The sequence below is a fragment of the Paenibacillus germinis genome (assembly GCF_013141785.1).
Lineage (GTDB): Bacteria > Bacillota > Bacilli > Paenibacillales > NBRC-103111 > Paenibacillus_E > Paenibacillus_E phytorum.
Window position 1 is genome coordinate 1 of the sequence record NZ_WHOC01000195.1, and the last position, 54,496, is coordinate 54,496.

41 protein-coding genes and 1 pseudogene are annotated in these 54,496 nt (G+C 45.9%); 35 read left to right on the forward strand and 7 right to left on the reverse strand.

Annotation, left to right across the window (positions count from 1 at the left end; all coding sequences use genetic code 11):
- The first annotated feature begins 375 nt into the window (after positions 1-375).
- The 5 genes from GC102_RS37465 (at position 376) to GC102_RS37485 (ending at position 4,760) form a co-directional block, all read left to right on the forward strand.
- On the forward strand, positions 376-717 hold the full coding sequence (locus GC102_RS37465; protein WP_171694024.1) for an ArsR/SmtB family transcription factor: 342 nt from the start codon (positions 376-378) through the stop codon (positions 715-717).
- Between the two features lie 71 nt (positions 718-788).
- The gene (locus GC102_RS37470; protein WP_171694025.1) at positions 789-971 is read left to right on the forward strand and encodes a hypothetical protein; all 183 of its coding nucleotides are present in this window, start codon (positions 789-791) and stop codon (positions 969-971) included.
- Between the two features lie 81 nt (positions 972-1,052).
- A complete protein-coding gene (locus tag GC102_RS37475) occupies positions 1,053-2,441 on the forward strand; it encodes an NAD(P)-binding domain-containing protein (protein ID WP_246321350.1) in 1,389 nt (462 codons plus the stop codon).
- A 58-nt stretch (positions 2,442-2,499) separates the two neighbouring features.
- Positions 2,500-3,738 carry an MFS transporter gene (locus GC102_RS37480; RefSeq protein WP_171694027.1) on the forward strand — a complete coding sequence of 413 codons (1,239 nt, stop codon included), beginning with the start codon at positions 2,500-2,502 and terminating at the stop codon, positions 3,736-3,738.
- A 149-nt stretch (positions 3,739-3,887) separates the two neighbouring features.
- Positions 3,888-4,760 carry a flavin-containing monooxygenase gene (locus tag GC102_RS37485; protein ID WP_312883498.1) on the forward strand — a complete coding sequence of 291 codons (873 nt, stop codon included), beginning with the start codon at positions 3,888-3,890 and terminating at the stop codon, positions 4,758-4,760.
- Between the two features lie 210 nt (positions 4,761-4,970).
- Here the strand turns inward: GC102_RS37485 and GC102_RS37490 are convergent, their stop codons facing one another.
- The gene (locus GC102_RS37490; protein ID WP_171694028.1) at positions 4,971-6,221 is read right to left on the reverse strand and encodes an MFS transporter; all 1,251 of its coding nucleotides are present in this window, start codon (positions 6,219-6,221) and stop codon (positions 4,971-4,973) included.
- A 131-nt stretch (positions 6,222-6,352) separates the two neighbouring features.
- On the opposite strand from GC102_RS37490, the gene GC102_RS37495 reads away from it, so the two are divergent.
- Complete coding sequence (locus GC102_RS37495) at positions 6,353-6,946, forward strand: TetR/AcrR family transcriptional regulator (protein WP_171694029.1); 594 nt, start codon at positions 6,353-6,355, stop codon at positions 6,944-6,946.
- Between the two features lie 46 nt (positions 6,947-6,992).
- Positions 6,993-7,562, forward strand: coding sequence for a MepB family protein (locus GC102_RS37500; RefSeq protein ID WP_171694030.1), 570 nt, complete (start codon positions 6,993-6,995; stop codon positions 7,560-7,562).
- A gap of 328 nt (positions 7,563-7,890) precedes the next feature.
- Here GC102_RS37500 and GC102_RS37505 read toward each other — a convergent pair whose 3' ends face one another.
- Complete coding sequence (locus tag GC102_RS37505; RefSeq protein WP_312883499.1) at positions 7,891-8,277, reverse strand: hypothetical protein; 387 nt, start codon at positions 8,275-8,277, stop codon at positions 7,891-7,893.
- A gap of 298 nt (positions 8,278-8,575) precedes the next feature.
- Positions 8,576-9,523, reverse strand: coding sequence for a carbohydrate kinase family protein (locus tag GC102_RS37510; protein ID WP_171694031.1), 948 nt, complete (start codon positions 9,521-9,523; stop codon positions 8,576-8,578).
- A 183-nt stretch (positions 9,524-9,706) separates the two neighbouring features.
- Between GC102_RS37510 and GC102_RS37515 the strand changes: the two genes are divergently transcribed.
- From GC102_RS37515 to GC102_RS37535, 5 genes are all read left to right on the forward strand, one after another.
- On the forward strand, positions 9,707-10,660 hold the full coding sequence (locus tag GC102_RS37515; protein WP_171694032.1) for a methylenetetrahydrofolate reductase: 954 nt from the start codon (positions 9,707-9,709) through the stop codon (positions 10,658-10,660).
- Positions 10,639-11,928, forward strand: a complete 1,290-nt coding sequence (locus GC102_RS37520; protein WP_171694033.1) for an adenylosuccinate synthase — start codon at positions 10,639-10,641, stop codon at positions 11,926-11,928. Before GC102_RS37515 ends, GC102_RS37520 begins: the two co-directional genes overlap by 22 nt.
- A 13-nt stretch (positions 11,929-11,941) precedes the next feature.
- The gene (locus tag GC102_RS37525) at positions 11,942-12,898 is read left to right on the forward strand and encodes a spermine/spermidine synthase domain-containing protein (RefSeq protein ID WP_312883500.1); all 957 of its coding nucleotides are present in this window, start codon (positions 11,942-11,944) and stop codon (positions 12,896-12,898) included.
- A gap of 107 nt (positions 12,899-13,005) precedes the next feature.
- The gene (gene metH / locus GC102_RS37530; RefSeq protein ID WP_171694034.1) at positions 13,006-16,449 is read left to right on the forward strand and encodes a methionine synthase; all 3,444 of its coding nucleotides are present in this window, start codon (positions 13,006-13,008) and stop codon (positions 16,447-16,449) included.
- A gap of 178 nt (positions 16,450-16,627) precedes the next feature.
- Positions 16,628-17,554 carry a reverse transcriptase domain-containing protein gene (locus GC102_RS37535; protein WP_171694035.1) on the forward strand — a complete coding sequence of 309 codons (927 nt, stop codon included), beginning with the start codon at positions 16,628-16,630 and terminating at the stop codon, positions 17,552-17,554.
- A gap of 121 nt (positions 17,555-17,675) precedes the next feature.
- On the opposite strand, the gene GC102_RS37540 is transcribed toward GC102_RS37535, so the two are convergent.
- Both GC102_RS37540 and GC102_RS37545 read right to left on the reverse strand, forming a co-directional pair.
- Positions 17,676-18,542, reverse strand: a complete 867-nt coding sequence (locus GC102_RS37540; protein ID WP_171694036.1) for a class I SAM-dependent methyltransferase — start codon at positions 18,540-18,542, stop codon at positions 17,676-17,678.
- Between the two features lie 2 nt (positions 18,543-18,544).
- On the reverse strand, positions 18,545-19,930 hold the full coding sequence (locus tag GC102_RS37545) for an MFS transporter (RefSeq protein WP_171694037.1): 1,386 nt from the start codon (positions 19,928-19,930) through the stop codon (positions 18,545-18,547).
- A 113-nt stretch (positions 19,931-20,043) separates the two neighbouring features.
- Between GC102_RS37545 and GC102_RS37550 the strand changes: the two genes are divergently transcribed.
- From GC102_RS37550 to GC102_RS37610, 13 genes are all read left to right on the forward strand, one after another.
- The gene (locus GC102_RS37550) at positions 20,044-20,931 is read left to right on the forward strand and encodes a LysR family transcriptional regulator (RefSeq protein ID WP_171694038.1); all 888 of its coding nucleotides are present in this window, start codon (positions 20,044-20,046) and stop codon (positions 20,929-20,931) included.
- 157 nt (positions 20,932-21,088) lie between these two features.
- Positions 21,089-22,039: a thioredoxin-disulfide reductase gene (trxB, locus tag GC102_RS37555; protein WP_171694039.1), complete on the forward strand. Its 951-nt coding sequence runs from the start codon at positions 21,089-21,091 to the stop codon at positions 22,037-22,039.
- A gap of 48 nt (positions 22,040-22,087) precedes the next feature.
- The gene (gene ytxJ / locus GC102_RS37560) at positions 22,088-22,426 is read left to right on the forward strand and encodes a bacillithiol system redox-active protein YtxJ (protein ID WP_171694040.1); all 339 of its coding nucleotides are present in this window, start codon (positions 22,088-22,090) and stop codon (positions 22,424-22,426) included.
- Positions 22,427-22,654: 228 nt separating this feature from the next.
- Positions 22,655-24,007: an ABC transporter substrate-binding protein gene (locus GC102_RS37565; protein WP_171694041.1), complete on the forward strand. Its 1,353-nt coding sequence runs from the start codon at positions 22,655-22,657 to the stop codon at positions 24,005-24,007.
- A 144-nt stretch (positions 24,008-24,151) separates the two neighbouring features.
- Entirely contained in the window at positions 24,152-25,906 is a 1,755-nt protein-coding gene (locus tag GC102_RS37570; protein ID WP_246321351.1) for a sensor histidine kinase, read from the forward strand.
- An 8-nt stretch (positions 25,907-25,914) separates the two neighbouring features.
- A complete protein-coding gene (locus GC102_RS37575) occupies positions 25,915-27,534 on the forward strand; it encodes a response regulator transcription factor (protein ID WP_171694043.1) in 1,620 nt (539 codons plus the stop codon).
- Positions 27,535-27,872: 338 nt separating this feature from the next.
- Complete coding sequence (locus GC102_RS37580; RefSeq protein ID WP_171694044.1) at positions 27,873-29,720, forward strand: GH32 C-terminal domain-containing protein; 1,848 nt, start codon at positions 27,873-27,875, stop codon at positions 29,718-29,720.
- A gap of 25 nt (positions 29,721-29,745) precedes the next feature.
- Positions 29,746-30,663 carry a carbohydrate ABC transporter permease gene (locus GC102_RS37585; protein ID WP_171694045.1) on the forward strand — a complete coding sequence of 306 codons (918 nt, stop codon included), beginning with the start codon at positions 29,746-29,748 and terminating at the stop codon, positions 30,661-30,663.
- A gap of 17 nt (positions 30,664-30,680) precedes the next feature.
- Positions 30,681-31,517, forward strand: a complete 837-nt coding sequence (locus GC102_RS37590) for a carbohydrate ABC transporter permease (protein ID WP_171694046.1) — start codon at positions 30,681-30,683, stop codon at positions 31,515-31,517.
- A gap of 39 nt (positions 31,518-31,556) precedes the next feature.
- Complete coding sequence (locus GC102_RS37595) at positions 31,557-32,528, forward strand: PfkB family carbohydrate kinase (RefSeq protein WP_171694047.1); 972 nt, start codon at positions 31,557-31,559, stop codon at positions 32,526-32,528.
- Between the two features lie 26 nt (positions 32,529-32,554).
- Positions 32,555-34,060, forward strand: coding sequence for a glycoside hydrolase family 32 protein (locus GC102_RS37600; protein WP_171694048.1), 1,506 nt, complete (start codon positions 32,555-32,557; stop codon positions 34,058-34,060).
- A 103-nt stretch (positions 34,061-34,163) separates the two neighbouring features.
- Positions 34,164-37,976: a GH32 C-terminal domain-containing protein gene (locus GC102_RS37605; protein WP_171694049.1), complete on the forward strand. Its 3,813-nt coding sequence runs from the start codon at positions 34,164-34,166 to the stop codon at positions 37,974-37,976.
- A 168-nt stretch (positions 37,977-38,144) separates the two neighbouring features.
- Positions 38,145-39,263 carry a Gfo/Idh/MocA family protein gene (locus GC102_RS37610; protein WP_171694050.1) on the forward strand — a complete coding sequence of 373 codons (1,119 nt, stop codon included), beginning with the start codon at positions 38,145-38,147 and terminating at the stop codon, positions 39,261-39,263.
- Positions 39,264-39,296: 33 nt separating this feature from the next.
- Here GC102_RS37610 and GC102_RS37615 read toward each other — a convergent pair whose 3' ends face one another.
- A complete protein-coding gene (locus tag GC102_RS37615; protein WP_171694051.1) occupies positions 39,297-40,157 on the reverse strand; it encodes a helix-turn-helix transcriptional regulator in 861 nt (286 codons plus the stop codon).
- 146 nt (positions 40,158-40,303) lie between these two features.
- Here GC102_RS37615 and GC102_RS37620 point away from each other — a divergent pair, with 146 nt between their 5' ends.
- The 7 genes from GC102_RS37620 (at position 40,304) to GC102_RS37650 (ending at position 50,373) form a co-directional block, all read left to right on the forward strand.
- A complete protein-coding gene (locus tag GC102_RS37620) occupies positions 40,304-42,277 on the forward strand; it encodes a glycoside hydrolase family 127 protein (RefSeq protein WP_171694052.1) in 1,974 nt (657 codons plus the stop codon).
- Positions 42,278-42,728: 451 nt separating this feature from the next.
- Positions 42,729-44,519 carry a sensor histidine kinase gene (locus GC102_RS37625; RefSeq protein ID WP_171694053.1) on the forward strand — a complete coding sequence of 597 codons (1,791 nt, stop codon included), beginning with the start codon at positions 42,729-42,731 and terminating at the stop codon, positions 44,517-44,519.
- Complete coding sequence (locus tag GC102_RS37630; RefSeq protein WP_171694054.1) at positions 44,494-45,579, forward strand: response regulator; 1,086 nt, start codon at positions 44,494-44,496, stop codon at positions 45,577-45,579. Before GC102_RS37625 ends, GC102_RS37630 begins: the two co-directional genes overlap by 26 nt.
- 113 nt (positions 45,580-45,692) lie before the next feature.
- On the forward strand, positions 45,693-47,012 hold the full coding sequence (locus GC102_RS37635) for an ABC transporter substrate-binding protein (protein WP_171694055.1): 1,320 nt from the start codon (positions 45,693-45,695) through the stop codon (positions 47,010-47,012).
- Between the two features lie 38 nt (positions 47,013-47,050).
- Positions 47,051-47,932 carry a carbohydrate ABC transporter permease gene (locus GC102_RS37640; protein ID WP_171694056.1) on the forward strand — a complete coding sequence of 294 codons (882 nt, stop codon included), beginning with the start codon at positions 47,051-47,053 and terminating at the stop codon, positions 47,930-47,932.
- Positions 47,929-48,753, forward strand: coding sequence for a carbohydrate ABC transporter permease (locus tag GC102_RS37645; RefSeq protein WP_171694057.1), 825 nt, complete (start codon positions 47,929-47,931; stop codon positions 48,751-48,753). Before GC102_RS37640 ends, GC102_RS37645 begins: the two co-directional genes overlap by 4 nt.
- 15 nt (positions 48,754-48,768) lie before the next feature.
- The gene (locus tag GC102_RS37650; protein WP_171694058.1) at positions 48,769-50,373 is read left to right on the forward strand and encodes a cellulase family glycosylhydrolase; all 1,605 of its coding nucleotides are present in this window, start codon (positions 48,769-48,771) and stop codon (positions 50,371-50,373) included.
- Positions 50,374-50,595: 222 nt separating this feature from the next.
- Here the strand turns inward: GC102_RS37650 and GC102_RS37655 are convergent, their stop codons facing one another.
- Positions 50,596-51,177 carry a TetR/AcrR family transcriptional regulator gene (locus tag GC102_RS37655; RefSeq protein ID WP_171694059.1) on the reverse strand — a complete coding sequence of 194 codons (582 nt, stop codon included), beginning with the start codon at positions 51,175-51,177 and terminating at the stop codon, positions 50,596-50,598.
- A gap of 355 nt (positions 51,178-51,532) precedes the next feature.
- On the opposite strand from GC102_RS37655, the gene GC102_RS37660 reads away from it, so the two are divergent.
- The 3 genes and pseudogenes from GC102_RS37660 to GC102_RS37670 form a co-directional block, all read left to right on the forward strand.
- Complete coding sequence (locus GC102_RS37660; protein ID WP_246321353.1) at positions 51,533-52,702, forward strand: MFS transporter; 1,170 nt, start codon at positions 51,533-51,535, stop codon at positions 52,700-52,702.
- 70 nt (positions 52,703-52,772) lie between these two features.
- Positions 52,773-53,831, forward strand: a complete 1,059-nt coding sequence (locus tag GC102_RS37665; RefSeq protein WP_171694061.1) for an LLM class flavin-dependent oxidoreductase — start codon at positions 52,773-52,775, stop codon at positions 53,829-53,831.
- 54 nt (positions 53,832-53,885) lie between these two features.
- Positions 53,886-54,166 (forward strand): annotated as a pseudogene (locus GC102_RS37670) (alpha/beta hydrolase fold domain-containing protein); the annotation flags it as partial.
- Positions 54,167-54,496: the final 330 nt, after the last annotated feature.

Here is a 54,496-nt window from a genome sequence, read left to right on the forward strand (position 1 = left end):
TTGTGTGACACGGTATTGAGCTAACGGAGAAACTATAGTTGAGTACAGCTTGTCTTACAATTCGTAAGACAAAGCTAGGTACAGCGGCATATCAGACTTTATATTAGCATCCTAGCCATGCCGCTTTTTCTTTTATTGGGGTCAGTCTTAAACTATTTTACGAACCCCTAAAGTGCTTCCACTCTTAATCTGGTGGTAGCAGCCATCGTACTGTAGAATACGGTTTACTTGGCACAAGTGATCCAGGCGTTACGAGAAGGTTTTAATGAATATTTGTTAATCAAAAAAAATTGATTAAACTATTGCAATCTGATTTACATTGGTATATATTGTTATTAAATCAAAAAAAATTGATTAATGAATCGGGTGAAAATAATGAAAACAATAATCCCAATACATGAAGTAAAGATAAATACTGCACCGAACGACTCATTTTTTGAAACGTATGAGGCAAAGTTTAAAGCCTTGGCGGATCGCAAGAGACTGCAAATCATGAATGAGTTAACACAGCGGGGAAAAACGTGCGTTTGCGACCTATGCGATATCGTGGAAATGGCTCAATCCAAGTTATCGTATCACTTGAAGATCCTTTTAGACGCCAATCTAATTACGAAAGAAATCATTGGCACCTGGAGTTATTACGAGATCAATAATTCTGCAGTGAACGGATTGCTTTCAGAAGAGCTGTGCTGCATTTTTAGACCGAGTCGATCATAAATTTTTTTATAATATAAATCAATTTTTTTTGATTTATATATCAATATAATTTGATGAAGGAGTGGTTTTAAATGTTATTTCACGATATCAATCCAAAACTGATGTATGTAGAACAGCATGGCAAACAAGTAATCATAGCAAAAGAGGCCCAAAGTCAGGGGCAAAAACAATTTAGCTTTATTCTCAAAAAGTTAGTAAGGTTTTTCCGGATTAACCAAAATCAAAGTGCTTGCTGTGCATGTGCTTGCTCTTAAGAGTGAGTAAGTTTGCGTCTTTCGAAAATAGCAAACGTCTTAAATGGATGACAAAGAAATTATTATATGGAGGTATCTTCAATGAGTAAAAATACAGTTCTATCGAAAGCAAAATTGCCTGTAGCAATTATAGGTGCTGGGCCTGTTGGCCTTGCTGCAGCGGCACATTTAGTTACAAGGGGAGAATCCTTTGTAATGTTTGATGCAGGTAATGCGGTGGGGGCCAGTGTCCTTAACTGGGCTCATGTACGTCTCTTTTCTCAATGGGAATACAATATTGATAAAGCAGCACGGCAGCTACTGACTTCACATGGTTGGATAGCTCCGGATCATTCGGAAATCCCTACTGGATTAGAGATGGTTGAGAACTATTTTAAGCCTTTCGCCGAGTTACCTGAAATCAAACCTTTCATAAATTTGAATGCTAAAGTGACCGCGGTGAGCCGAAAAGGCCTAAATAAGGTGAAAACACATGGACGCGACGATCTTCCGTTTGTCTTGCATGTTGAGAAAAATGGTGAGCGCTTCTTAGTTGAGGCCAAAGCTGTTATCGATGCTTCGGGTACCTGGACCAGTCCGAATCCAGTCATTTCTGAAGGTGTATGGACAACGGAGGAACAAAATTTAAGTAAACAAGTATTTTACGGTATCCCCGATGTTCTTGGTAAGCATAAAAATCGCTATAGTGGAAAGAAAGTTCTTGTTGTTGGCAGTGGTCATTCCGCGATCAATACACTTTTGGAACTTAGGGAGCTTAAGGGGCAGGTACAGGAGACTGAAATTGTCTGGGTACTAAGAAAATCTAGACTAGAGGATGTTTACGGGGGGCGGGATCAAGACCAGCTGGCTGCGAGAGGAGAACTCGGAACGCGTATTCAGAAGCTAGTTGAATCAGGTAAGGTTAAAGTGATGACGCCATTTCATATTCAAAAGTTAAAAAAGGATGGGGAGAAAATTCAGGTTATTGGTTCTTTAAACAGCGAGTTGGCCCAAATTGATGCGATTGATGAGATCGTTTCGAATACAGGTTCCCGTCCTGATTTTTCCTTCTTAAGAGAAGTTAGGGTGATTGCAGATCCAGGCTTGGAAAGCGTGTTTGACTTAGCGCCTCTAATAGATCCGAATGTTCATAGCTGCGGTACGGTTAGACCACATGGGGAGAATGAGCTAAGACAACCAGAGAAGGATTTATATATTGTTGGATCGAAGAGCTACGGTAGAGCACCGACCTTCTTGATGGCGACAGGGTATGAACAAGTGAGATCTATTGTTGCAGCTTTAGTTGGCGATCGTGAAGCAGCTGAGAGGGTTGAACTTGAACTGCCTGAAACGGGGGTATGTAGTATCAAAAGTAGCTCAAGCTGTGAACCTGAAAAAAGTGAACGAGTAGTAGCAAAATCTGATGAAGTAAGTTCTTGTTGTGCACCAATTACCAAACCGGTGGCATCGAAATCTTCATGCTGCAGCTAGATTACATCGGCGTTGTCTTTAGGGCAATGCCGCTTTTTATTTTGAAAGGAGAAGTTCGTTGATCAGAGAGCAAACTAAAGAAAATGCACATCTCAAACCTATTATTATCTTGGCACTCATCACAGCGGTCTCACTATTCGGTGATTCGATGCTCTACGTTGTATTGCCGATTCATTGGAACGATGTGGGACTTACATCCCTCATAGAAGTTGGAATTTTGCTCTCGGCAAACCGCTTTGTGAGATTACCGCTCGGCCCATTGATTGGATGGTTGTACAACAAAATCAGTATCAGAAATGGTGTGTTTTTGGCCGTATTCATAGCAGGAATGACTACATTACTTTACGGATGGGTAGATGGTCTTTATAGTTGGCTTGTTCTGCGGTGTACTTGGGGTGTGGCTTGGTCCTTATTACGTTTGGGCTCTTACTTCATGATCCTCGAATTATCTGATGACCAAAACAGAGGTTACTTCATGGGGACTTACAACGGACTTTATCGAATTGGCAGTTTAGTGGGCATGCTTGCTGGTAGTATTTGTGTAGAGCTGTTTGGATTACGGGCTGTTGCTACAACTTTTGGTGTTCTGGCATTCCTTGTACTTCCTGCTGTTTACAAGTTTGTTCCCAGGGCAAAAAAACAAATTAAATCTGAGGGTGTACCACTCCAAAAGAGGATGCTTATAAAACTTCCAGCATTGCAAGAGACTTTAATTTCTGTGTTTCTAGTTGGTATGTGTCTTGACGGCATGCTCACTGCAACGTTGAGTCATCTGATTGATGTTCACCACAAGAAGTCGTTTATGTTCTATGAAATAGTTATAGGAGCCGCCACCCTAGCTGGTACTCTTCAGGCCGTACGATGGGGATTAGGCTTATTTATGTCTCCTTGGTTTGGTCGACTATCTGACCAGAAGTGGGGACGCAGACCGTTATTTATCGGTTCACTTGCTTTGGCTTCGATATTTATGGCTGCGACAAATTTTGAGGTACCTTTTGCCTTTTGGTTACTGGATCTACTTGCACTTCTCATTATTACAACTTTGTTATCTACAATTATGGATGCAATGGTTTCGGATATCGCATTCGGGTCTTCTCGAACATTTATAATGACCATGTATGTAGTCGTATCCGATGTGGGGGCGTCCATGGGACCGTTGTTTGGTTATTTTTCTGAGCATTTCATTGGTTTAACCATGACTTATTGGCTTTCTGCAACGCTTCTATTGCTGCTAAGTATCATTTGGTTTATGAAAGGTAATGTAGGAATGAGGAGGAATAGCAGCGTAAATCAATAGTTGCAATTATCAACTATTTTAAAATTCATTTAATGAGGTGTTGGTAAGATCATTCGAAATGCAAAAATAAGCGACATTAATGGAAAAGTTACTATAGGTTCTATAGGTGCTATGTATCAATAAATGAAGAGTAAGGTTGTGAGAGAATTATGTATAAAACCATTGTAATCGGTGGAGGGCAAGCTGGACTTGCTGCGGGATATTACCTTAAAAAATATGGTCTGTCATTTCTCATTCTAGAAGTCGGTCCTGAACCAGTTGGATCATGGCTTCATTATTATGATAGCCTAAAGTTGTTCTCGTCCGCTAAGTATTCTTCTTTGCCAGGTTTCCCATTCCCAGGTGGGAGCAATCGCTATCCCTCGCGGGATGAAGTGATTTCATACCTTCGAGAATATGCCTCTAAGTATAATATGCCGGTGAAGACAAACACTCGTGTTGAAAAAGTAGAGAAATTTAATGGGAGGTTTCAAGTTACAACAACAAGTGGGGAGATTCTTGAAGCTGAATCTGTCATAAGTGCAACAGGCTCATTTCACAGACCCTATTTACCTGATATTCCTGGATTAGCAGAGTTTCGAGGTGAAGTTATTCATTCTTCTGTGTATCGGAATACCATGCCCTATCAAGGCCAACGCGTAATTGTTGTCGGGAGTGGGAACTCAGCGGTTCAAATAGGTGTTGAGCTCTCGGAGGTATCCACTACGACACTAGCGGTTCGAACACAGGTTAAACTCCTACCTCAGGTCAAGCTTGGGCGCGATCTGCACTTTTGGTTAATTGCTACAGGATTAGATAAATTCCCTTTTCCTTTGTTTGGCCGTCCTGTGCCTGAGCCAACAACTGTCATTGATTCGGCAGGGTTTAAACAACTATTAGAGAGTGGAAAACCGAATCAAAGACCAATGTTTACATCGTTGTACGAGGAGGGTGTTGTTTGGGGGATGGGGAAAAAGAGAACGTTGATGCAATCATTTTTGCTACTGGGTTTCGGCCTAATTTATCTTTCTTATCGGAATTGAATGCTTTAGATGATCGTGGATTTCCAAGACATAAGGTTGGAGTAAGTAATGTTACGGATGGGCTATACTTTGTTGGGCTTTCTGGGCAAAGATCATTTGCGTCAGCAACATTACGTGGAGTTGGGGACGATGCCCGATATGTCGTTAGTAACTTAATTGAAAAATAACTAGTCCTTTCCCTATTCAAGGCATGAGCCTCCACCCTTTTACTTAGGCAGAGGCTTTTATATGTTGAAGTCGAAAGCTTCGCTTCCGAGTTGTAAATAGGAAGAAATAAGCGAGTGTCACGAGCAGGCAGATGAAGACATCAACACCGATGAGTACTTGATAATTGTTAAAGTAATCGAAGGAAACTCCCCCGATCAATGCACCGAGAATGCCTCCCCCTTGATGAAAAAGAAGTAGGAAGCCAGTTTGTTTGCCTTTTCCTTTTGCGAATTCATTGACGATCAGCAATCCCCCAGGAATCGCGCTCAAATATGTAATACCAAAGGCCATGGCAAAAAGGACAGGCGACCATCCCACATGCATAAAGAGGAAAGCAAACCCCATAATGCGTATGGCATACAAAATGATCATCATAACCAACTTATTGACTCGGTCCAAAAAATAGCCAAAAATGAGTGACCCCGTAATTTCCATAACGCCAAGTACACTCATGGATAATGCGATCATGCTAGGCGACACACTCGCCAACTGGTGGATGGCGACCAAATTCATCTCCACTGTCCCCATATTGAAGCCGCAGGTGAACAATGCGAAGGCGACCACAATGAAGATAGGCAGATGTGCGGCTATTCCTTTGCTGACTAGTTTCGGGCGTTCTTGGTCTTCCACTTTAATGAGCTCATTCTCTTGGACTTTCTTTGCTTTGTTACCCTTCGGCCCAGGCCCCTTAATACCAAACCAAATGACTGGCAAGGTCACGATAATACCTAGGATAAATGAAGTTAGGAAGGCATCCTTCCAAGTCAACCAGCTTGATGAAACGAAAATCGGCGTACTGACCGCCAACCCTACAGAGGAAGCACTCGCTAACAGCGCTGTAGCTTTGGCACGATGATGCTTAAACCATTCAAACACCAACATATAGGTTGTGGTCGTTCCAATACCGACGAAGCCAGAGATAACCCCGTAACCGATAAAGAAGACGATGGAGTGATGTCCTAATACAACGGTGCCAGTTCCTAAAATACCTATGACTGCGCTGACCAGCATAACCTTCTTCGGGCCATATCGATCCACAAGCCATCCTCCCAGGGGGGCGCATAAGGCTGCAATCAATAAGTTCGTTGACCATGCCATAGAAATGAATCCACGGCTGATCCCTAAATCTTCTGATATTTGAACTTGAAAATAAGCCATGATGAACCGCGTCAGTGCGCCAATAAATCCGATTATCCAAAGCGAGCCTAATCCGATCCACGCATACTTGGGTTCCTTGAACCATGTCATACCCATTGGAAGCTCCTCCCCACTCAATAAAGATACCGAACGGTATCATTGTATAACATAAAGGCTTTCCTTTTCAATAGATCAATGTCATTTGGTATAATGAAATTATTATTTCACGTGCGTAAAGGGGAACTAACATGAAAAAAGGAGAAATCACCCGCAAACATATTATCGCTAAGGCAGCTGAGCTTTTTAACCAGAAAGGGTATTCAAGTTCATCCATGTCAGATATTACTGAGCTAACAGGCATTAAGAAAGGCGGCATCTACCGCCATTTTGCCAGTAAGGACGAAATTGCCCTTGAAGCTTATAGCTATGCAGGCAGCGTAGTCGGTGGGAAAATTAAAGATGCCGTCAATCAGCAAGAAACAGCTTTTGGCAAGCTGCTAGCCTATTTACATGTATACGAAAACGTGGTGGAAGCACCGCCTTTTATCGGAGGATGCCCCCTCCTTAACATAGCTACCGAAAGTGACGATGGTCATCCAATCTTACGCGAAAAAGCCCAGTTGGGACTGGAGGGTACGCTGCACAACATGAAAGCGATTATTTCTCAAGGTGTTCAAAGCGGTGAATTCAAAGCTGACCTCGATATCGATGCTTTAGCTACCTTCACTCTTTCCGTCATGGAAGGCGGAGTTATGATGAGCAAGCTGGAAGGTGACAATCGGCATATCCGGATGAATATCGAGAGCTTTTCCGCTTATTTAAAAGGGGTATGCTTACGCTGAAGGATCATGAAATAAGCCTAATAATAGGCATAGGAGATTAGAATAGATGGATAAGAAAAATAATAATTTATCAGAAGCATGCCCTAATGATCAAGACTCCTGGGTTTCCTCATACATCATTCATAGTGATCTGCTTGTTACCAAGAATCTCGTCTATAACGTGTGCGGGTTTGATTGCTCTCAACCACTTGAAGAAGCTCAAAATGCTGAATATGGGGCCTATTTATTTCATTTAAATTCTCTCTCCATTAGATTTCGTGTTGCTAAAATCACTCCTACTAAAGTAGGGCAGTTTGTGACACTATGGCATAGGATTGGGAATGGATCGATCCAACCATATGATATATCAGATCCAGTCGATTTCTTCGTAATTAGTACCCGCAATGGGAATAACTTTGGCCAATTTGTATTTCCAAAGCAGGTTCTATTCAATCAAAATATAGTATCGAATCAAGGTGAAGGCGGTAAACGGGCAATACGGGTTTATCCACCTTGGGACAAGACTACAAGCCACCAGGCTCAAAAAACTCAGAAATGGCAGTTGGACTATTTCCTAGAGACACCTATAAATGAACCCATAAACTGTGATCGTGCTCGAATGCTTTACGGCAACTAGGCTACCGCTGAGATGTTGGCAGCCCTGTTGCGTTAACGGTAGCAGTTTAATACAACGGTAATCGAGTCGTACGGAGCAGGGTTGATCCAGCTTCAACCGATCCCAAGTCCCCAACCACGCCACCCCCGTCGCTCGCAGCCATAAATAGAGGGAGATCCTCCATCAAATTTGACTCCTGCATAGAGCGAAATGCGTCTAACTGGAAAACCTCCATCTAAATCGACGAATGGTTGAAAAATTGACTGAATTCGATTGAATTAGCGGGAGCTTATCCAGCTATAGGGGTTGTAAACCGATCAAACGGAGCAATTAGCAGGATGTTTTCCCTTTAATCAAAGTAATCTAGCACGCCAGGAGCCAATTCATACCTAACTACCCTTTCTCCGTTGCCGCGAAAAGAAGGAAGCAGCAGGCCTTTTGTACATAACTTTTTCAACATAAGAACCGCAGTTTTGTGATCGATCTTGAAGTGAAGCTCCACATCCTTTGGTCGGAGCGGCTGAGCCAGCTGGATCGCGAGTCGGATAATTTCTTTCTCGGCAAATAGCGCGGAAGAGATTGGTGTCTGGCTGGGAACATACCTGCTCAGCACCATGCGCAGCAAAGTGATACACAGATCTGGACGCTGTTCGACGTCGTCGTAAGCGAAGGAAATGACGTGGAATCCCATCCCGGCAGCCAGGCAAAATCGGCAAAGTAAGATCTGCCCCGCCAATCGAGTACTTCGTATTCCGGATGAAGGTCTTTCAAACTTCCACGTAGCGGCCACCAGACATTGCTTAGAAACAGCCGTTCACCGTGTCGATGGCCTCTCTCCAGCCGTCCTCGACGCTCCCCCGTCCTACTTTCAAGAGGAAGACGGATAAATGCGGTATGCTCTTCATCAAAAGACACTCCCTCACCCCCCTCTAAAAAATAGAAAACGTCCCGTTTCCACTCATCGGAATGGAACGGGACGTTCTTCGTCACTTGCCTATGATTATGACCTAAAATGAGCCCTGCCCATTCTTACTTCATATTATAAAGAACTCATCCTCTTTTATTTTTATGGACAGATCCAAGCATGTGTTTTCAGTAGATTCAATGGTCCAGCCTGCCACCTTAGTTCCACAAATCACTGCTTCTTTTAAAGACAGCCCCTTTACTAATCCCATGACTGTACCCGAAAAGAAAGCATCTCCTGCTCCGCTCGAATCAACAAGTTTGACGGGAAAGACAGGTTGATATCCAATTTCTTTGGTTTGGGGATTGTAGTAGACAGCCCCTTTTTCTCCTAATGTAACCACCATAGAGCCCATTCCCGTCCGATCAACAAATTCAATAAGAGACTCTAGTTTTTGGGCGATAGTTAAATTCGTAAAAGCTAGCTCGAAAAATAGATCTGCTTCAAAATTGTTACATATAAAACAATCTAAATGATCTAATAGCTCTCTATGACGTAAGAGCACGTCTAAGTTGCCGGGAACGCCGTAGATCGGTTTCTTTTCTTCTGCAGCTAGCTTGATGATGCTATCGGCAATTTGGAAATTAAGATCTAATTCAAGCGTGATATGAGTGGATTGCCCAATCATTTCTTTACCTTTGCATGAAATCAATTCTTGTAAGAGAGTGAGATCCGGCATTTGGGAGATGGAACCGGCTAGATCGCCTTTTTCATCCAAGATTGCCAGCCACATGCCCATTCCCAGTTGTTCAGTCTCGATAAGATATTTGGTATTTATTTTTGACTTTTGAAGTCTTTCTATGACTTCTTTCCCAATTGCAGAGGCATCCACGGAGGAAGCAAAACATGTCGCTACATGGAGGTTTGCTAGATTTTCAGCCACATTTCTTCCTACACCACCGTGGACAAACTGAATATTACCGAGATTTCTAGTAGTTGGATGATAATTGTGCTGGGCGAATCCTTTGCAATCTATGAAAATCGTTCCTATGACTAAAACAGAAGGAGGCAGATTCATGTTTTCAACCCCTTATACCATTATGGTGTGTGTTCCTACTGTATGTATATTCGCAATCTACTAAATACGTAATGTGCATTCTACCAAAACGCTATATTTAGGCATGATTATAGCAACTCATCCAAACCATTTCGTTTCTATCACATAGAATATAGTAAATTTTAATAGAATAGGGGTGAGAGAATGAAGAAAGGTTCAGATCCTCCTAGGCAAAGGACATTACCGGAGATGGTTCAAGAACAAACGACCATTATTGTGGAATTAGATCCTCCAAGAGATCTGGATTACTCTCTTTTTTTAGAGGGGGCAATAGCGTTAAAAGACGCTGGAGCTGATGCGGTTACTATGGCAGATAACTCGCTCGCGATGACCCGTATCAGTAATATGGCGATGGGGACACTCGTGAAAGAGCAGGTTGGGATTCGCCCACTCCTACACGTGTCTTGCCGCGATAGGAATTTGATTGCTCAACAGTCTCATATGATGGGACTCTACGTCTTGGGCATTGATCATGTACTCGCTGTAACGGGCGACCCTCCGCGCTATGGCAATCTTCCGGATGCTGCTGCTGTATACGATACGACTTCATTTGAAATGATTCGCCGGATTAAACAGTTAAACGAGGGCATCTCATTCTCAGGTCATCCCCTTAAAACACGTACGGCATTTACCGTTGGGGCGGCTTTCAATCCCAATACACGGCATTTAAACAAAGCTGTTGAGAGACTGGAGAAAAAGATCGCAGCAGGTGCGGATTATGCCATGAGTCAACCTCTTTTCTGTCATCAACAAATCGAACAGGTCGCGCAAGCTACTCAGGAGTTATCTATTCCTATTTTTATTGGGATTATGCCATTAACCAGCTATCGGAATGCTGAATTTCTTCATCATCAAGTCCCGGGCATACGGCTCTCAGATGACGTACTTGCTAAGATGGCCCGCTATCAAGGCGAAGATGCAAGAAAACAAGGATTGGAAATTGCGATGGAGCTCGTGGATACCGTTCACCATTACTTTAAAGGCATTTATCTAATTACTCCGTTTATGCGGTATGAAATGACGGCAGAGTTGACGAGGTATGTGAAGAGTAAGGGCCATGAAGGAGGGATTGCTGGGTGTCAACCGTCGTTGTTGTAGGAACGCAGTGGGGGGATGAAGGTAAAGGGAAGATTACCGATTATTTAGCGGAAAAAGCGGACGTTGTCGCCCGCTATCAAGGCGGCAATAATGCGGGTCATACCATCGTGTTTGCCGGAAACAAATATAAACTGCATTTGATTCCTTCCGGAATTTTTTATAAGGATAAAATTTGCGTGATTGGAAACGGAGTGGTGATTGATCCAAAGGCGCTTGTTAAAGAGATCGAGTACCTTCATAGTCACCAAGTGAGTACGGATAACTTACGGATCAGCAATCGGGCGCACGTCATTTTTCCTTACCATATCAAGCTAGATGCAGTAGAAGAAGATGCTAAAGGTTCGAATAAGATTGGTACAACGCGCAGAGGAATTGGACCTGCGTACATGGACAAATATGCTCGCATGGGCATTCGTATAGCGGATCTTCAGGATCATGAGGAGTTCGAACGCAAATTAAGACGTAATCTGGAAGAAAAGAATCGTTTGTTTGAAAAAATCTACGGGGTAGAAGGTTTTGCTATAGATGATCTTTTGGATGAATATTCGGCAGTAGCAGAAATCCTCCGACCCTATGTGAGCGATACGTCTGTTCTGCTTAATGATGCAATAGATGAAGGAAAAGGAGTTTTGTTTGAAGGTGCCCAGGGTGTCATGTTAGACATCGATCATGGAACCTATCCATTCGTCACCTCTTCCAATCCGATCGCAGGAGGGGTCTGTATCGGTGCTGGTGTTGGACCCACTAAAATTCATCAAGTGATAGGAGTAGCCAAGGCATATACAACAAGAGTAGGTGATGGTCCATTTCCAACTGAATTAAGGAATGAAATTAGCGAGCACATTCGTGAAGTTGGTCATGAATATGGAACAACGACAGGTCGTCCAAGACGTGTAGGATGGTTTGACAGTGTTGTGGTTCGCCATGCTCGCCGAGTGAGTGGAGTAACAGGACTTTCTCTGCATTCGATCGATGTTTTGACCGGAATTAATAGCTTAAAGATTTGTATGGCATACAAGTATAACGACGAAGTCATGGAAGCTTTCCCCGCTAGTCTTAATATCTTAGCAAAGTGTGAGCCAATCTATGAGGAACTCCCCGGCTGGTCGGAGGATATTACTAGAGTCAAGTCATTGGAGGAACTCCCTGAAAATGCGCGTCAATTCATTGAAAGAATCAGTTTTTTAACAGGTATTCCAGTTTCTATTTTTTCTGTTGGACCAGACCGTGATCAAACGATTGTAGTGAACAAAATTTTTCAACCATAAGGGGAGGATAATCGTGATTTATAAAAAAGCGCAGATTATATCGAATAATAAAATCAATATGTCACTTATAAAAGCAAGAGTTGCGTCACTTCGGGATTATGTATCAGAGGATGATGAGCCAGATGGGAAGTATCGCATTTTGCGCCGAATTAAGACGCGCTATCAGCGAATCGCGGTGGTCAAGCAAGCCAATGGCAAAGTGCTGATCTATGGAGATGGCTATGTGATGTTCGGCACGACGGAGGATGACAACATGTGGGCCGAATCGATGGTCCATATACCAATGGCCTTTGCCAAGAAAAAGCAGAACATTCTGATGATCGGTGGCGGCGGAGGAATTACAACGCGTGAAGTTCTCCGTTATCGAGATGTAAAGGCGATCACCGTCGTTGACATCGACTCCGTCATGATGCAGTTAGGCAAGAATTTGAAGCCGTTGGTGAAGTTCAATAGAGGGTCTTTGAGAAATCCTAAGGTGCGAACGGTCATTCAGGATGGTAGGGCGTTCGTGGTGAAGAGCCAGAAGAAGTGGGATGTCATCATCATCGACGTTCCAGAACCTAGCTATAAATCTCTTGCGCTCGGCCGTCTCTACAGCAGAGAGTTTTACAGTCTCCTGAAAAAGCGCTTGGCACCAGGGGGAGTCATTACCATCGCGAGCTCCTTGATGTCAGAGATGCCAGAATTCGTCTGGAGTATAATGGCAACGCTCAAAGCATCCGGTTTTTATGTAGTGCCCTATCATTTCGATGTCATGAAGAGATATGGGGAGGACTGGGGATTCTGCGTAGCGGCAACCAGACCGATATCGTTCTCAAGTATGAAGATTTCGCTTCCAACACGCTATCTGACCTCAGCAAGACTGAAGAGTATGTTCCACATCCCTAGCAAGTATTTACGAAAGTGGGGTAAGAGGAAAATCCAGACAGATAACAACCGAGTGCTGGCTAGCATCCATGAACGACACTGATATCTATTTCATCCCTGGAAAATCGAGTCCCCGTTGTAATTTGCTAATCTTTTTTGCAAATTAAAGCGGGGATGTGCTTTATATATCAAGTGAAGGGAAGATTAACCATGCAAAAACCATCGATTCAAGAACAAATGCGAAAGAAGATTCTGATCCTGGATGGCGCCATGGGGACAATGATTCAGCAGGCGAATCTAACAGCCGATGATTTTGGCGGGGAAGAACTGGATGGATGTAATGAGGTGCTCGTCCTAACGCGTCCGGATATTATTCGGAACATCCATGAAGCTTATTTGGCTGCGGGTTCCGACATGATAGAAACGAACACCTTCGGTGCGACGACAGTCGTACTCGCAGAATATGCTCTCCAACATAAATCGAGAGAAATTAATGTCGCAGCTGCGAAACTGGCCATTCAAGCGGCAGAGAAATATTCAACATTGGAATGGCCTCGTTACGTGGCAGGGGCTCTGGGGCCAACGACCAAGACGCTCTCTGTCACAGGAGGCGTGACCTTCGAACAGTTGGAAGAAAGCTATTGCGATCAGGCGGCAGCCTTGATTGAATGCGGCGTTGATGCGCTGTTAATCGAGACTTCACAGGATACGCTCAATGTGAAAGCGGCCAGTATCGGCATACGAAGAGCCTTCGAACAGCTCGGTGCCCAGCTGCCCATTATGATATCAGGAACGATCGAACCCATGGGGACAACGCTGGCAGGTCAAAATATCGAATCGTTCTACATTTCTCTGGAACATTTAAAACCGATCTCCATTGGTCTGAACTGTGCGACAGGCCCGGAGTTTATGCGTGATCATATTCGCACGTTAGCGCAAATAGCCGATTCGGCGATCAGTTGTTACCCGAATGCCGGTTTGCCCGATGAGAACGGACATTACCATGAATCGCCGGAGTCATTGGCTAAGAAGATGGCCGGTTTTGCCGAGCAAGGCTGGCTTAACATTGCCGGAGGCTGCTGCGGAACGACACCTGCTCATATTCGCGTCTTAGCAGAGACAATGAGTCAGTATTCTCCTCGTCAAAACTATGGCATTCATCCCGCTGCGGTGTCGGGGATCGAGACCGTTTATATCGAAGATGAGAATCGTCCGATCATGGTCGGCGAGAGAACGAACATTTCCGGTTCCAGAAAGTTCAAACGATTAATCAAAGAAGGAAAGTTCGAGGAAGGCTCGGAAATCGCCAGAGCACAAGTGAAGAATGGTGCGCACGTCATAGATATCAATTTACAGGATACCGATATTGACGAGGCTTATGCGATGGAGCATTTTCTACAGGAAGTGGTCAAGAAAGTAAAAGCACCGCTCATGATCGACTCCACCTATGATCACATCATTGAGCTTGGTTTGAAATATTCGCAAGGCAAAGCGATCATCAACTCGATTAATCTGGAGGATAGCGAAGCCAAGTTCGCTGCTATTGTGCCTTTGATCCATAAATACGGGGCAGCCGTCGTCATGATCCTCATCGATGAACGAGGTCAAGCCGTATCCAGACAAGCTAAGATCGAGGTCGCGGAGCGGGCCTATGACTTGTTGACTCATAAATATGGTTTGGAACCGCATGATATTATTTTTGACCCGAACATGTTCCCCGTCGGTTCTGGCGATCCGCAGTATCTCGGTTCCGCTGTGGAAACGATCGAAGGAATTAAACTTATTAAAGCCAAATATCCGGCATGTAAGACGATTCTCGGTCTTAGCAATATTTCCTTTGGCCTCCCTGATGCAGGCCGGGAAGTGCTGAACTCCGTTTACTTGTACCATTGCACCAAGGCTGGACTCGACTACGCCATCGTGAACACCGAGAAACTGGAGCGCTACGCTTCGATTCCGGAGGAAGAGCGCCGACTTGCTGAGAATCTAATCTATCATACGAACGACGAGACGTTGGCCGAGTTTGTCACACATTTTCGGGTGAAAAAGCTAGAGAAGAAAGAAAAAATATCGAACCTCTCACTGGAAGACCGCCTCGGTTCCTATGTCATCGAAGGGACGAAGGAAGGACTCTTTCCTGATCTGGAAGAAGCACTGAAGATACAGGCTCCGCTTGAAGTCATCAACGGTCCGTTGATGAAAGGAATGGCTGAAGTTGGACGATTGTTTAATAACAACGAGCTAATTGTAGCCGAGGTTCTGCGAAGTGCAGAAGTCATGAAGGCGTCCGTATCCTATCTGGAGCCTTTTATGGAGAAGGATCAGTCTGCGCTTAAGGGGAAAATCATTCTCGCAACGGTGAAAGGTGACGTTCACGATATCGGTAAAAATCTCGTAGAGATCATTCTCTCCAATAATGGATACAAGATTGTGAACTTAGGCATCAAAGTTCCGCCAGAGCAGATCATTGAAGCTTTTCGAAGAGAACAGCCCGATGCCATCGGATTATCCGGTCTGCTCGTTAAATCGGCACAGCAGATGGTTATTACCGCACAGGATTTGCGGGACGCAGGCATCAAGGTGCCGATACTGGTCGGAGGCGCTGCGCTGACCCGCAAATTCACGAAGACGCGCATTGCTCCGGAATATGAAGGGTTGGTTTTGTATGCCAAGGATGCGATGGACGGACTGGACATTGCTAACCGGTTAAGCGATCCTGAGCAGAAGAAGCGGCTCATTCAAGAGCTGAGGGAGAGCAAGGAATCGAATGTCATGGAATCCGGTAAAAAGGAAGATCTACTGCCGAAGTTGACGCGGGTTCATGCCTCTACGATTTCGAAGGACGTTCCGGTTCAAGTGCCGCCAGATATAAAGAGGCACATCATGCGAGATTATCCAATCGGCCATATTATGCCCTATGTGAACATGCAGATGCTGCTTGGCCATCATCTAGGCTTGAAAGGCAAAGTAGATCGGCTCTTAGAAGAGAAGGATGCTAAAGCTTTAGAGCTGAAAGATACCGTGGATGCTATTCTGAATGATGCTCAGAAAAAAGGGATTATTCAAGCTCACGGGATGTATCGCTTTTTCCCAGCGCAATCTAACGGCAACGATGTCATTGTCTATGATCCGGATGATCTAAGTAAAGCACTACACACATTTACCTTTCCAAGGCAGGAGACTGAGCCTTACTATTGCTTGGCAGATTACTTGAAATCGGTGGAAAGCGGCCAAATGGACTATATGGGCTTCCTGCTCGTCACTGCTGGACATGGGATCAACGAGCTTGCCAAGGCGTGGCGCGAAAAAGGGGATTATCTCAAGTCGCATGCGCTGCAGGCTACTGCACTTGAGGTTGCAGAAGGCTTCGCAGAGCGAATTCATCATATCATGCGTGATGTGTGGGGAATTGCAGATAGCCCTCAGATGACGATGCAGGAGCGCTTTGGAGCGAAATATATCGGTCAGCGTTTCTCCTTCGGTTATCCTGCTTGTCCGAACCTGGAAGATCAGGCGCCGCTCTTCGCTCTGCTGAAGCCGGCGGATATCGGTGTAGAACTAACGGAGTCGTTCATGATGGAGCCGGAGGCTGCGGTCTCGGCCATTGTCTTTGCGCATCCCGAAGCACGTTACTTTAACGTCGACAAGGTGTGAGATTCATAACTTGGGGATAGATAGCTTATGTCTGCTTTTTATTTTCCCAGGAAATTTTGCTTATCACGATAGCTGAGATTGCAGCCCAATTAGGTGGGTTGCCACACAGTCAAAACAAACACTAAAACATATGATGTTAACACTTAACACAACGTATTGAACTAAAAGGAGTGTTGGTGTGAAGAGAGTTAGACGATTTGTAATACCACCCAAAAAATTTTTGGAGGCGTTCAAGCAATCCAAGAAAACCAAAGTAGTAGGAGTAGATGGTCAGACAATCCAAGATTTTAAACGGAATCGAACGAAACTTTTAAATGAACAGCGGGAGCAATTGACATCCGGCAAGTATTGGCCATCTCCTGTTCGCAGGGTCTTCATCCGCAAGAAGAAAGGCCGATTAAGAGCAATAGGGATTCCAACAGTGAGAGATTTTATAGTACAGACTATCCTGAAGAATGAATTGTCTCCCAAATTGGAAGTTCTTTTTCATCCGAATTCTTATGGCTATAAGCAAAAACCGGAAGCACGTAAAGAAGCCTTAGGAATGGCTAAGAAGCGGTGTTTACGTTATGACTGGGCACTTGTGCTAGATGTTAAAAAATTTGGTGATAACATCGATCATCGGTTACTTATGAATATGTTAAAAAAACACATTCGGAATGAATGGGTATTGCTATACACACACCGTACGATGAAAGCACCTGAACAAACGAGATCCGGGAAATTAATCGAAAAAAAGAAAGGACTCGCACAAGGCAATAAATTAAACTTTTTACTGGGCAACTTTTATTTGCACCATATTTTTGACGTGTGGATGCAAAAGAATCATCCCAAAATTCCGTTTGAACGTTATACCGACGACATAATCTGTCATTTTAAAAGTGAATCCTCCGCAAAAGCATTCCTGTCCCAGATCCAACAAAGATTGAAGAATTATAAGCTTATCGCCCACCCAGAAAAAACTAAAATTGTTTATTGCAAGGATGCTAAACGCAAAGGAAACTATTCGAACGTCTCTTTTGAATATTTAGGTTCCACTTTTCAATCCCGTAGAATGAAATCCCCAACTGGAAAATATATCGTTCGTTTTATTCCTAAGTTATGAAATGAAACTCATTAGGCAATTTGGCGAATAAACATCTAGAGGAGCTGCTTTGAAGCGGCTCCTTTTTGATTTCGTTGAAGTAAGAATGATCTTAACGGGTTTCAATCTGAATCCCACCAATCTATAAAGACACTAGAATATGGCCAAAGCGAGTCGCCGTCCGAATCGGCACCGCATCCGGATACGTTTCGGCTATATAGCTTTGTACCTTTTGTTTCGTGTCGGCATGAATGGGGATACGGAAACCGGGCAGCAATTGCATGATGTATGCAAGCGCCTCCTCAGGCGCCATCGTATCCTCCCGCTTTTCTTCGAACACGCGAAAGTCGAATTGATATTGACGGGCATAGAGCAGATTCAACATGTAGACGATATCCAAACGCATGGCAGGCTGTTCCCCGCCCATCAGCAGCGGCCACAACTCGCGGATGAGGTTGTGCTCTCGTTTGCCGGCAAATGTACTCAAAAAGCAATACTTTCGGGCGCACTTTAGCGCTTTTTCGAGATATTCCCAGCTGCTGATGGCTGGGATCATGGAGGCGAATACAAGATCAAAGGCTTGGTTCCAGCCTTCGTGATCGACATTGATGTCTTCCCATAATGCCTCGACTGCTTCGATGGCAACGCCGTGGCTGTGAGCATGTTGGTGCAGCAGTTCGATCATGGACGAAGAAGGTTCAACAGCCGTCACCTGAGCGGAACGTAGGGCAAAGGGAACGGCAAAAGCTCCCGGGCCGGAACCGATGTCCAGTACCTTGGCGTCCTCAAAACGTACGCCGAGCTGATCCAGCCACCCAATGACTTGCTCTGTCCGTCTTTTACCCGCATTTCCGAGGGCATTCCCGGCAAAGGATTGAGCTCGGGAGTCCCACATTGAGATGGCTTGATCTCCGTGTTGCTTATGCGCTTGTTGCCAGGCTTGATCCCACGAGGACCAATCCTTAATGTTGAAAGTTGTCATGACACTCACCTCTTTATTTGTTTGCATTTCTACGACACTTCCAATTGCCCTGACTCCCGGCGTCGGCGACTCATGAATACCAAGGACAATGCAATTACCGTGAGGATAACCGCAAGCACTCGAAATCCCCCGAAGCTGAAGCTACCTCCCATTACGATGCCTATCAACAAGGAAGAGAGAATGGTTCCCAGGTATCTGGATGTATTAAATAATCCGGATGCTACACCGATTATTTCTTTTGGAGAACTGTTGAACAAAGCCGCTTGCATACCGACATTGTTTAGCCCATTGCTAATACCGAAGGCAGCCAAAGCCAAACAGACACTGATAACCGGTGAAGTTTGATTCAATGTCACGAGCCACACCGAACCTAGTGTCATCAGTATTGCCGACGCGAGCAATGCCGGCCTGGGTCCTGATTTATCGATCCATCGGCCTGCTATTGGAGAAGTAACGAGTGAGCACAAGCCTAAGCTTAGCATGAGAATCCCTGTTTGGAACTCGCTGACATGACGTACCATTTGCAAGTAGGACGGAAGCCCGAAAAAGAGCGAGTAAAAAAGTACGTTAACGAGCATGAATTCAACATTGACCCAAGTCATCGCAGGATATTTGGCGAATGTGCGCAAAGGAATAAAGGGTGACTTCGCTTTTAACTCATGTCGTACGAAAGCCCCCAGCGCAACTAGGCCTATCAGCCCGACGATAACATTACTTAATGAGATTTGCCCAGATGATTTTGCTGAGAGTAAGGAGGCGAGCAGGGCAACCAGTCCCACTGTGAAGAGTAGGATCCCTGACGCATCAATCAAATCAAACCATTTACGTAAGGACATGCCCCGTACAACGGATGTTGGCGCTACGTCCTTAGGAATATGCCTCCAAGCCAATATAAAGCTCGCTACCACGAACGGAATATTGACGAAAAAGATAGCAGGCCAGCTCCACCAGTGAATCAAAACCCCGCCAATAAAGGGTCCAATTGCTGCCGCTCCGGATAGGAATATGGATAAGACAGACAGCGCAGTCGCTTGTTTCTCCGTAATATGAATTCGCACAATGGCCATGCCAACCCCAACCATCATGCTTGTTCCGATGGATTGCACAATGCGGAACACGATGAGCCACCCAAAGTTTGGAGATATTGGAGCTAATAAGGATGCAACGAAAGCTACAACAAGCCCCGTAAGAAATATCTTCCTGCGACCGAATAAATCGCTGGCTTTTCCCATGACAGGTTGAGCGATGCTACTTGCAATGTAGAAAGAAAAAATAATCCAGGAAACAACTGTAAAGTCAAGTTGGAACACATTTTGCAGCCTTGGAATAGCAACTGAAACCATGGAAGAATTTAATGGGTTCAATAGTATCCCAAGGCCAACGGAAATCATCAACCACCTGCTGCGAGCATTCATTTCTGTCACCCTCCAAATTGTATTGATGTCATCGTACTTGAAATCGATTATTTATTCCAACGCATTTTATGTTATGATTTCATTGATTTGAAGGAATGAATGGAGGGTGCGAAATGGAACTTCTTCAACTGCAATATTTTCTCACGGTAGCTCGATTGGAACATGTGACCGAAGCTGCACGAAGTCTACACGTTACTCAATCCTCACTAAGCAAAACGATTCAACGCTTGGAGGAGGATTTAGGGGTCCCTCTATTCGATCGAACTGGGAGGAAGCTGCGATTGAATGAGTTCGGAAGTAGATTCCTTCGCCGTGCAGAAAGGGCGTTGTTTGAATTGGAGCAGGGGAAGCAGGAGATTAGCGATTTATTCAGTCCGGAACATGGCACACTCGAATTGGCGGTGACCACCGCAAGCACGTTGCCAAGTATCCTTCGAGAGTTTCGGAAAAAGCGGCCAGATATCCAATTTCATGTGCAAATGCTAACCATGAAGGAAATGGTTACGCTTCTTCATAGAGGAGAGGTCGATTACTGCTTGTCCTCACCTCCTATACAAGGGGATGACATTGAATTTCAAATCGTGTTCATCGACCCGATCCTTGTAGCTGTTCCAAAGGGGCATCGACTGGCAGACCGAAGCAGCGTATCCCTGACAGAACTAAGGGATGAATGGTTTGTTGGTGTAAAGAGAGGCTACGGTACTCGCGATCTAGTAGACTCTATATGCAAATCGGTTGGATTTGTACCTAAATATGTGTACGAGGGAGATGAACCTGCAAGGCTAATCTCTCTTGTGGAAGCAGAAATTGGCATAGCCTTCATACCAAGCACGGCAAGGTCTTCACTGGAACATATCAAATATCTCCAAGTAGAGAATCACGAATTGGTAAGGGAGATCGCTTTATTATGGCACAGGAGTCGGTACATTTCGCGGGCTGCTCTGGAATTCCGTGAGGTCGTTGTAGAATATTTTACGGCGATATCCAAACAGACAATTTAATCATGCTGCACCACGAATCCTTCGGTAGATACTGAAGGATTTTTTGATTTGCTCAATAATGGCGTTCCCTCAATTCGGTGTTTACCAAGTATTGACAAGGAAACGAATACGATTTATTATTCAATTGAATACTTGAATATAGGTGAGGGAGACAACAATGACATATAAATCGATCATTATCGGAACAGGGCCGTCCGGTTTGACGGCGGCGATCTATTTGGCGCGGGCTAACTTGAACCCGCTGGTAATTGAAGGACCGGAGCCGGGCGGGCAGCTGACAACGACGACGGAAGTAGAGAATTTTCCCGGATTTCCAGAAGGAATCACGGGTCCGGAACTGATGGACAACATGCGCAAGCAGGCGGAACGCTTCGGCGCAGAGTTTCGCAATGGCTGGGTAAACGAACTCGATTTGTCGCAAAGACCGTTTAAGCTGAAGGTGGAAGGCGTCGGAGAGCTGACGGCGGAGACGCTGATCATTTCCACCGGGGCATCGGCCAGATTGCTCGGTATTCCGCACGAGAAGGAAAGCATCGGCCGCGGCGTAAGTACCTGTGCAACTTGCGACGGTTTCTTCTACCGCGGCAAGAAAATTATCGTTGCTGGCGGCGGCGACTCTGCCATGGAAGAAGCGAATTTCCTGACGCGCTTCGCCGCGGAAGTTCGCGTTGTACACCGCCGTAGCGAGTTGCGCGCCTCGAAAATCATGCAGGAGCGCGCCCGCAGCAACAGTAAAATTACATGGAGCTTGGACAAGACGCCGCTCGAGGTCGTCTCCGATAACAATGGTGTGACCGGGCTGAAGGTGAAAGATAATGCGACCGGTGCTGAGGAAGTCATCGAGACTGACGGTATTTTCGTAGCGATTGGCCATAAACCAAACACGGGCTTTTTGAATGGCCAACTGGATATCGACGAACTTGGGTACATCGTTGTGACTGCTGGAAGTTCCGAAACGATTGTTCCCGGCGTATTCGCCTGCGGGGACGTGCAGGACCACAAGTATCGCCAAGCCATAACGGCTGCAGGCAGCGGATGTATGGCTGCAATCGACTGCGAGAAGTTCCTGGAGTACGAGGCGGTACATGAGAGAAGCCAGTCAATGTAACGGTACTAACCATCTATTTTATGAGAAAGAAAAGGAGTGACTTTATCCATGCAATGGAAAGAAATTACGACGTTGGACGAATGGAAAGATGTGTTGGAGCAATCGGCTGAACTGGGGCAAGTTGTTTTCAAACATAGCACTACATGTCCGGTTAGCGCTAACGCGCTGAATGAATTCAAGCAGTACTTAGCGGGTAATCCGAACAGGGATGTTGATTATTTGTTGATAAAGGTCATTGAAGCCCGTCCTGTTTCCAATCAGATTGCCGAAGATCTGGGAGTTAAGCACGAATCACCGCAAATTATCTATGTGAAAAATAAAGCGAAATACTGGACTGCATCCCATTGGGCGATTACGAACGAGCATATGACAGCGGTGTTAAACTAAAGCAAAATTCATGAAAATGAAGGAAGAAGTTAGAACAGGTAGGGTGCGCTGTAATTTTGGCGCACCCTTTTAATGTTCAAGAAAGCTCGTTACGCACTTGTACAATAACCAGAATCATGATAATTTTATAAGTTCTAAGCAGAGAATATTGAATTTAATATCCCGGCCCCTTTGATATGATGATGACAAGAACAACAACAACAGATAAATGAAAGGGGCATTCACATTTTGAAAAAACTAAGTCAAACAGTAGTAAGCGCTCTCGTTGTCGGTGGTTTATTGGCGGGATGTTCAACGCAAAGTGATGGCGGAAATACGTCGTCAGCAGTACCCAACCAAACGGATAATGCTGTTAAAAAAGAAGAGAAAGTAAAGCTTACGTTCTGGAGAAACTCGGGGAACGATACGGAGAACGCAGCTTATGACAAGCTTGTTGCTTCCTTCATGCAAAAGTATCCGAACATCTCTGTAGAAATGACACCGATTCCATATTCGGATTATGATACGAAATTACGAGTATCCATCGCTTCGGGTAGCCCGCCGGATATTATGGCGTTAGATGCTCCTACGGTCGGTTCTTACGCAAATGCTGGTGCTCTGAAGCCATTAACCACATACTTCAAGACGGACGGGAATATCGATGATGTTCCTAAATCAACACTTGCGACCTATACGTATCAAAATGAAATTTACATGTCGCCATTAACGGAATCCTCGATTGCCATGTTCTATAACAAAAAGATGTTTCAAGCGAAGGGTATTCCGCTTCCTTCCAAAAATCCGGATGAGCCGTGGACATGGGATCAGGTGCTCGATGCTGCGAAGAAAATCAATGATCCAACGAGTGGCATCTTTGGTATAGATCCTGCGCAGGGCTTCGGCAATGCGGGTGCTACGGCTTACTTCAAGTATCCGATCATTTGGCAGCTTGGCGGGGAGATTATGAGTCCTGACGGTAAAACGTCGAAAGGTTTTTTGGATTCACCGCAAACGAAGAAGGCCGTTCAATTCTTCTCAGATCTGTATAACAAAGATAAAGTATCTGCTCTGGAGTATCCGCCGGATCCATTCCCGAACGGTAAATTGGGTATTACGATTGATGGCTCCTGGTCTCTGGCGAATCTGAAAGAGAAATTCCCGAATTTCAAGCTGGGCGAAGACTATGACATTGCTCCTCTGCCTAAGGGGACTGCACAAGCGGTAGCGAATGGCAGCTGGGCGCTGGGCATCTCATCGAAGAGCAAGCATCCGGATGAAGCTTGGAAGTTCGTTAACTGGGTAACTGGTGAGGAAGGACAAAAGACGTATGCCGGAATGACCAAAGATATTCCATCCCGTTACTCTTCAGCGAAGACTTTCCCGGAATTGAATGAGTATCCGAAGAACATTTTCGTCATCCAAAATCAGAAGTATGGCAGACCGCGTCCGATTACGCCGATCTTCCCGCAAATGTCTGATGCTGTGAATAAAATGTTTGAGGATGTCACCATTGGCAAACGGAATATTGATGCATCCATTGCAGAAGCCATCACGACGATTGATAAGGCTTATGCGGATGTGCAGGCTCAGCAGAAAAAGTAGGGTTGTGAAGTTCATAGAGACGAATCATTTCGATGATCGTCTCTTTGTCGTTGTTTCCCTAGAAGGTTGACGTGTATGATTAAAGGTGTGATGACTGGATAAGAAACGGGGGATTTCATGTTTTTTTCATTGAGGAGCCGTCTGATGGCTGTTTTCTCTATATTGCTAATCCTCCCTTTTGCCGCACTCGCTTATATCCTTAGTGAGGAAGCGACGAAAACGATTAAGGCGTCGATTGAATCTTCAACCGCTCAAACCATCGAACAATTTGCTTCGCATGTCGTGACTTTGCTTACTCAGGTTGAAGATACGGGCAATCAGGTCGTGAGCAGTCGAACGACGCAGGAATGGCTAACGGTTCATTTGAATCCGGATAATACGATTCAGGAGAGAGTGCTTACGAAGCAGAGATTGCGGGAGTATTTTTCTTCGTATGCCGTTAACAACTCTAATGGCATATCGATCAGCGCTTTTGCCGAGGATGCCGGAGGATTGTGGACGCAAGATAGAACCTATAAAAATAGCGAGTGGTTTACGGCATTTATGACAGAGGGCAAGCGCTGGACGACAGCGCATAAAGATATCGATCAATCGGACGAATTCATGAGAGCAAGATCGATTAACAGCTTTCTTTTTCCACTGGTACAGCTGCAATCGTTAAAGAATGTCGGGTTTATTAAAGTCAATTACCCCACAACCTTGCTTCGAAATGCGATTGAGAAGATTCGGGTCGGGAAGACTGGGAAAGTGATTTTGCTAACGAGTGAAGGCAATAGTGTGCTGGATCAAAATATTTCAGAACATCGGGACATTCTAAGGAATGGTCTTGAGCAAATCGATAAACGATTCGAGGAGGAGATTAGCGGGATTTTCCCTATTAAGGATAAAGGGAGTACGAATCTGCTTTTTTTTCGCAAATTGCCTGCTCAAAATTGGACCATTGTAGGCACCGTTCCCGAAGGAGAATTGTATGAGAAAATCACTCATATCAGGCAAACGATGCTTTTGGTTACCGCCCTTTTGCTTATTCTCGCTATGCTAACGGCCTTCTGGTTGTCCGCAGGTATTACCAAACCGCTTAGTGTGATGGGCAAAGCGATGAAGCATGTGCAGCGCGGCGAATTTAATCAGGCTCTGCATGTGATGCCGAGAGTCAGGGAAGGACATAGTGAAGTCGGCTATGTGACGGGGGTTTTCGAGCAAATGACGCATAGGTTGAGATATTTGATCGAAACCGAATTCGAAACGAATTTACGTAGAAAGAATGCTGAATATAAGGCGCTGCTGCTGCAAATTAACCCGCATTTCTATAATAATACGCTTGAAATTATTAGCGGTCTCGCTGCCATGAAGCGGGAAGACTTAGTGATGGACGCCACCGAGGCATTAGGCAAAATGATGAGGTATTCGCTGAACATGAACAGCGATCTGGTCCGAGTAGCTGAGGAAATGAGCTATATTCGGGACTATTTGTTCATTCTCCATTTGAGACATGAAGAGCGATTGCAAGTCGTGATCGAGGAAGATCCCGCGGCAGATGATGTCTTGATTGCCAAGTTCATTATTCAGCCCCTTGTTGAAAATGCAGTGAAGTATAGTCTGGAGAAGGCCGGCGTCGCACAGGTTACATTGCGGACTCTGGTACAAGACGAAAGACTGCTGATCTGCGTCAAAGATAACGGAATTGGCATGTCCTCCGAGTTGGTACAAGATTTACTGGCAGAGATTAAGACAGGTGATTCCGTTGCTATTCTTAGCAGCGAGGGGCAAAGCATCGGACTTCGCAATGTGTTATCGAGATGTCGGTTGAATTATGGGGAGCAATTTCACTTAGGCTTACAATCCAGGTTGGGCGAAGGGACAGAATTGACCTTATACCTTCCTCTGTTAAGGAGCTGACAACATAGATGTACAGAATTATGCTGATTGATGACGAAGTCGGTGTACGAAACAGTATTAAAGCCAAAATCGATTGGAAATCCGCCGGATTCCAAATTGAATTCGAAGCAGCTAATGGTCTGGAGGCCATGCAGATTCTTAGTGAGCAGCCGCTGCCCGATGTTGTGATTACGGATGTCCGAATGCCGCAAATGGACGGTATAGCGTTCATCAAAGCTAGTAAGGAGAAGTTCCCCCATCTTCGTATCATCGTACTTTCGGGCTACTCGGATTTTGAATATATGAAGGCAGCCATTCAGTTGGGTGTGAAAGATTATTTATTAAAGCCTGTGGTTCGCAGCGAATTAACGGCACTACTTGCCAAACTGTCCGAAGAATTGGAAGATGACCGCAATCGAATACGTGAACAGGATCAAGAGGAAATGAAGAATCACCAACAGCTTCAGCTGATGCAGGAACAATTAATTTGGCAGCTGGTGAAGGATGAATGGTTTAGTGTATCAACCGTGAAAGAACGGATGCAGCAATTACAGCTGTCTTCTTTGACCATAGATGATGTACATGCGCAGTTTGTGACGGTAGAGATGAGAATTCCACAAGGACGTTTGGACGATTGGAGTGAGCGGAAAGACTTACTCTATCTGGCATTCCAAATGCTTTGCCGGGAGTCTGCTGAAAATTGGGAGCAAGTGTATCCCTTTTATTCCATTAGTCATCCTGCCATGATGCATTTTCTGATTCTTATTCAAGATCCTGTGTATCATGGTCGTTTCATGGATGACTTCGTGCGCAAGCTCAAGCGGAATATCAAAAGCTACCTGAGAGTTGAGAGTGTAGTCGGCATAGGCGAGTCCATCACCGGGCTGAGGCAGTTGAAGGATGGTTATGCATCGAGCATGCTGGCATGGAGTCAAGGCACGATCCAATCAGTCAAGGCTGAGCCGAACCGAAATATGCTGGCAATGACACATGCGTTTTCACCGGAAGTAGAGAGAAAGCTGATGCAAACCATTGAAAATCTGGATATGCCTGCATTTACTAAGCAGCTGCATACCATTTTCTCCGCTGATCGAGACACGCCGATGTTTGTATTTACCTTTTTGACGCTTCGGATTATTTTACTGTTTAATGCGATAGCCAAGAAGTTCGAACTCGGTGACGCATCGCTGCAAAGCTATCTATGGAACTGTCAGATGACGGTGAGAGACTATTCCTCAAGGGAGCAAGTGCTGGAGCAGCTTCATGAAATGGCGCAATTGGTGATGAATGAAGTGAGGAAAACGAGGTTCTCCAGCGGTCAGCAGATGATCGAAGCGATTCGCAATTATGTGGATGAGAACTTCTCCTACGAGCTCACGCTGGCTTCTCTTGCAGACATGTTTCATCTTAACGAGACCTACTTGTCCGGCTTGTTTAAGACGAGCGTGGGCATTACTTTTAGTGATTACGTCACGAAATTGCGTCTAAGTAAGGCCACGGTGCTGCTGGAAGAAAATGAACTGAAGCTAACGGATATTGCTACGCTGGTTGGCTATTCCAGTTCGAGTTATTTTAGCACCGCTTTTAAAAAATATTACGGCAAAGGACCTAAGGAGTATCGGGAAGAACTACTAAGTAAAAAGGTGTAGTAGCTTGCATATGCAGATTTGAAATAGGGCTGTTCCAAAAGGTCAATGACCTTGAGGGTAGCCCTATATCCATTTGCCGGGGAGAGCTAGCTACTCTGAGAAATAAGAGTCTTTGGGAGCTTCTATTTGCGCAGAAAGTGGCTAATAGAGCGGAATAAGAGCCTTTAGAGGCTCTTATTTGTCGTTGGTTATGGTGGAATGCTAGCTACTTGGAAGTGTTTTAACTGCTGCTGCAAATAAAATTGAAAGGCAACTCCCGATGATTTTGAAATCTTTCTTCGTGCGGACTCGGTACAATTACCATACAGAAATGATGGCGACATGCACAAGGAGGAAGTATGCGGAAGAAATTAGGGTTATGGGCAGTTGGTACTGCCACGGTCGTACTTCTAGGATTGGGGGTGGCTGTTCTGGTTAAAGGAGATGACAGATCGTCGGATGCAGCAGATAGCTCAGCTTTTACGTATGTGAGTGATCCGAATTATTATACAGAAAAGTTCCGTCCACAGTATCACTTATCACCGGAATCCGGGAATATGAGTGATCCGAATGGGATGGTCTATTTTGAAGGTGAGTATCACCAATTTTATCAAAACAGCGGCCAATGGGGACATGCGGTAAGTAAGGATCTCATCCACTGGGAGCATCTTCCAGTAGCTCTGGCTCGGGATTCACTAGGAGAGATTTGGTCTGGGAGCGCTGTGGTAGATAGCAAGGATACGAGCGGATTTTTTGGCGGCAAAGCGGGCTTGGTCGCGATTTTCACCCATTTCAAAGGCGGCGTTCAGTCGCAAAGCATTGCCTACAGTGCGGATAAAGGCCGGACATGGACCAAATATGAAGGAAACCCGGTGATTCCGAATCAGGGCTTGAAGGATTTTCGAGATCCGAAGGTCATCTGGCATGAGCCTACACGTTCTTGGGTGATGGTTGTGTCTGTCGATAACCGTGTTCGCTTCTATACATCACCCGACCTCAAATCATGGAAGATGACCAGCGAATTCGGGAGTGATCAAGGCTCGCACGCGGCCGTATGGGAATGTCCGGACTTATTCGAGCTGCCGCTGGAGGGCTCCAAAGCAAAGAAGTGGGTACTGGCGGTAAGTATAGGCAGTAACAACACGACGAAAGGATCCGCAGCGCAATACTTCGTCGGTACGTTCGACGGGCTAACGTTCAAGAATGATAATAAGCCATCTGACGTGCTATGGACGGATTATGGCAAAGACTTCTATGCCGCTGTGTCCTATTCGGATATCCCGTCCAAAGATGGACGCCGCATCTGGCTGGGCTGGATGTCTAATTGGCGTTATCCGTTCGCGATGCCGACGGGCAGCTGGAAGGGGAACATGTCCATCCCACGCGAGCTTAGGCTGAGGAATATCCCTGATCAAGGATTGAGGCTGATTCAGGAGCCTGTGAAAGAACTCCAGACTTTGCGTGGTAAAGAAGTTGCCCTGTCCAAGCAGGAACTGACTGCAGGACATAATCCGTTTGAGGCCATCAAAGGAACATCTTATGAGATGGTTACCGAACTATCTGTTCAGCCGAATTCGAAATTAGCGTTCAAGCTAAGAAAAGGGAGCGACCAAGAAACGAGCGTCAGCTACGATGCCAAGACGGAGCAGCTGACGGTAGATCGAACACACTCAGGCATCACCTCGTTCGAGAAGGGTTTCGCTGAGAAAGTTTCGGTACCGCTGAAGCTGAAGGATGGCAAGCTTAAACTCCGATTTTTCGTAGATGAATCTAGTCTTGAGGTATTTGCGAACGATGGTGAGGTTGTCGTCTCCAGCCTGATATTCCCAGATCCGACGAGTAACCGACTGGAGCTAAAGGCCTTGGAAGGCAGCGTCACGCTGGACGATGCTCATTTTTATCCGATGCAAACGGTATGGCGGAATGAGGATGTGAATGCCGTAAAGCCGCAGCGGATTGTGTTAAGTAAGAGCACGCTCGATGTTCCAGTGAATGGCAGTCAGCAGGTTGAAGCTTCGGTCATTCCTTTAAGCGCTCCGCAGTTGTTGAAGTGGCAGTCTAGTAGCGATGCGATAGCAACAGTTTCAGCTGTTGACGGAGGAGCTTTGGTGAAGGGCGTTCAGGCCGGACAGGCGGAGATCAAGGCGATTAGCCCAGATGGCAGTGTGGTTTCGAGCTTTAAGGTTTTTGTTTACGATACAAATTGACAGAAGTGGAATGGAGAGATGAACCATGGATACTGCGATACAAACAGTGATAGAAACCAAAAAAAAATCGCAAAGCTTCCGAAGGCATGAGCAAGCCACTGCATTCTGGTTTATTTTCCCGGCGATAGCCTTATTGCTTGTCTTTGTGTTCTACCCAATGCTGCAAGCCTTCATCATCAGCTTTAAAAACTATTCGCTAGTAGGCGCAGGCGATGTATTTGTCGGCATGGATAATTATGTGCATTTGATGAAGGACCGCGCCTTCTTTAACAGTCTGAAGCATTCATTTTATTTTGCGATTATCGTGATTCCGATTCAAACGAGCGTTGCTCTGGGGTTAGCGTTATTGATCCAGAAGAAAACGGCGGCGGCAGGTCTGTTCCGAACGCTTTATTTTATCCCGGTTATCATTTCGACTGCGGTGGCTGCAACGGTATTTAAGCTGATTTACAACAAAGAGTTTGGGCTCTTGAACAGTGTTCTCAAGGCTCTGCACCTGCCGGTTACAAGCTTTCTATCCGACCCAGACACGGCGATGAATGGCATTATTGTGCTCGGGATCTGGAAAGGCGCCGGATTTTTCATGATCATCTTCCTCGCAGGTTTGAACAATATTTCTCCTGATCTGTACGAAGCTGCTAGAGTGGATGGCGCATCTAGGATTCAGCAGTTTTTCAAAATTACACTTCCGCTGTTGAATCGGACCATGGCCTTCGTTGTCATTATGACCACGATAGATGCTATCAAGCTGTCAGGGCTCGTCTTCGTAATGACAAATGGAGGGCCTAACAGCTCGACGGAGACGGTTGTTTTCTATATCTATAAGCAGGCTTTTACGCAAATGAGAATGGGGTATGCGACAGCGGCAGCTTTTGTGCTCTTTGCGATCGTGTTGACCATTTCACTTATCCAAATGAAGCTGTTTAGCAAAGACGCTGATTAAAGAAGAGGGGAATCGCCATGAAGAGGATAACCAACATCGTAAGAATGACCATCATGATTGTGATCGCTCTGATTTCAGTCGCTCCGATCCTATGGATGGTCGCCGGCTCGTTTCGTCCGTACCAGGAGCTTTTTAAATATACGTCTCTGAATATTCATCTTCTGATCCCTGTGGAATGGACGGGACGTAATTTTCATAATGTTATTTTCAATGCGCGCAATCCGTTTCTTCGTTATATCTGGAATACTTTGTTCGTGGCTTCGATCGTAACCGCGCTTGTGCTTATCATTAATTCAATGGCTGCATTTGCATTTGCGAAACTCAAGTTTCGCTTTAAAACAGTGGCGTTCGCCTTATTTATGTCAGCGATGATTATACCGGGTGAAGTTACGCTCGTGCCGAACTACTTGCTCATGCATGATCTGGGCTGGCTTAATTCTTATAAAGCGCTGATCGTACCTTCGATGTTGTCCGTGTTCGGCATCTTTATGCTGCGGCAATTTTTCGCAGAGGTCCCGAACGAAATGATGGAAGCGGCACGCATAGATGGAGCTAGCCTACCGCGCACTTTCGTATCCATCGTGCTTCCGGCAGCCGTTCCCGCATTAATTACACTCGGCCTGATGACATTCCTAGGCAATTGGGATTCCTATCTATGGCCGCTCATTGTTATCAATGATCAGAAGATGCAAATGATCCAAGTCGGTATTTCCACGTTTTCCTCTAACGAAGGGACGGATTGGTCCAAAGTATTAGCGGCGAACACGTTATCAACAGTGCCGATTCTGCTGCTGTTCTTATTTTTACAGCGCTACTATATTCAGGGGATCACGATGTCAGGTATTAAGGGTTGATCCGAGGAGTTTGCATAATGAAGAGAAAGGAAGCTTAAGATGAACTATGATGCAGTTGCACTAGGGGAATACTTGATTGATTTTACACCTCTAGGTTTATCAGACGCCGGACAGCCTGTGTTTGAGCGCAATCCGGGAGGAGCTCCCGTGAACGTTGTGGCCGCTATGGCTAAGCTCGGCATGAAGACCGGGTTCATTGGGAAGGTGGGAAATGATCCCTTTGGTAGGTATTTGCGGCAAGCCTTGCAACAGCAGGGTGTATCAGATCTTGGGCTTATCGCATCTGACGAGGCCCATACGACAATGGCCTTCATACATTTGGATTCGCAAGGCGAGAGGTCCTTTCATTTCTCACGAAAGCCCGGTGCTGACCAGCTGTTGAGAGAGGATGAGGTGAATCTGGCCATGCTGGAGGGAACGCGGATTTTTCACTTTGGATCGATTTCGATGACAGTGGAACCCTCCTACACGGCTACGATCAAGTCTGTGCAGAAAGCTAAGGAGAAAGGTGCGCTTATTTCATATGATCCCAACTGGCGTCCTTCTTTGTGGGAGGACGAACAGCATGCTAAGGAGGCTATTCATGCGGGCTTGAGATTGGCTGACCTCGTGAAAGTATCTGAAGAAGAGATCATTTTCTTGACAGGGCAGCAGGATATAGAGATTGCGTCCAAACAGTTGATGGAGCGGTATTCCATTGGGCTGCTATTAGTAACAGCGGGACCCAAAGGCTCATTTTATCGAATGAAGGATTGGTGGGGGAAGGTTGATAGCTATTCTGTTCATGCCGTTGATACAACGGGTGCAGGGGATGGCTTTCTTGGGGCTTTTCTACATGAAGTGTTAAAGCTGGGGAAACCTTTACACGCTTGGAGTGAAGATGAACTATGCAGCGCTTTGAGATTTGCGAATGCAGCGGGTGCTTTAGCGACGACTCGGAAAGGTGCCATTCCTTCCCTTGGAACAATAGAAGAAATTCATACGTTAATCCGAACAGGAAATGTGCAATAAGAGATTAGGAATGAGGGTGAGATAGAATGAGTGATCAAGGAGACAAAGAACTAAACAGGGTTCACGAGGAACGAGTCGATCTAGCAAATAAGGCGTTGGAGCAAGCTTCTGCAGCAGTGGCGGAGGGGAACTACAGGCTTTACTATCATTTGATGCCTCCAGCGGGCTGGATGAATGATCCGAATGGCCTGATTTATTATAAAGGGGAGTATCATGCCTTTTATCAGCACAATCCTTATGAGCCAAAGAATGGGCCGATGCACTGGGGTCATGCCAAAAGTAAAGACTTGGTGAACTGGGAGCATCTGCCTGTAGCGTTGGCGCCATCGGAAATTTACGATAGGGGAGAAACCGGTGGATATGGTTGCTGGTCTGGCAGTGCTGTGGACGATAACGGCGTGCTGACGTTGATCTACACGGGGCATGTCGATGGACGCACACCCACTGAGGTTCAGTGCATTGCGACAAGCACAGATGGGGTTACTTTCAACAAAGCAGCGTATAACCCGGTTATTGCTGGCGCACCAGAGGAAGGTGGCTTCGGATTTCGGGATCCAAAGGTTTGGCAGCATGATGGTGTATGGTACATGGTTATTGGATACGGGAAAGACGGCTTGGGTAAAGCACTGCTGTATAAATCTCCTGATCTGCGGGATTGGAGCTATATCGGAGTCGCAGCTGAAAGCGATGGCACGATGGGGGATATGTGGGAGTGCCCAGATTTGTTTCCATTAGGGAGTGGTGATGATCATGTGCTTGTCATTTCCCCTATGAATATGGGAACGACCAAGACGATGTATCTAACCGGAAAGTTTAGCTATGAGACCGGGTTATTCGACTACCGTTATGCGGAACGGCTGGACTATGGCTTTGATTTCTATGCTCCGCAAACGTTCCTGGACGGACAGGGAAGGCGTATTCTCATTGGCTGGATGAATATTTGGGGCGCTCAAATGCCGGAGCAGGAGCATGGCTGGATGGGGGCTTTTACCCTGCCTCGCGAGCTGAAACTTTCAGAGGACGGAACGCTGCGGATAGAGCCTGTGGAGGAATTGAGAGCCATGCGCGGGACTCATCACCGTGTCAGCAATCTGTCTATCTGTGCGGGTACGGAAGTACCTTTGCCAGAAATTCATGGGGATGCGCTTGAACTTATCGCTGTTTTTAACACGAATCAATCAGCTAGCGATGTTGAGTTCGGTTTGCTGCTTCGCTGTTCAGAAGATGGTTCCGAGTACACGGAAGTGAGCTATTCGGCTGCTGACCGGAAGCTTAGCGTGGATCGTAATCACTCTGGTACAGGCGAAACGGGTGTGAGTGAAGTAAACCTGAGTCCACTGGAGGACGGCCGCATTAAGCTGCACATATTCATTGATCGCTCTTCTGTTGAGCTGTTTGCTAATAACGGGCTGAAAACCGTAACGAACCGCATTTACCCCAAACCTGACAGTCTGGGAATCAAGCTGTTTGCCAGGAATGGAGAAGCATTTCTGGAAAGCTTGGACACATGGAAGTTAACAACGGAAGGGTAAGCAGGTCATCGATTGTAAGATTAGCGCGAGGAAGCGCTTTTCTTTTCCCTCAATATAAAAGCGCTTACAATTCTCGTGAATTAAAATTAGGAGATGAGCGTGCATGAAAATAAGGATCAAATGGATGTTGAAAGCGCTTCTAATTCTTGGCGTTACAAGTACGGCGTCATTAGGAGTTACGAGAGCTTACGCTTCAAGCTTCAATTCGAATATGCCGGGCTATACACCTATATCCGGAACCTGGTCTATCCAATCAGGCAGCGGAGTTAAGGGAGTAAGCGCAGCGAATGCGAATGCTTTTGCCATGTCGACAACTACATCCGGGACTAATTTTGTGTACGAAGCCGATGTGACAGTAGACAGCGCCTCTGCATTCGGCGTAGGTTCCCTTGTCTTCCGAGCCAGTGAAGACGGTACCAAAGGGTACGTGGTCAGCATAGACCCGAATCTCGATCGTGTAAGGCTTTTCGACTATGCTACTGGCTCCGATGTGGGAACACTGTATGCAACAACGATTCATACAGGTACTTCTTATCATCTGAAGGTAATGACTGACGGACCGCAAATCAAAGTTTATCTAGGCAGCGTGCTGGCGATTTCCGTCAGTGATACGAAGTATTCCACAGGGAACTTGGGCTACCACGTGTATAACGGAACGGCTTATTTCCAGAATGCTTATCAGTATGAAACAACGACGAATGTAACAGGCTGGAATGTGACATCAGGAACTTGGACGCCTACGACACAAGGCTGGAGAGGGACGGCTTCCAGCGGGCAAAATGCGTATGCAATCTCATCTACGAGCTCGGATAATTTTACGTATGAGGCGGATGTGCTTATTGAAGACACTTATGCGGTATCCACGATGCTTTTTCGTACGAATTCCAGCGCAACACAGGGATACGGCCTGCAGATGGACCCGAATCTGGACAGGCTTCGTCTGTTCAACATCAGCGGCGATGTAACGCTTGGCACGCAAACAGTCACCCTGGATACCGGCAAAGTTTATCATATAAAGGTGAAAGCTGAAGGCACTGTGCTCAAGGTTTATTTGCAAACCAATTATTTGCAGGCGGATGGCTACGATCCGATTCTGACGGTTACGAATTCAGCCTATTCGTCAGGCTTTGTCGGGCTGAATGTCTTCAACGGCAGTGCCAAATTCCAAAAAATTCTGATCAGTGACGCGAACACGAATTTGGCAGGCTGGACGGCCATCAATGGAAACTGGACTCCGCATTTGGACGGTGTGAAAGCCGTTAGCACCGGGGCGGTGGACGCGTTCCGAATCGCAGCGAACACAGCGTCCGATTTCGTGCTTGAAGGCGACTTGAAAGTGGATACCGCTACGCCTTTCGCAACAGCAGGGCTTCTTTTCCGTGCCAATGCAAGCGCTACCAGCGGTTATATACTCAACATTGATCCTAACCTGGATCAAATCCGTTTATTCAAAGCGGGCATTGGAACGACGATTGCCACATCTGCGCGTACGATCGATACAGGAAAGATGTACCATGTTGAGATCATCGTAAGCGGATCATCCATCAAAGTATATGTAGACGGCTATGCAACTCTGGCGATTAATGCGACTGACAGCACCTATTCTACAGGTAAAATTGGACTGAATGCGTACAATGGAACAGCCTATTTTCAGAATGTGCTTGTAACCGATTTAAGCGCATATTCGAATGAAATGTACCGTCCTGGGTATCACTATACGCAGGAAGCAAGCAAGGCAAGCGATCCCAATGGACTCGTCTATTATGCAGGTGAATATCATCTGTTTCATCAGGACGAAGGTCGGTGGGCGCATGCGGTAAGCACCGATCTTACACATTGGAAACGTCTTCCTATCGCGCTTCCCCTTAATGATTTGGGCAATGCTTGGTCAGGTTCAGCGGTCGTGGATACGAACAATGTGACAGGATTGTTTGGCGGCGGCTCTGGTCTCGTTGCTTTCTATACGAATTATGACCCCGATAAAGTCGGGGGCAATCAGAAAATCAGTCTCGCCTACAGCACCGACAAAGGGAGAACCTGGCAGCAGTATTCAGGAAATCCGATTGTACAGAATCCCGGCGGCGTGAACGACGGATGGGACTTCCGTGACCCTAAGGTTGTTTGGGACAGCGATCACAATGAATGGGTGATGGTTGTATCTGGCGGGGATAATATCCGTTTCTATACGTCCACTAACCTGCTGACCTGGACATTTACAAGTTCATTTGGTTTTGGTGCCTATCTGCATGGAGGTACCTGGGAATGCCCTGACTTTTTCCAGCTTGGGGTAGATGGGGAGGCGACGAACAAGAAATGGGTGCTTTCGATCAGTACAGGTCCAGCGACGCAAACGAACGGTTCCTCGTCTGAATATTTTGTAGGTTCATTCGACGGGTCGACTTTTACCAGTGACAATCCGGCCAGCACCGTGCTTAGAAGCGAATATGGCAAGGATATGTATGCGGCCATAACCTTCTCGGACATTCCTTCGAATGCGCGCCGAATTGAAATCGGCTGGATGAGCAACTGGGATAATCCTTTCAGTGAGCCAACGTTCCCGTTCCACGGTCAATTGTCGATACCGCGTGAGCTTACACTGGTGACGTATCCGGAGGGTGTGCGGCTTGCCCAGAAACCGGTTACTGAGATGAATAATCTTCGCGGCACAGCCACTACATTTAACAACGTAACCATAACACCGACGAGCACAAATTTATTGTCCGGCTTATCCGGCAACGCATACGAAATCGATGCTGATTTCCTGATTCCTACATCGGGCGCAGCCTCCGAGTTCGGGCTTAGTCTTAGAGAGCTTGGCAGTCAAAAAACCGTTGTAGGTTATCAGCCGCCTTCTTCCAAAATGTTCGTGGACCGCGTGAATGCGGGCCGGACTGATTTCACAGCTAATTTTGCTTCGCGAAATGATGTAGTCGTGAGTCCAGTAAGCAACCATGTGAAAATGCACATCTATGTCGATGAATCCTCCGTTGAGGTATTCGGCAATGACGGCAAGGTCGTCTTCTCCGACATTATACTGCCGGATTCGGCCCGTGACGGCTTGAATTTCTATGCGACAGGCGGCAATGTGACAGTAGTCACCATGAATGTGTATCCGCTAGCAAATACATGGCGCGACGAACCGACTAGCGGAACCATTCCGCAAAAAGTTGTGATGGATAAACCCAAGCTGGAGATCGGCGTTGGCTCGACGCAGCAGCTCTACACGACTGTATTGCCGCGTACCGCAACGAACAAGAATTTGACTTGGAGCACAAGCAATTCTACAATTGCCACTGTATCGGATGTGGACGCCCGAAGTGCCAGTATAAGCGGAATCAGTCCTGGACGCGCTGTTATTACAGCAACGACACAGTCCGGCTCGATTGTGGGTACAACAGTCGTACAGGTAGGTCCTGCATTCAGCACGAATTTGACAGGATGGACTTCAACCAATCAAGCGCAATGGATTCCGACGGCTGACGGGATTGCAGGTTATTTTGATCTGGACAGCAACTATATGTCCACGGTAACAGGCGGCAACTTCACTTATGAAGCCGATATGAAGCTGGATGCGCTTGGAGGAGCAGGATCCATCATCTTCCGCGGTGATGCCACTGGTTCGAACGGCTATTATTTCAATGTCGATCCAAGTCTGAAAACTCTGCGTTTACTCTACAAGCTGAACGGCAGCTTTACCAGCTCGCAAATCATTGGCAGCGTGCCGATGCTTCTGCAGTCGGGTAAAACTTATCACGTGAAAATTGTGACCAGCGGGACGAACATCAAAATCTACTTTGACGGTGGTTCCATGCCGGTAATAGATGTCAACGATTCGCATTTCAGCAGTGGTATTTTCGGTCTTAATCTGTTTGGAGGCAGAGCCTATTACCAGAATGTGACCTGGGTCGCCAATTAATCAGTAACATGTCCCTTACATTTGCCGCAGCAGGCAATGGTAAGGGATTTTTTTTATGAAAAATTCTAAGCAAAGGAACAGAGTATATTGAAATCATTTGCATCAATCCTTTGTTAAGATACGAATAAGTTTATCTACATCATTGTTCAAAGGAATGGGGAGATTTGGATGAAAATCGGGTTCATAGGCTGCGGAGTGATTTCCGGTGCGCACCTGGAAGGCTTAAAGAAATTAAAAGATGAGAACAAGCTGACCTTTCAGCTGACGGCTGTTTGCGATCTTAAGTTAGAGAGAGCGGAGGCTTTTGCCGTAGAGGTGAAGAGGCAGCTTGGGCTCCGGCCGGTTGTATACACAGAGTATCACCAGATGCTGGAGCAAGGCGGTCTGGATGCGGTTTCCGTCTTATTGGATCATGATCTTCATCATACAGTGACGGAGGATTGCTTCTCAGCAGGCATCCACGTGCAAATGCAAAAACCGTTGGCGATTTCCCCTTCCTTTGGCCGCAAAATGCTTGCTGATGCTAAGAAGTTCAATAAAGTATTGACGCTTTCTGAACCGAGTGTGCTGGGTGCTGGTAATGTTGCGATGGCGCGCGCAGTAAAAGCTGGCTTAATCGGCGATGTGTATATGATCATGGATTACGCAACGATCACACTGGGACGCTCGTTTTTTGCTGGAACTGCTTGGCGTCATATGAAAGGCCGCGCGGGCGCAGGCTGGATTAACGATCACGGGGTTCACCGCACTCATTTCTTCACGGAAGTGAATGGGCCTATCCAAGAAGTGTTCTCCTATACGCGAATTTTTGAAAAGGAATTAAACAACGGAGAAACAACCATTCACCCTACCGGAGAAGATACATCTGTCACTGTATTCCGTTTTGAGAATGGAGGTCTGGGTCATTGGATGTGCAGTACAGCAGCTCACGGCGAGAAGACTGACGGGGTATGGATCTACGGGAGCAAAGGATGCCTGCGTCCTGGTCAACACGTAACACTTGAAGACAAATCAATTGTTACCCATTCCGAAATCATCCAGCGTTACGCGCCTGAAGTTGTAGAAAACCCTTTTGCCCACTCTTACATTGAATTGTGGGAAGCGATTGCTGAGCAAAAGCAGCCTATTTCCAGCGCTGAACGTGGTCTCGATGCATTGGGAGTCGTGTTCGCTGCCTTGGAGTCTGGACATACGGGTCAGCCAGTAAGTGTCCAAGACATCATTCGAGGCGAAAAGCATGCCTATGAAGATACAGTTCTAGCAGAAATGAAAACAGCTCGTTTTTGAATTAAACTGCGATGAGGTCCACAATTAGTAAAACTAATGTGAAAACTGCTTGCGAAAACGCAGAGGTGAGATGCCGGCATACTGTTTGAAGCAGTTGGAGAAGTATGGGGCGTACCCAAAACCGACGCGTTCGGCGATTTGGCCGACCGGCCAATCCGTTTTGATCAGCAGCATCTTTGCTTGTTCCAGGCGATACTCGTGCAGATATTCCATCGGAGTACAGTGGTAGATCTCTTTCATGCACCTAACAACGTAGTTCGAGTGATAATGAAGAGCCTCCGCAAGTGATTCATTCGTCACATCAGCCTGATAGTGCTGCCGAAGGTAAGCTTCCGCTTTCTCCGCGAGCTTTAAGGCGGGAGAGATGCTGCTTCCACTATACCCTTCCTCTAGTAGACGCAGAAGCTCCATGAACAGCTGCTGCTCGTTCCAAAAGGTCGCCGAGCGATGTTGGTCTGACGATGCGAGCATTTTGCGAAGGTGGCACTCGGCAAGGGGAAACTCCGACGGTGAGGCATATTGCCTAATCCGAATTGTATAGGGATTTGCCCATGCATGCTGGACCGGGTAGGCTGGGTTTACAGCATTGTCCGCCTGGAGCCAACTCCCTTTAAAGTCGAAGTGATTCCAATAGAAAACAGTCTCGGTCTCGCAGGGCTTCACCGCATAGTGATAACGGTCGGGTAATAGCAGCAGTGTCTGTCCTTCCGTTACCTCCCACTGCATATCCCCTTCTCCAATGAATAGTGTCCCTTTGACAACCCAAAGCAGATCGAAGATGCCGATATTTCGTCGGCTCGGGTGCTGCTCTCCCGGATATAAGGTCGATAAGCCGGTCGTAATGTAATAGGGCGCTGGCGGAAGCTCCATCCAAATGATTCCCGATTCGTTCATTCCCGATACCCTCCGAATGCAGTGTGAAATATTATAAAAAATAGGTTTGTTTTATTCGTATTTCATCCATAACTTCAAGGATAAACTGGATGAGAGCAATAATCAAATGTCATATAAATCATGTACAGTTCTAGGAGGATATTCATATGGGGATATCAATGAGCGAGCGGCAGAGTAATAGGCGTGTACGCTTACAGGACGGGTTTTGGAATAAATTTACAGAGTTAGTGCGAGGGACGGTTATTCCCTATCAATGGGAGGCGCTTAACGACCGTATTCCAGATGCTGAGCCGAGTTATGCGATTCGTAATTTCCGGATTGCAGCCGGGATGGAAGAAGGCGAATTCGGGGGGATGGTTTTCCAGGACAGCGATGTGGCGAAGTGGATTGAAGCAGTCGGATACTCGCTTGCAAGCCAACCCGACCCCGAGCTGGAGGGAACTGCGGACGAGTTGATCGAGCAAATTGCCAAGGCCCAACACGCCAACGGTTATCTGAACACGTATTACTCGATCAAAGAGCCGGGAAACGAGTGGACGAATCTTCATGAAGCGCACGAGCTCTACTGCGCGGGCCATATGATGGAGGCAGCGATTGCGTATTACGAAGCTACGGGAAAACGGAAGCTGCTTGATGTCGTGTGCAAATTTGCCGACTACATCGACACCGTATTTGGTCGCGAGCAAGGCAAACTGAGAGGCTATGACGGCCACCAGGAGATAGAGTTGGCGCTAGTGAAGCTGTATCATGCGACGGGAGAGGAGCGCTATTTGAAGCTGGCGCAATTTTTCATCGACGAGCGCGGTCAATCACCGAACTTTCTAATTGAGGAATGCAAGCAAAGAGGCGGGTACAGTCATTGGGCGAAGAAGGAGCTGCCGATTCCGACCATCGAACAAATAGCCTATAATCAGGCGCATTTGCCAGTTCGTGAACAGGACGTCGCTCTAGGCCATTCCGTACGGGCGGTTTATATGTATGCGGCGATGGCGGACCTTGCAAGCCTGACAGATGACCGGGAGCTGCTCGAGGCGTGCCGTCGATTATGGGATAACACAACGAAACGGCAGATGTACATTACAGGCGGTATCGGCTCGACGCATCATGGTGAGGCGTTTACCTTTGACCACGACTTGCCGAACGATACCGTATATGCCGAGACGTGCGCTTCCATCGGTCTAATCTTCTTCGCCCGCCGCATGCTGCTTCTGGAGGCAAAAAGTGAGTACGCCGATGTCCTAGAGCGAGCGCTGTATAACAATGTTTTAGGCAGTATGTCGCAGGACGGTAAGCATTACTTCTACGTCAATCCACTGGAAGTGTGGCCGAAGGCTTCCTTAAATAACCCGGACCGTAGGCACGTGAAGTCAGTGCGGCAGAAGTGGTTCGGCTGCTCCTGCTGCCCACCGAATGTGGCGCGGCTTCTCACCTCCTTGAACGATTATATTTATACAACTTCCGCATTGGATAACAAAGTGTATACACATCTGTTCATCGGCAGCGAAGCGCAGTTCGAGCTAGCTGCCGGTCAAGTGGCACTGAAGCAGCAATCGCGTCTTCCTTGGGAAGGTTATGTACGGTTTGAATTAACTGCTGTTCCGGATGCTGCATTTACGCTTGCGCTGCGCATTCCGTCTTGGTGCTATGGGCAAGCTGTGATGAAAATTAACGGCATGATTTCGGAATACGAGGTTGAGAATGGATATGCGACCGTAAATAGGCAATGGGTACAGGGAGACATCGTGGAATGGGAGCCCGTGCTTGAGGCGCAGTTGATTTCCTCGCATCCGGCGATCAGGGCCAATGCGGGCAAAGCTGCTATTGAACGCGGTCCGCTTGTTTATTGTCTGGAGGAGGCGGACAACGGCAGCTTGCTTCCGAATTTGTCAATCGATCGCCAAGCGGAGCTGCAATCGTATTTCGACACCGAGCTGCTCGGTGGAGCGGTCGTCATTGAAGTGAAAGGTCGCGCCGATGAACGAGCTTCTTGGCAAGAGAATACGGCGTACCGTCCGCTTGCGCAGCAGCAAGTGTCAGAGCCGGTAAAGCTTAAAGCTGTACCGTATTACTTGTGGGGCAACCGACAACCTGGTGAAATGACGGTGTGGATTCGTGTTTGAATGATCTTTGAAACGTCTCGTTTCGTTATAGGCTAGGGGCTGTCCCAAAAGTCATATTTGGTATATTCAGCTCCTGCTTTGTGAATTTCAAAGCCAGAATGCTAATTCCATTGGATTAATCCAATGGAATTATAATTTCGAGCTGAATACCGATTCGAATGTTCCATATGGTCAAAATACCTAAAAGGGCTGTCCTCAAGTAGATTTTGAGACAGCTCTTATTATTTTCACGAAATCAATATGTTCTAATAGTGTTAATCAATAAATTAGAATGACATCAGCATGCTGCAACTCTAAAATTAAAATATGAGAGCGCTTTAAATCAAGACTTTCGATTTATTTTTCGCGTAAAAAATAATAAAAAATGAAGCCTAAAATAGGAATGCTATTCCTTTAAAGATAAAGTAACATGAAGATAGTGCTATCTACGCTCAGAAAGGACTCTACTACGATGCGAACAAGCCTACGTCTTCGATTGATGGTACTCATGATTTGCTTAACCACGCTGCCGGTTGTAACCGTCACATGGATTGCCACGAATAATACACGAAGTTCTGTAGAGAAGGAAATCATTAATGCGAACAATTCGAGGATGTTATGGGCCGATCAATATTTGGAGGAGCTCCATCAGCAAATCGATATTCTGTTTTATTCCTTGCAAATTAATCAGACGCTCATGGCTGGACTTAATGATATGAACAACCCTGATATCGGGGTACAATTTAACACGCAAAATTATATCAAAAACACACTAACGTCTGCCTTCTATGCAAATTCGAGAAAGATAGACGAGTTGAATTTATATATTCATCCGATCCAAAAGGCATTCTCAGTCAGTTATGCAAACAGCGGAACTATTTATTCCTTAAACATTCAGGAAGGCAACTGGGGACGTATGCTTCAAACACCCATCAATATGTATTTTAAACAATCCGGCAGTGCCATCTATGCATATCACAGTATGAACCGATTTGAGGATCGTATGCTGTTAGGCGGTATTTCCGTCCGTATAAACAAGCAAGTGTGGAGGGAAGTCAGCGATATTTTAAAATCAGAATCAGAAAGCTCGGTTTACTTGATTAACGATCAAGGGGAGCTTTTGTCGGGTTCAACGGAGACAATGGATGCCGCAGAGCTTCATTCCCAACTTCAAAGCCTCGACCAGAATGATTTTGAATTGGCATTTCGTAGAACCAAGACGGATTTCTATTTCTTAAAACGAATCGGAGACGGTCAACTAACGGTGGTGAAGGTCATTCCACTTCGCACAGTTAATCAAAGCGCACAACCGACGATCCAAGCAGGGATTTTAACAGGAACCCTATTTGCTATAGCCTCTATTTTGCTTTCCATTTTCGTATCGCTTCGGATTAGCAGGCCGATTGTCAAGCTTGCCAAAACAATGAAGATGACACATATTCATAATTTTAAAATGTCTCCGGTCCAAAGCAGGGACGAAATCGGATTGCTGGAAAACGGCTATAATTCCATGATGAAGCGAATTAAGGAATTGATCGAGGTTGAATATCAACAGGAAATCGATCTGAAGAATGCACAATTAATGGCTCTGCAGGCGCAAATCAACCCGCATTTTCTCAATAATACCCTGAATTTGATGGGGGGAATGGCATTGGTGAAGGATGCGCCTGAAATTTATGAAATTACCCGGGTAATGGGGGAGCTTTTACGTTATTCCATCAGTGCAGACGGTGATTTGGTACCTCTCGAAGACGAAATTAAGCATATGCGAAACTACCTATATATTCAGGAACAACGCTTTGCGGATCGCTGCAGTATGCATGTATCTACAGATGAGAGGACACTTACTGCAAGGCTTCCTAAATTCACACTCCAACCGATTCTCGAGAATGCGTTTGAACACGGACTGCAGCGTAAGGAAGGTAAGTGGAATATCGAGATTCGGATAAGGCTCATAGGTAAACGAGTCTATATCTTCATTAAGGATGACGGGGTAGGCGTTGACGAGCAGCGTCTAAGCGATTTGCGATTGGATTTGAGAGATGGACGATTGGCGCCTCGAGCTAGGAGCAACGATGTAAGAAAGAAAAGGGGAATTGGATTAAGGAATGTTCATGCTCGGCTCAAGCTGCAATTCGGCAAGGGCTGCGGTGTTCGAATATTTAGCAAGACAGATGTAGGGACCTTGGTTGTATTAGTAATGGCTGCTGTTACGCAGGAGGAAGGGGGCAAAACGGATGCTGAACGTATTGATCATCGATGACGAGCTATGGGCCAGACAAGTCGTTAGATCATTGGGAGATTGGAACAAACTTGGACTGACTATCATTGGGGAAGCGGATGGCGGGCGGGAAGGAATCGTTCTGATTGAGACGCTGCATCCGAGCATTGTTATCACCGATATGCGAATGCCGGGACTGGACGGTGTGGAGCTCCTACAGGTATTAAATGAACGATACCCCGAAGTTAAAATAATCGTGATGAGCGGCTTTGACGATTTCGTATATTTGAAGCAGGCGATACGTTCCCGTGCCATCGAATACCTTTTGAAGCCAATCAATCCAGTCGAATTGAACGCTGCCCTTTCTCGGTGCGTGGACGAGCTGCAAGCTTCACTACACATACAAACTTCATGGGATACGCACGTCTTTACGGATAAAAAGATGCTGGACACCTATTTGAATTACCGGCAGCAGGTTTATGAATATCTCTTGGAACTTAATCGCCCTGCCGTGCTCCACACAATGGAAAAGATAGAAGGCCTCTTAACAGAAGGTTATACAGAGACACAGGACGGGAGATTACCGGCTAGAATTGCGCATGATTTTCTGCACTTGTTGGAAGAGTTTACGGCTGGTACGGATTATGGTTTGGATTCAGCTTGGATCGAAGAGCGACGTGAACGTGCTGCATGGCTAAGTGGGTACTCTTTGGGAGAAATTCATACCATCTTGCGTGATTGGTTAATTGATGCCATAGATGCCATAGAGGCGTATCGTAAAAATAAAAATCGTTTGGCCCCCGAGGACGTACAGGCTTACATTGACCGACACTACCAAGAAACGATTTCCCTTGAGACGGTCGCTCATCACTTTTTTGTGAGCAAGGAGCATCTAAGTCGAACATTTAAGGCTTCCATCGGGGAAAATTTATCTGACTATATCGTTCGTAAGAGAATGGAGAAAGCTAAAGAATTAATCATGGATCAACGACTTGCCATAAAACGAGTAGCAGAGCTAACGGGCTATATCGATATTGCTTACTTTTATCGCGTGTTTAAGAAACATTTCGGACTCACCCCAGGGGAAATGCGTAAGGACTAGCTTGGAAATCAATAAAGTGCAATAACGAATGCTAATAACATCAAATGATTCATAAAACCCTCTCCTCTATACTGAAATTGTAGTTATTAATCTTCTTTAGGGGGAAATGAAAAATGAAGAAAGCGCTTCACTTAATGCTAAGTGTTACCTTACTGGGCGCAATGGTCGGTTGTGGCACGAACTCCAACACTAGTACTGGCGGTAAGGAAGTTACGCCGGCTCCGGCAGATTCGAAACCAGCAGCAACTGCTCCTGCTCCGGCAAAGAAAGTAGAATTGAAAGTATTTATGGGCTTTCCGCGGTTTAAGGATCAATTTGACAAATATTTTGAGCAATTTAAAGCAAAGGAAAAAGCTGAAAAAAATATTGATGTCACCATCAATCTTGAAATGCCGAATCCTGACCAAGCCAAGCAAATCTTGCAGACTCGCCTTTCTTCCAATGATGCACCGGATTTATTCACCCTGCACGCTGTAGCAGACGTACCCAGTTATTACAAAGCCGGTTACTTGAGTGACCTATCCAATCAGCCATTTGCGGCAGGCTTGTTCGATAACGTTAAAAAAACGGTAACCTTTGACGGCAAAATAGTAGCATTACCGCTTGAAAGCTTGGAATGGGGATACTTGTACAACAAAAAAGTGTTCAATGATTTAGGCCTGAAAGCTCCTCAAACAGTTGATGAAATGAAAGCGGTTGTAGAAAAACTGAAATTGAACAAAGTGACGCCATTCGAGTTGTCTTTCCAGGAGGCATGGATTCCGCAGCTGATCATGGCGCTGTCACTCGGTGGGATTGTGACTTCGGAACATCCGGATTGGATCCAAAAGATGAACAAGGGTGAAGCCTCCTACAAGGACGTACAGGACGTATTCAATATTATTGATATAGTTATGCAAAATGGGACCGATAAGCCATTCGAAGTAGGCAGCGCCCAAGGCTCTACTGATTTCGCTAACGGAAAAGCGGCAATGTGGGTTCAAGGTCCGTGGCAAGCAGAAGCGATTCAGAAGGTTAACCCGAAAATCGAATTCGGCGTAGCACCGCTTCCCGTGAGCAATAACCCGAAAGGTACGATGATTAATCTATCAACGTCCACGTCTCTAGCGGTATCTCCAACAAGCAAGAACAAAGAGGTTGCCATGGATCTTTTAAACTACATCCTTGATCCGAAGGATTCGTCAGCCTTGTTCCAAGAATTGAAGTTCAATCCCGTATCTAAGGTTCACACGTATAAATCATTCCCTTGGATCGATGAAGCGATGACCTATGTTTCTCAAGGGAAGGCTTATCAGGACCTGTCTCTACCCAATGGCGTCACGGATGAACAAGCGAAGCTGTTGCAAAGTTACTATGCAAAGCAAGTAACGAAAGACGAGATTATCAAATCGCTGGATAAGAAATGGGCAGACGCGATTAAGGCTCAGCAATAGCATGGCTATATATGGTGACCGGGAGTGAGAATAGGCTAATGACAACGAAACGAAAAAAGACGGTCATCCTATTAGCCTTCGTGTTTCCCGCTCTATTATTCTACGCTGTATTCGTACTCGCCCCCGCATTCGGGGGCGCATGGTACAGCCTTACGAATTGGAACGGACTGAATCGCACGTATCGGATGGTGGGATTGGCTAATTACATCGAGGCATTGACGGCGGACCCGTTCTTCCTAAAGTCGGTAGGCTTCACCCTTAAATATGTCGTGTTCATGGTTGTGCTTCAGAATGTGATCGCTCTGCTTCTGGCTGTTCTCGTGGAATCCAGACGGCGCAGCAAGGTATGGTTCCGGACGATTTTTTTCATGCCCAATATGATCAGCTTGATCATAGGCGGCTTTATGTGGTTATTTATTTTCACCAAAGTACTTCCGTATATAGCCGAACATTCGGTATTCGCCTTTTTGGATAAATCCTGGATCGGTGATCCAACTTATTCGTTCTTCGCCATCGTCATCGTATCCCTATGGGGAGGTGTCGGTTACCTGATGGTGATCTATATTGCCTCCTTGCAGGGTGTGCCTCAGCATCTGAAAGAAGCGGCTGCGATTGATGGAGCGAATGCTTTTAAAACGTTTCGATACGTGACGCTTCCGATGATTTATCCGGCCCTGACGATTGGTATCTTTCTTACCCTTAACGGCTCGTTTAAAGCATTCGATGCCGTTTACTCGTTAACCGGCGGTGGTCCAGGCAGATCAACACAGGTTATCGCGCTGAACATTTTCGAGGAAGCATTTAAATCAAGTAATCGATATGGGTACGCAAATGCTAAAGCGATGATCTTGTTTCTAGTCGTCTTCTTGATCACCTTGATTCAGCTGTGGTTGATGAAGAGAAGAGAGGTGGAATCATGAAGCGAATCGGTTCTTTTATGATTCTGCTCATCCTCATTGCTGCTGCCATATTCACGTTGTTTCCGATTTACATGGGACTGTTGAACTCCTTTAAGACGGAAGGCGCCATGATGAACAATATTTTGTCTTTGCCTACCCATTTGGAAGTAGGAAATTATATTGGCGCATTCCATAAGACTAATTTTGTTAGAAGCTTAGGAAATACGATATATATCGCATCGGTTGGCTTGTTAGGCATTATCATTTGCGCGTCGATGGCTGGCTATAAACTATCTAGGACACCAGGGAAGTTAAGTGCATTTATATTTCTGCTGTTCGTCATGTCCACGTTGATTCCATTTCACTCTATTATGATAACGCTGACTAAAATTTCAAAAGCGCTATCGGTGCAAGGATCAACGACAGGTCTAGGATTGATATATATAGGCACGGGTGTCGCCTTTGCGATCTTTTTGTACCATGGTTTTGTGAAATCTATCCCCCGTGATCTGGATGAAGCAGCTGTCATCGATGGGTGCGGTGAGTTCCGATTATTTTTTGTCGTCATATTTCCGTTATTACTGCCGATTACGGCTACGATTACGATTTTAAACTTGTTATGGATATGGAACGACTTTCTTCTGCCGTTACTGATGTTGACAAACTACAAGACATATACCTTGCTATTATCCACCAACATGCTGTTCGGTCAATACGGGAATAATGACTGGTCTGCCATCTTGTCTTCATTGATTTTGGCCATGCTGCCGGTCGTTCTCTTCTATTTATTACTGCAAAAATACATTATGAAGGGTATTGCAGACGGTGCAATAAAGGGATAGGAGTGACTAATAAGAATGAATTCAGAGCGTGAGAACGAAGTTGTTGGCTTTCTTAGAGCTGACGGGAAGAGGCTAGTCAACGGAGAAGGTCACGAGGTGCTGCTGAGAGGCGTCGGCTTTGGAAGTTGGCTGCTCCCAGAGGGCTACATGTGGATGTTTCCGGAGCAGGGGGATCGTCCGCGGCGTATTGAAAAAATGATTCAAGAGCTGATCGGCGAAAAGGAGGCCGAAAGATTTTGGGACATTTACTATGATATTCACACGTCGGAAGCAGATATTCAGCAGATTGCCGCTGAGGGATTTAATTCAGTCAGGGTGCCGATAAACGCAAGATTTCTAATTGAAGACGGCGAGCCCCTTCGGGTGAAAGAACATCGGCTGAAACTCATTGATCGTCTTATCGGATGGTGTCGTAAGCACCGAATTTATGTGATTCTAGATCTGCACGGGGCACCTGGGGGCCAGACGGGTACGAATATTGACGACTCTGAACACGACTTGCCAGAGCTGTTTACAGAAGAACATAATAAGCGTCTTACGGTTCAGTTATGGCGTTTTCTCGCAGAGCACTACAAGGATGAGTGGATTGTTGCCGGCTATGATCTGCTCAATGAGCCGCTGCCCAACTGGTTCTCTGCTTATAACGGTGAGGTCATGTCGCTCTACCGGGACATCGTCAAGGCGATCCGAGAAGTGGACGATCGCCACATGATAATTCTAGAAGGTGCCCATTGGGCAACTGATTGGTCGATTTTTGATGAGAAAATCGATGATAATCTGATGCTCCAGTTCCATAAATATTGGAATAATCCAGATACAGAGAGCATCGGAGTCTACTTAGAAAAGCGTGAAGAGTGGAACGTACCCATTTACATGGGGGAAGGCGGCGAGAATAACAAAGCATGGTACGCGGGTGCGTTCCGCCTTTTTGAAGATCACAATATCTCATGGAATTTCTGGACTTGGAAGAAGATGGGCAAGGATAATTCACCTTGCAGCGTTAAGGTGCCCCGCGATTGGCAGATGCTGATTGATTACTTAGAGGGCGGTGCGAAGCCAGATGAGATAACAGCACAACGGATTTTATGGGAATATCTAACTAATTTAGCTTTCGACCAATGTGTGTATTACCGCGATGTTGTTAACGCCATGTTAGGCAGACCTCCTGTCCGCATACCTGCTATTTTCTACGGTTATCGGGGAGAAGGTGTCAATTATGGCATCCAGCACCCTTCGAATCAGAACGTTGGCCTTCGCATCAATGACCGCACGGACATCCGGTTTGTCGCAAGTGCAAGGGAGATGGCAAACTTTGAACATGGTAAAGGAGAGGCATGGCAGGAGGATGAGCGTCTAGAAGTACACTTAGCTGAAGGCGATTGGCTGGCCTATGAAATTTATGTGCCTAAGTTTACGGATTATACGGCTTATGAGATCAACGCACACCTTAATGAGCTTGATGAAAAAGGAAGTCTGGCAATCTCGGTAGATGGCAAGAACCAAAATATCAGAGAATCGTTCACACTTGAACCAGGGACACATCGCATTGTGCTTCAAGCTAAAGATGCTCCCGTTCGGCTTGAATGGTTAGAAATTATTCCGACTAGCATAGAGGCTTAGTCCAGGCACGTATGAACCGGAGAGTGTAGGTTTGGTTGTTCACTAATAAGTAGGCGTTCACTCTATTGGGTGAATGCTTATTTTGGTTATTACATAGAAATGTTTACTGCTACTATGGTACCTTTTATGTTTGGCGGTTTTGGGTATTTAGGAAGACGAGAGTTTTTCTTTTCAGAATTCGCAAAGCTACGTAATCTATTTAAATTAACGGAAAAAGGCCTCTTACTTAAGCAATGTAAGTGTCACCTCTATCGTATTATCAACAAACGATCGCTCTGGACGAGATTTCATCATTACGGTTAGTCCAATTAACGATACGATTAGCGCCTGTGATAAAGCCTTCGCGTTTACACCGACTTCAAGCTCTCCTGATTGTATACCTCGTTCAATGGTTTCTTGAAATATGACCGATAGATACATTTGATGTTCCCTTGTAAGAATTTCAAATTTCTCATCATGAGGCGCAAGTTCGACCATTGTATTGATGCAAAAGCATCCTCGGCTGCGATTTTCAGTATATTCCTCAGCAACCACACCTTCAAAAAAAGTGCGAAATGCTTCTTTTACAGATGGATTTTTTTGAAGTCTGGTTCGGACATGAGAAGCACGGGACATCATGTATTTGCGCAGCGCGGCTTCGAACAATTCTTTTTTGTCTCCAAAAGCCGAGTAAATACTAGGCTTCTGAATTCCCATTCTGGAAGTTAAGTCGCTTAATGAGGTAGCCTCATATCCCTTCTCCCAAAATAGTTGCATAGCTGCATCTAATACTTTTTCTTCGTCAAATTCGCGGGTTCGTCCCATAATCAATACCTCTCGTTACTATATTTTAACGTACCGTACAGTATGTTAAAATTATATAATTAGCCGTTTATATTGTCAAATGTAAGTTAGTTGATTCTGACTAGGTAAGATCATTTCTGAAGATACAGCTTATTAAATCTATTATCATCATTGACAATGATCGTTTTTATGCGTTATATTTACCAGGCATTATTAATACCGATCGGTACAATAAAAGATTGGTATCAAAATTTAAGGGAGGTAAGGTGCGTACAAAATGGAGGAGGTTAAAGAAAAAGTAGCAGTCAGAACCGCTATAAAGGCGAATAGTTCACTGGGAACGCTTTTCACATCTGATTCAGTTCATAGTTCTTCCATGACTCGCTATGTGACATTATTGTTTGCGGTTGCCTGCGGGATGTCTGTTGCCAATATCTACTTCGCACAGCCGATACTCGATAATCTGTCGAGTGAATTCGGTATTGACCATTCAACCATTGGCATTCTCATTACCATTACTCAGATCTTTTATGCAGTAGGACTGTTAATGCTGGTGCCGCTTGGAGATTTACTGAACCAGCGCCGACTGATAATCGGCCAGATGCTATTATCCATGATAGCTTTGGTTATTGTTGGCACTGCATCATCCAGCACGGTACTATTCGCAGGTATGGCTTTAGTGGGACTGCTCGCCGTTGTGACTCAGACTCTTGTGGCGTTCGCGGCGACAATGGCTGCACCTGCCGAACGTGGACGTGTCGTTGGCATGATAACAAGCGGAATTGTGATTGGCATCCTTCTTGCTCGATCCATTTCAGGAATATTAACAGATCTTGCGGGTTGGCGTTCCGTATATCTGGTCTCCGCCGCGTTGATGTTTTTTATGGTTTGTGCGTTATTTAGGGTGCTTCCGAATGTTGAGCGTAAGGGGAAGTTGCTGTCCTATCCCCAGTTGCTTAGGTCGGTGCTTATGTTGCTGGTAAAAGAACGGATATTACGCATCCGCGCTATTCTGGCTCTGCTGATTTTTTCTGCTTTCAGCATTTTGTGGACTCCATTAGTACTCCCTCTTAGCGCGCCGCCATTATCTCTTTCACACACTGCAATTGGGGCGTTTGGTCTCGTGGGAGTTGTCGGAGCGTTAGCTGCAGCAAGAGCGGGCAAGCTAGCCGATCGAGGTTACGGACAGAGAACGACGGGCATAGCTTTGATCCTATTATTGATATCATGGTTGCTGATCAGCCGTACTGAACAGTCGTTGTTCGCATTGGTCATTGGAATTGTTCTTCTAGACCTGGCAGTTCAGGCCGTGCATGTCACTAATCAAAGTATGATCTTCTCATTGCATGCGGAGGCGCGCAGTCGCCTAGCCGCCGGGTACATGGTTTTCTATTCCATAGGAAGTGCTGCCGGTTCCATCGCTTCGACCCATATCTATGCACACTATGGCTGGAACGGAGTATGTTTGCTCGGGGCCTCCGTTAGTGCTTTAGCTCTTCTGTTTTGGGCAATGACCTACCGCGATAGGGCTGCCGCATTAAAATAAAGCTTGCGTCCAAATGAATAATTCGAAATAAAGATATATCGTATTAAGATTTTGAATAGGAGAGATTGTCATGGAGATAGGTATTACTTCGTTTGTAGAAACAAAGCCTGATGTTCAGACTGGTGAAGTGATGAGTCACGCACAGCGATTGCGTGAAGTTGTCGAGGAAATTGTCCTTGCTGATCAAGTGGGACTTGATGTGTTTGGCATAGGTGAGCATCATCGGAAGGATTATGCAGCATCTTCACCAGCACTTGTGCTGTCTGCGGCTGCATCACAGACGAAACGGATTCGACTGACCAGTGCAGTGACGGTGCTTTCTTCAGCTGATCCGGTGCGCGTTTTTCAGGATTTTGCTACACTCGATGGTATTTCCAATGGACGTGCGGAGATTATAGCGGGCCGGGGTTCCTTTATTGAATCTTTTCCACTGTTTGGCTATGACTTGAATGACTATGATGAGCTGTTTAAAGAACATTTGGAATTGCTCCTTAAAATACGAGAGTCCGAAAAAGTAACCTGGAAGGGCAGGCATCGGCCAGCGATTAACAATTTGGGTGTATATCCACGGCCCGTTCAAAATCCTTTACCGATATGGGTTGGCAGCGGGGGCAGACAGGAGTCTGCTATCCGTGCAGGTCTGTTAGGACTGCCACTGATGCTGGCGATAATTGGCGGGAGTCCGATGCAGTTTGAACCGCTCGTGCAGCTTTATAAGAAAGCGGCAGCGCATGCTGGTCATGACGAATCGCGGCTTAAGGTTGGGTCGCACTCGATAGGATTTGTTGGAGAGAATACGGAACGAGCTGCAGATACATTTTTTCCTTCTACCATGGCAGGTATGAATAGATTAGGCAAGGAGCGGGGCTGGGCGCATTATGATCGTTCTAGCTACGATACCGCACGCAGCTTTGAAGGAGCACTGTATGTCGGCGATCCGGAGACTGTTGCTCAGAAGATCATTCACCTTCGCAAAAATGTAGGGGTTACACGCTTTATGCTGTATGTTCCGTTAAGCACAATGCCGCATGCTCAAGTGATGAGAGCCATTGAACTGCTAGGAACGGAGGTAGCGCCCCGTGTTCGGGAGGAAATAACCAAATGGGAAGCCGAGACGGAAAAAGGATAGTCATTCAATTGTGTTTAACAAAACCGCATTTAGTACGACAAGTCGGATGATTCCGGGGGAGGTTATGTGATGGGGCACCCCGATATGGATGACGTTTGTGCGAGCGGTTCGTGCAGGTGGCTAAATGTGTCGTCGTATCAGTCGATTATCGTCTTGCTCCCGAGCATCCCTATCTAGCTGCTATCGATGACTGTTATGCCGGTTTGACGTGGATGTCGGACGAAGCTGAGTCGCTGGGCATCGATTTGGATCGGATCGCGATTGCCGGTGCAAGCGGGGGCGGCGGTCTAACCGCAGCGCTTGCTTTAATAGCTCGCGACAAAGGCGGGCCAGCGCGCCAGTAAAAGCTATGTGGACGCGATTGCGAGAGCGCTAAATCCTTAAACAATTTATGGGGTTGTCTCCAAAGGTCAGAAACGACCTGGACGCTTGTTGTTTCCAAGTATTGCTGAGGGACGGAGAACGAATGTTAAGGAGCTTGCATCGCGGCAGCTCCTTAACATTCGTTTTTTACACTACTAATCAGTTCCGCCCTTATATAGGTGTAGAATTTTTTCTTCAGGACTGCCTTTTCTTTTGATCGATTCAGAAAAAGCTGATCTTTTTTTACATCCGCTTTTTGTACACCCTCATTGCAAAGAAATAGGCTACGAACAAAATCCCGA

What these genes read in the sequence shown, in the direction of transcription:
- GC102_RS37630 (WP_171694054.1), top strand. Translation starts at nt 44,494, where the DNA reads ATGCTGAACGTATTGATCATCGATGACGAGCTATGGGCCAGACAAGTC.
- GC102_RS37585 (WP_171694045.1), top strand. Translation starts at nt 29,746, where the DNA reads ATGGATACTGCGATACAAACAGTGATAGAAACCAAAAAAAAATCGCAA.
- GC102_RS37590 (WP_171694046.1), top strand. Translation starts at nt 30,681, where the DNA reads ATGAAGAGGATAACCAACATCGTAAGAATGACCATCATGATTGTGATC.
- GC102_RS37660 (WP_246321353.1), top strand. Translation starts at nt 51,533, where the DNA reads ATGACTCGCTATGTGACATTATTGTTTGCGGTTGCCTGCGGGATGTCT.
- GC102_RS37610 (WP_171694050.1), top strand. Translation starts at nt 38,145, where the DNA reads ATGAAAATCGGGTTCATAGGCTGCGGAGTGATTTCCGGTGCGCACCTG.
- GC102_RS37575 (WP_171694043.1), top strand. Translation starts at nt 25,915, where the DNA reads ATGTACAGAATTATGCTGATTGATGACGAAGTCGGTGTACGAAACAGT.
- GC102_RS37570 (WP_246321351.1), top strand. Translation starts at nt 24,152, where the DNA reads ATGGCTGTTTTCTCTATATTGCTAATCCTCCCTTTTGCCGCACTCGCT.
- GC102_RS37665 (WP_171694061.1), top strand. Translation starts at nt 52,773, where the DNA reads ATGGAGATAGGTATTACTTCGTTTGTAGAAACAAAGCCTGATGTTCAG.
- GC102_RS37540 (WP_171694036.1), bottom strand. Translation starts at nt 18,542, where the DNA reads ATGCAAACAAATAAAGAGGTGAGTGTCATGACAACTTTCAACATTAAG.
- GC102_RS37600 (WP_171694048.1), top strand. Translation starts at nt 32,555, where the DNA reads ATGAGTGATCAAGGAGACAAAGAACTAAACAGGGTTCACGAGGAACGA.
- GC102_RS37475 (WP_246321350.1), top strand. Translation starts at nt 1,053, where the DNA reads ATGAGTAAAAATACAGTTCTATCGAAAGCAAAATTGCCTGTAGCAATT.
- GC102_RS37655 (WP_171694059.1), bottom strand. Translation starts at nt 51,177, where the DNA reads ATGGGACGAACCCGCGAATTTGACGAAGAAAAAGTATTAGATGCAGCT.
- GC102_RS37625 (WP_171694053.1), top strand. Translation starts at nt 42,729, where the DNA reads ATGCGAACAAGCCTACGTCTTCGATTGATGGTACTCATGATTTGCTTA.
- trxB (WP_171694039.1), top strand. Translation starts at nt 21,089, where the DNA reads ATGACATATAAATCGATCATTATCGGAACAGGGCCGTCCGGTTTGACG.
- GC102_RS37645 (WP_171694057.1), top strand. Translation starts at nt 47,929, where the DNA reads ATGAAGCGAATCGGTTCTTTTATGATTCTGCTCATCCTCATTGCTGCT.
- GC102_RS37605 (WP_171694049.1), top strand. Translation starts at nt 34,164, where the DNA reads ATGAAAATAAGGATCAAATGGATGTTGAAAGCGCTTCTAATTCTTGGC.
- metH (WP_171694034.1), top strand. Translation starts at nt 13,006, where the DNA reads ATGCAAAAACCATCGATTCAAGAACAAATGCGAAAGAAGATTCTGATC.
- GC102_RS37650 (WP_171694058.1), top strand. Translation starts at nt 48,769, where the DNA reads ATGAATTCAGAGCGTGAGAACGAAGTTGTTGGCTTTCTTAGAGCTGAC.
- GC102_RS37510 (WP_171694031.1), bottom strand. Translation starts at nt 9,523, where the DNA reads ATGAATCTGCCTCCTTCTGTTTTAGTCATAGGAACGATTTTCATAGAT.
- GC102_RS37490 (WP_171694028.1), bottom strand. Translation starts at nt 6,221, where the DNA reads ATGGGTATGACATGGTTCAAGGAACCCAAGTATGCGTGGATCGGATTA.
- GC102_RS37615 (WP_171694051.1), bottom strand. Translation starts at nt 40,157, where the DNA reads ATGAACGAATCGGGAATCATTTGGATGGAGCTTCCGCCAGCGCCCTAT.
- GC102_RS37470 (WP_171694025.1), top strand. Translation starts at nt 789, where the DNA reads ATGTTATTTCACGATATCAATCCAAAACTGATGTATGTAGAACAGCAT.
- GC102_RS37620 (WP_171694052.1), top strand. Translation starts at nt 40,304, where the DNA reads ATGGGGATATCAATGAGCGAGCGGCAGAGTAATAGGCGTGTACGCTTA.
- GC102_RS37635 (WP_171694055.1), top strand. Translation starts at nt 45,693, where the DNA reads ATGAAGAAAGCGCTTCACTTAATGCTAAGTGTTACCTTACTGGGCGCA.
- GC102_RS37485 (WP_312883498.1), top strand. Translation starts at nt 3,888, where the DNA reads ATGTATAAAACCATTGTAATCGGTGGAGGGCAAGCTGGACTTGCTGCG.
- GC102_RS37465 (WP_171694024.1), top strand. Translation starts at nt 376, where the DNA reads ATGAAAACAATAATCCCAATACATGAAGTAAAGATAAATACTGCACCG.
- ytxJ (WP_171694040.1), top strand. Translation starts at nt 22,088, where the DNA reads ATGCAATGGAAAGAAATTACGACGTTGGACGAATGGAAAGATGTGTTG.
- GC102_RS37550 (WP_171694038.1), top strand. Translation starts at nt 20,044, where the DNA reads ATGGAACTTCTTCAACTGCAATATTTTCTCACGGTAGCTCGATTGGAA.
- GC102_RS37595 (WP_171694047.1), top strand. Translation starts at nt 31,557, where the DNA reads ATGAACTATGATGCAGTTGCACTAGGGGAATACTTGATTGATTTTACA.
- GC102_RS37545 (WP_171694037.1), bottom strand. Translation starts at nt 19,930, where the DNA reads ATGAATGCTCGCAGCAGGTGGTTGATGATTTCCGTTGGCCTTGGGATA.
- GC102_RS37580 (WP_171694044.1), top strand. Translation starts at nt 27,873, where the DNA reads ATGCGGAAGAAATTAGGGTTATGGGCAGTTGGTACTGCCACGGTCGTA.
- GC102_RS37515 (WP_171694032.1), top strand. Translation starts at nt 9,707, where the DNA reads ATGAAGAAAGGTTCAGATCCTCCTAGGCAAAGGACATTACCGGAGATG.
- GC102_RS37500 (WP_171694030.1), top strand. Translation starts at nt 6,993, where the DNA reads ATGGATAAGAAAAATAATAATTTATCAGAAGCATGCCCTAATGATCAA.
- GC102_RS37495 (WP_171694029.1), top strand. Translation starts at nt 6,353, where the DNA reads ATGAAAAAAGGAGAAATCACCCGCAAACATATTATCGCTAAGGCAGCT.
- GC102_RS37640 (WP_171694056.1), top strand. Translation starts at nt 47,051, where the DNA reads ATGACAACGAAACGAAAAAAGACGGTCATCCTATTAGCCTTCGTGTTT.